The 55,702-nt window shown below is 61.3% G+C and carries 56 protein-coding genes and 1 pseudogene (1 of these 57 cut by a window edge); 20 read left to right on the forward strand and 37 right to left on the reverse strand.

Features of this window, described 5'->3' with window-relative positions; genetic code table 11:
- Positions 1-32, forward strand: partial view of a LysR family transcriptional regulator gene (locus tag AC57B1_RS29995; protein WP_408480858.1) — the end only. Its footprint begins 835 nt before the window's first position; the window shows 32 of its 867 coding nt (coding positions 836-867); the start codon falls outside the window, past its left edge; it ends in the stop codon at positions 30-32.
- Positions 33-41: 9 nt separating this feature from the next.
- Here AC57B1_RS29995 and AC57B1_RS30000 read toward each other — a convergent pair whose 3' ends face one another.
- Positions 42-710: a VC0807 family protein gene (locus AC57B1_RS30000; RefSeq protein ID WP_496419778.1), complete on the reverse strand. Its 669-nt coding sequence runs from the start codon at positions 708-710 to the stop codon at positions 42-44.
- A 231-nt stretch (positions 711-941) separates the two neighbouring features.
- Between AC57B1_RS30000 and AC57B1_RS30005 the strand changes: the two genes are divergently transcribed.
- On the forward strand, positions 942-1,478 hold the full coding sequence (locus tag AC57B1_RS30005; protein ID WP_496419506.1) for a GNAT family N-acetyltransferase: 537 nt from the start codon (positions 942-944) through the stop codon (positions 1,476-1,478).
- Positions 1,479-1,548: 70 nt separating this feature from the next.
- Here the strand turns inward: AC57B1_RS30005 and AC57B1_RS30010 are convergent, their stop codons facing one another.
- On the reverse strand, positions 1,549-2,289 hold the full coding sequence (locus tag AC57B1_RS30010) for a GNAT family N-acetyltransferase (RefSeq protein ID WP_496419507.1): 741 nt from the start codon (positions 2,287-2,289) through the stop codon (positions 1,549-1,551).
- 109 nt (positions 2,290-2,398) lie between these two features.
- Between AC57B1_RS30010 and pdxR the strand changes: the two genes are divergently transcribed.
- On the forward strand, positions 2,399-3,910 hold the full coding sequence (gene pdxR, locus AC57B1_RS30015) for a MocR-like pyridoxine biosynthesis transcription factor PdxR (protein WP_496419508.1): 1,512 nt from the start codon (positions 2,399-2,401) through the stop codon (positions 3,908-3,910).
- Between the two features lie 250 nt (positions 3,911-4,160).
- A complete protein-coding gene (locus AC57B1_RS30020) occupies positions 4,161-4,493 on the forward strand; it encodes a hypothetical protein (protein WP_091809052.1) in 333 nt (110 codons plus the stop codon).
- 52 nt (positions 4,494-4,545) lie between these two features.
- Here AC57B1_RS30020 and AC57B1_RS30025 read toward each other — a convergent pair.
- Positions 4,546-4,707 (reverse strand): annotated as a pseudogene (locus AC57B1_RS30025) (aminoglycoside phosphotransferase family protein); the annotation flags it as partial.
- A 211-nt stretch (positions 4,708-4,918) separates the two neighbouring features.
- Here AC57B1_RS30025 and AC57B1_RS30030 point away from each other — a divergent pair.
- Entirely contained in the window at positions 4,919-5,503 is a 585-nt protein-coding gene (locus AC57B1_RS30030; RefSeq protein ID WP_496419509.1) for a flavin reductase family protein, read from the forward strand.
- A 30-nt stretch (positions 5,504-5,533) separates the two neighbouring features.
- On the opposite strand, the gene AC57B1_RS30035 is transcribed toward AC57B1_RS30030, so the two are convergent.
- Positions 5,534-6,019: a GNAT family N-acetyltransferase gene (locus AC57B1_RS30035; RefSeq protein ID WP_496419510.1), complete on the reverse strand. Its 486-nt coding sequence runs from the start codon at positions 6,017-6,019 to the stop codon at positions 5,534-5,536.
- A 366-nt stretch (positions 6,020-6,385) separates the two neighbouring features.
- Here AC57B1_RS30035 and thrS point away from each other — a divergent pair, with 366 nt between their 5' ends.
- On the forward strand, positions 6,386-7,600 hold the full coding sequence (gene thrS / locus AC57B1_RS30040) for a threonine--tRNA ligase (RefSeq protein ID WP_496419511.1): 1,215 nt from the start codon (positions 6,386-6,388) through the stop codon (positions 7,598-7,600).
- 74 nt (positions 7,601-7,674) lie between these two features.
- On the opposite strand, the gene AC57B1_RS30045 is transcribed toward thrS, so the two are convergent.
- From AC57B1_RS30045 to AC57B1_RS30080, 8 genes are all read right to left on the reverse strand, one after another.
- Entirely contained in the window at positions 7,675-8,406 is a 732-nt protein-coding gene (locus AC57B1_RS30045) for a maleate cis-trans isomerase family protein (RefSeq protein WP_496419512.1), read from the reverse strand.
- 20 nt (positions 8,407-8,426) lie between these two features.
- Positions 8,427-9,806, reverse strand: coding sequence for an isoxanthopterin deaminase (locus tag AC57B1_RS30050; protein WP_408295217.1), 1,380 nt, complete (start codon positions 9,804-9,806; stop codon positions 8,427-8,429).
- An 86-nt stretch (positions 9,807-9,892) separates the two neighbouring features.
- Positions 9,893-11,233 carry a nucleobase:cation symporter-2 family protein gene (locus AC57B1_RS30055; RefSeq protein WP_496419513.1) on the reverse strand — a complete coding sequence of 447 codons (1,341 nt, stop codon included), beginning with the start codon at positions 11,231-11,233 and terminating at the stop codon, positions 9,893-9,895.
- Positions 11,234-11,376: 143 nt separating this feature from the next.
- A complete protein-coding gene (locus AC57B1_RS30060) occupies positions 11,377-12,483 on the reverse strand; it encodes a CobW family GTP-binding protein (RefSeq protein ID WP_496419514.1) in 1,107 nt (368 codons plus the stop codon).
- 40 nt (positions 12,484-12,523) lie between these two features.
- Positions 12,524-13,114 (reverse strand): UbiX family flavin prenyltransferase, encoded by a 591-nt coding sequence (locus AC57B1_RS30065; RefSeq protein WP_408350699.1) that lies wholly within the window; start codon positions 13,112-13,114, stop codon positions 12,524-12,526.
- Positions 13,111-14,505, reverse strand: a complete 1,395-nt coding sequence (locus AC57B1_RS30070; protein WP_496419515.1) for a UbiD family decarboxylase — start codon at positions 14,503-14,505, stop codon at positions 13,111-13,113. Before AC57B1_RS30070 ends, AC57B1_RS30065 begins: the two co-directional genes overlap by 4 nt.
- Before the next feature lie 119 nt (positions 14,506-14,624).
- The gene (locus AC57B1_RS30075; RefSeq protein ID WP_496419516.1) at positions 14,625-15,551 is read right to left on the reverse strand and encodes an amidohydrolase family protein; all 927 of its coding nucleotides are present in this window, start codon (positions 15,549-15,551) and stop codon (positions 14,625-14,627) included.
- Positions 15,551-16,507: an amidohydrolase family protein gene (locus tag AC57B1_RS30080; protein WP_408185894.1), complete on the reverse strand. Its 957-nt coding sequence runs from the start codon at positions 16,505-16,507 to the stop codon at positions 15,551-15,553. Before AC57B1_RS30080 ends, AC57B1_RS30075 begins: the two co-directional genes overlap by 1 nt.
- Positions 16,508-16,748: 241 nt before the next feature.
- Here AC57B1_RS30080 and AC57B1_RS30085 point away from each other — a divergent pair, with 241 nt between their 5' ends.
- A complete protein-coding gene (locus tag AC57B1_RS30085) occupies positions 16,749-17,636 on the forward strand; it encodes a LysR substrate-binding domain-containing protein (protein WP_408350693.1) in 888 nt (295 codons plus the stop codon).
- Here the strand turns inward: AC57B1_RS30085 and AC57B1_RS30090 are convergent.
- On the reverse strand, positions 17,623-18,519 hold the full coding sequence (locus tag AC57B1_RS30090; protein ID WP_496419517.1) for a LysR substrate-binding domain-containing protein: 897 nt from the start codon (positions 18,517-18,519) through the stop codon (positions 17,623-17,625). The genes AC57B1_RS30085 and AC57B1_RS30090 overlap by 14 nt on opposite strands.
- Positions 18,520-18,664: 145 nt before the next feature.
- On the opposite strand from AC57B1_RS30090, the gene AC57B1_RS30095 reads away from it, so the two are divergent.
- The 3 genes from AC57B1_RS30095 (at position 18,665) to AC57B1_RS30105 (ending at position 21,865) form a co-directional block, all read left to right on the forward strand.
- Positions 18,665-19,192, forward strand: coding sequence for a (2Fe-2S)-binding protein (locus tag AC57B1_RS30095; RefSeq protein WP_496419518.1), 528 nt, complete (start codon positions 18,665-18,667; stop codon positions 19,190-19,192).
- A complete protein-coding gene (locus tag AC57B1_RS30100; protein ID WP_408350684.1) occupies positions 19,193-21,442 on the forward strand; it encodes a xanthine dehydrogenase family protein molybdopterin-binding subunit in 2,250 nt (749 codons plus the stop codon).
- 108 nt (positions 21,443-21,550) lie between these two features.
- Positions 21,551-21,865, forward strand: a complete 315-nt coding sequence (locus AC57B1_RS30105) for a helicase (protein ID WP_496419519.1) — start codon at positions 21,551-21,553, stop codon at positions 21,863-21,865.
- Between the two features lie 25 nt (positions 21,866-21,890).
- Here the strand turns inward: AC57B1_RS30105 and AC57B1_RS30110 are convergent, their stop codons facing one another.
- Positions 21,891-22,274 (reverse strand): nuclear transport factor 2 family protein, encoded by a 384-nt coding sequence (locus AC57B1_RS30110; RefSeq protein WP_496419520.1) that lies wholly within the window; start codon positions 22,272-22,274, stop codon positions 21,891-21,893.
- 33 nt (positions 22,275-22,307) lie between these two features.
- Positions 22,308-23,105: a hypothetical protein gene (locus tag AC57B1_RS30115; RefSeq protein ID WP_408350675.1), complete on the reverse strand. Its 798-nt coding sequence runs from the start codon at positions 23,103-23,105 to the stop codon at positions 22,308-22,310.
- Between the two features lie 241 nt (positions 23,106-23,346).
- Between AC57B1_RS30115 and AC57B1_RS30120 the strand changes: the two genes are divergently transcribed.
- Positions 23,347-24,474 carry an aminotransferase class V-fold PLP-dependent enzyme gene (locus AC57B1_RS30120; RefSeq protein WP_496419521.1) on the forward strand — a complete coding sequence of 376 codons (1,128 nt, stop codon included), beginning with the start codon at positions 23,347-23,349 and terminating at the stop codon, positions 24,472-24,474.
- A 489-nt stretch (positions 24,475-24,963) separates the two neighbouring features.
- Here the strand turns inward: AC57B1_RS30120 and AC57B1_RS30125 are convergent, their stop codons facing one another.
- Positions 24,964-25,326, reverse strand: coding sequence for a winged helix-turn-helix transcriptional regulator (locus tag AC57B1_RS30125; RefSeq protein ID WP_408350669.1), 363 nt, complete (start codon positions 25,324-25,326; stop codon positions 24,964-24,966).
- Between the two features lie 89 nt (positions 25,327-25,415).
- Here AC57B1_RS30125 and AC57B1_RS30130 point away from each other — a divergent pair, with 89 nt between their 5' ends.
- The gene (locus tag AC57B1_RS30130) at positions 25,416-25,742 is read left to right on the forward strand and encodes a nuclear transport factor 2 family protein (protein WP_496419522.1); all 327 of its coding nucleotides are present in this window, start codon (positions 25,416-25,418) and stop codon (positions 25,740-25,742) included.
- Positions 25,742-26,584: an SDR family oxidoreductase gene (locus AC57B1_RS30135; RefSeq protein WP_496419523.1), complete on the forward strand. Its 843-nt coding sequence runs from the start codon at positions 25,742-25,744 to the stop codon at positions 26,582-26,584. The genes AC57B1_RS30130 and AC57B1_RS30135 overlap by 1 nt, the downstream gene beginning before the upstream one ends.
- A 508-nt stretch (positions 26,585-27,092) precedes the next feature.
- Here the strand turns inward: AC57B1_RS30135 and AC57B1_RS30140 are convergent.
- Positions 27,093-27,656: a hypothetical protein gene (locus AC57B1_RS30140; protein WP_408350660.1), complete on the reverse strand. Its 564-nt coding sequence runs from the start codon at positions 27,654-27,656 to the stop codon at positions 27,093-27,095.
- A gap of 908 nt (positions 27,657-28,564) precedes the next feature.
- Between AC57B1_RS30140 and AC57B1_RS30145 the strand changes: the two genes are divergently transcribed.
- On the forward strand, positions 28,565-29,029 hold the full coding sequence (locus AC57B1_RS30145) for a hypothetical protein (protein WP_408350657.1): 465 nt from the start codon (positions 28,565-28,567) through the stop codon (positions 29,027-29,029).
- A gap of 389 nt (positions 29,030-29,418) precedes the next feature.
- Here AC57B1_RS30145 and AC57B1_RS30150 read toward each other — a convergent pair whose 3' ends face one another.
- The 5 genes from AC57B1_RS30150 to AC57B1_RS30170 form a co-directional block, all read right to left on the reverse strand.
- Complete coding sequence (locus AC57B1_RS30150; protein ID WP_496419524.1) at positions 29,419-29,748, reverse strand: hypothetical protein; 330 nt, start codon at positions 29,746-29,748, stop codon at positions 29,419-29,421.
- Between the two features lie 166 nt (positions 29,749-29,914).
- On the reverse strand, positions 29,915-31,207 hold the full coding sequence (locus AC57B1_RS30155; protein ID WP_496419525.1) for an NAD(P)/FAD-dependent oxidoreductase: 1,293 nt from the start codon (positions 31,205-31,207) through the stop codon (positions 29,915-29,917).
- Positions 31,208-31,214: 7 nt separating this feature from the next.
- Complete coding sequence (locus AC57B1_RS30160; protein ID WP_091805717.1) at positions 31,215-31,961, reverse strand: amino acid ABC transporter ATP-binding protein; 747 nt, start codon at positions 31,959-31,961, stop codon at positions 31,215-31,217.
- A complete protein-coding gene (locus AC57B1_RS30165; RefSeq protein WP_408350645.1) occupies positions 31,958-32,614 on the reverse strand; it encodes an amino acid ABC transporter permease in 657 nt (218 codons plus the stop codon). Before AC57B1_RS30165 ends, AC57B1_RS30160 begins: the two co-directional genes overlap by 4 nt.
- 29 nt (positions 32,615-32,643) lie before the next feature.
- A complete protein-coding gene (locus AC57B1_RS30170) occupies positions 32,644-33,408 on the reverse strand; it encodes a substrate-binding periplasmic protein (RefSeq protein ID WP_091809055.1) in 765 nt (254 codons plus the stop codon).
- 153 nt (positions 33,409-33,561) lie between these two features.
- Between AC57B1_RS30170 and AC57B1_RS30175 the strand changes: the two genes are divergently transcribed.
- Positions 33,562-34,386, forward strand: a complete 825-nt coding sequence (locus AC57B1_RS30175) for an IclR family transcriptional regulator (protein WP_408350642.1) — start codon at positions 33,562-33,564, stop codon at positions 34,384-34,386.
- A 119-nt stretch (positions 34,387-34,505) separates the two neighbouring features.
- Here AC57B1_RS30175 and AC57B1_RS30180 read toward each other — a convergent pair whose 3' ends face one another.
- Positions 34,506-34,817: an H-NS histone family protein gene (locus tag AC57B1_RS30180; protein WP_408350639.1), complete on the reverse strand. Its 312-nt coding sequence runs from the start codon at positions 34,815-34,817 to the stop codon at positions 34,506-34,508.
- Positions 34,818-35,098: 281 nt separating this feature from the next.
- Between AC57B1_RS30180 and AC57B1_RS30185 the strand changes: the two genes are divergently transcribed.
- From AC57B1_RS30185 to AC57B1_RS30200, 4 genes are all read left to right on the forward strand, one after another.
- Positions 35,099-35,662: a TetR/AcrR family transcriptional regulator gene (locus AC57B1_RS30185; protein WP_496419526.1), complete on the forward strand. Its 564-nt coding sequence runs from the start codon at positions 35,099-35,101 to the stop codon at positions 35,660-35,662.
- A 325-nt stretch (positions 35,663-35,987) separates the two neighbouring features.
- Entirely contained in the window at positions 35,988-36,887 is a 900-nt protein-coding gene (locus AC57B1_RS30190; RefSeq protein ID WP_091805734.1) for a LysR family transcriptional regulator, read from the forward strand.
- Positions 36,888-36,988: 101 nt separating this feature from the next.
- Positions 36,989-38,329, forward strand: coding sequence for an MFS transporter (locus AC57B1_RS30195; RefSeq protein WP_496419527.1), 1,341 nt, complete (start codon positions 36,989-36,991; stop codon positions 38,327-38,329).
- A 4-nt stretch (positions 38,330-38,333) separates the two neighbouring features.
- Positions 38,334-39,053, forward strand: a complete 720-nt coding sequence (locus AC57B1_RS30200) for an aldolase (protein WP_496419528.1) — start codon at positions 38,334-38,336, stop codon at positions 39,051-39,053.
- A gap of 75 nt (positions 39,054-39,128) precedes the next feature.
- On the opposite strand, the gene AC57B1_RS30205 is transcribed toward AC57B1_RS30200, so the two are convergent.
- The 5 genes from AC57B1_RS30205 to AC57B1_RS30225 form a co-directional block, all read right to left on the reverse strand.
- The gene (locus AC57B1_RS30205; RefSeq protein WP_408350624.1) at positions 39,129-39,962 is read right to left on the reverse strand and encodes an AraC family transcriptional regulator; all 834 of its coding nucleotides are present in this window, start codon (positions 39,960-39,962) and stop codon (positions 39,129-39,131) included.
- Positions 39,963-40,172: 210 nt separating this feature from the next.
- Complete coding sequence (locus AC57B1_RS30210) at positions 40,173-41,663, reverse strand: DHA2 family efflux MFS transporter permease subunit (protein ID WP_496419529.1); 1,491 nt, start codon at positions 41,661-41,663, stop codon at positions 40,173-40,175.
- Between the two features lie 313 nt (positions 41,664-41,976).
- Positions 41,977-42,654, reverse strand: coding sequence for a glutathione S-transferase (locus AC57B1_RS30215; RefSeq protein WP_496419530.1), 678 nt, complete (start codon positions 42,652-42,654; stop codon positions 41,977-41,979).
- Positions 42,655-42,727: 73 nt separating this feature from the next.
- Complete coding sequence (locus tag AC57B1_RS30220) at positions 42,728-43,951, reverse strand: dienelactone hydrolase family protein (RefSeq protein ID WP_496419531.1); 1,224 nt, start codon at positions 43,949-43,951, stop codon at positions 42,728-42,730.
- A gap of 226 nt (positions 43,952-44,177) precedes the next feature.
- Complete coding sequence (locus AC57B1_RS30225) at positions 44,178-45,164, reverse strand: zinc-dependent alcohol dehydrogenase family protein (RefSeq protein ID WP_496419532.1); 987 nt, start codon at positions 45,162-45,164, stop codon at positions 44,178-44,180.
- Positions 45,165-45,275: 111 nt separating this feature from the next.
- On the opposite strand from AC57B1_RS30225, the gene AC57B1_RS30230 reads away from it, so the two are divergent.
- On the forward strand, positions 45,276-46,130 hold the full coding sequence (locus AC57B1_RS30230; RefSeq protein WP_496419533.1) for a LysR family transcriptional regulator: 855 nt from the start codon (positions 45,276-45,278) through the stop codon (positions 46,128-46,130).
- A 94-nt stretch (positions 46,131-46,224) separates the two neighbouring features.
- On the opposite strand, the gene AC57B1_RS30235 is transcribed toward AC57B1_RS30230, so the two are convergent.
- From AC57B1_RS30235 to AC57B1_RS30275, 9 genes are all read right to left on the reverse strand, one after another.
- On the reverse strand, positions 46,225-47,865 hold the full coding sequence (locus AC57B1_RS30235) for an AMP-binding protein (RefSeq protein WP_496419779.1): 1,641 nt from the start codon (positions 47,863-47,865) through the stop codon (positions 46,225-46,227).
- Positions 47,866-47,944: 79 nt separating this feature from the next.
- A complete protein-coding gene (locus AC57B1_RS30240; protein ID WP_091805762.1) occupies positions 47,945-48,340 on the reverse strand; it encodes a RidA family protein in 396 nt (131 codons plus the stop codon).
- Entirely contained in the window at positions 48,337-48,780 is a 444-nt protein-coding gene (locus AC57B1_RS30245) for an acyl-CoA thioesterase (protein WP_091805765.1), read from the reverse strand. The genes AC57B1_RS30240 and AC57B1_RS30245 overlap by 4 nt, the downstream gene beginning before the upstream one ends.
- The gene (locus AC57B1_RS30250; RefSeq protein WP_496419534.1) at positions 48,777-49,985 is read right to left on the reverse strand and encodes an acyl-CoA dehydrogenase family protein; all 1,209 of its coding nucleotides are present in this window, start codon (positions 49,983-49,985) and stop codon (positions 48,777-48,779) included. Before AC57B1_RS30250 ends, AC57B1_RS30245 begins: the two co-directional genes overlap by 4 nt.
- Position 49,986: 1 nt before the next feature.
- A complete protein-coding gene (locus AC57B1_RS30255) occupies positions 49,987-50,838 on the reverse strand; it encodes an enoyl-CoA hydratase family protein (RefSeq protein ID WP_091805771.1) in 852 nt (283 codons plus the stop codon).
- Between the two features lie 25 nt (positions 50,839-50,863).
- A complete protein-coding gene (locus AC57B1_RS30260) occupies positions 50,864-51,424 on the reverse strand; it encodes a MarR family winged helix-turn-helix transcriptional regulator (protein ID WP_091805774.1) in 561 nt (186 codons plus the stop codon).
- On the reverse strand, positions 51,421-52,194 hold the full coding sequence (locus AC57B1_RS30265; RefSeq protein WP_496419535.1) for an SDR family NAD(P)-dependent oxidoreductase: 774 nt from the start codon (positions 52,192-52,194) through the stop codon (positions 51,421-51,423). Before AC57B1_RS30265 ends, AC57B1_RS30260 begins: the two co-directional genes overlap by 4 nt.
- Complete coding sequence (locus AC57B1_RS30270) at positions 52,191-54,563, reverse strand: bifunctional salicylyl-CoA 5-hydroxylase/oxidoreductase (RefSeq protein WP_496419536.1); 2,373 nt, start codon at positions 54,561-54,563, stop codon at positions 52,191-52,193. The genes AC57B1_RS30265 and AC57B1_RS30270 overlap by 4 nt, the downstream gene beginning before the upstream one ends.
- A gap of 218 nt (positions 54,564-54,781) precedes the next feature.
- Complete coding sequence (locus tag AC57B1_RS30275; RefSeq protein ID WP_496419537.1) at positions 54,782-55,534, reverse strand: SDR family oxidoreductase; 753 nt, start codon at positions 55,532-55,534, stop codon at positions 54,782-54,784.
- Positions 55,535-55,702: the final 168 nt, after the last annotated feature.

The raw sequence follows: 55,702 nt of genomic DNA on the forward strand, positions 1-55,702 counted from the left end.
CGTGTCTGGCGCGCTTTCTCGAACTGGCGTGAGCGCGGCGCTTATCGACTCGCAAGCGGGTTTGCCTGGTCCACGGCGTCGTCCGGATAGCGCAGCGCATCGCGTTTGATGAGCCGGCGGCACCAGAAAGTCCAGGCCGTCAGGCCGGCGTAGACGCCGTACCTCAGCACGTTGGAGGCGATGGCCGAGCGCGGGTCGTCTGCCCATTGCCAGACAATCAGACTACGCAGGAGATTCTCGCCCGTCATGCCGATGCCCCACACGAGCGTCATCAAGCGGATATAGGCGACGAGCGTGGGACGCTCGCGCCAATGCCGCTCGAAGCTCTCGACGCTGCGATGATCCTCGCGCGACATGGTCGAGCGGCCGAGATAAAACACCAACGGCCGCGGCAGCGCGAGCGATATCAGGAATGACACGCCAATCATGCCGGACACCATGGGTTCTTCGATCGCGCGCTGCCGGGCGTTGCTGGCGAGGCCCGCGCCCGTGGCCAGTATGGAAAGCACGATGCCGACCAGCACGATCGCGCTGAGCGCGTCGAAATGGCGATAGCGCAGCAGGTCGAGGCTCATCCACGCGAGCAGCGGCAATGCCGAGGCGGCTAGCGCGCCGAGGTGGCCCCAGTGCGGGAGGGCGAGCCGGTAGGCGAGCCAGGGCAAGGCGACGTTCACGATCAGCGCGGTGAGGTAGCGCAGGCGATGTTTCATCGACAGACCGGTGGTGAGCGGGGCGATGCAGCGCATGCTGTTGTCGATGTGCTTATTGCGTCGACTCGTGTGCGCGGACGTATCGGGGAGTGTATGGCGAAGTCTCTTCTCCTGCCATAGCTTGCGGCGCGCTCGGTCCGGATTTTGGCCACGCCCCTCGCGCGGAAAAAATCTGCGATGATCGAGCGCACTGCCTGCCGAGCCACTTCAACCACGATCCGCTCTTACGCAATGTCTACCCGTCCCACGCTTCTCACTACCTCCCGCCTATCCCTACGCCCGCACACGCGCGACGATTTTCTCGATAGCTTTGCGATGTGGTCCGATCCCGAAGTGATTCGCTACATCGGCGGCAAACCGTTCACGCGCGAAGAGGTCTGGGCGCGTCTGCTGCGCTACGCCGGACACTGGGCGATGCTCGGCTACGGCTATTGGGTCGTGCGGGACAGGCAGAGCGGCCGGTTTCTCGGCGAAGTCGGCTTTGCCGACTACCATCGTGAGATCGAGCCGTCATTGATCGGCACGCCTGAAGTTGGCTGGGCGTTGGATCCGGCCGTACACGGCCTCGGCTACGCAACGGAAGCCGTGCTTGCCGCTCTGGAGTGGGCCGATCAGCAGTGGCCCGGCGGCGAAACGGCCTGCATCGTCGCGCCGGAGAATCTGCCGTCACTGCGCGTTGCTCACAAGTGCGGCTATCGCGAGCAACTTCGCACCACGTACAAAGGCAAACCGACCATCGTGCTGCGTCGCGGCTCACACGAAGTCTGAACCGGCGCGCGACGGGCGTCGCCGCCGGGTGTGTCGCGCTAGCCGCGTGCCGGCCGGCGCGACACGCGCTTCATTGCGGGTCGTTGCCGGCCGCTGCCCGCTGCTTTGCGATCAGATTCGCGAGCCGTTCAACCTGCTGGCCCTGCGCGTCGAAGTTGCCGGCGTCGAGCCAGCGCGCATAGGCGGAGCGCAGCGCGGGCCATTCGCTGTCGATAACTGAAAACCACGCGGTATCGCGATTGCGTTCGCGATACACGATCGCCTGGCGGAAGATGCCTTCGAACGTAAAACCGTAGCGCGATGCCGCCGTGCGCGACGGACCGTTCAGCGAATCGCACTTCCATTCGAAGCGCCGGTAGCCCAGCTTGTCGAACACCTGCGACATCAACAGGAACATCGCCTCGGTGGCGATGCGCGTGCGCTTCAGACGCGGCGAATACGTGACGTGGCCGACTTCGATCACGCCATTGGCGCGGTCGATCCGCATCAACGCCAGCGTGCCGACCGCCTTGCCGGTCGCCAGATCGATCACCGCATGGTGCAGCGGATCGGCCGATGCGGCGGCGCGCGTCAGATGCTCGCGATAAGCCGCAAGACTCTCGAACGGACCCACCGTCAGGTAGGTCCAGTCGCTGCCGTCGGTCGCCGAGCGGTACGCCTCGTACAAGTCCTCGGCGTGGCGCTCCACGTCCACCGGCTCGATCCGGCAATAGCGGCCCACCAGCGGCTCGCGGCCGGGCGCCTGAGCGCCGTTCCAGCCCGGCACGGGGGTGCCGATCGGCTGCTCGAACGCGTTGCGTCTGGGTTCCATGGATCTTCTCCTGTTCGGTTACGAATGATCGTCGTTGATGAAGAACGATACGGCAAACGTGGTATGTTCAAAAGATCCACGACAAACTCATTTGATAGGTCCAGCAGCGATGATCGAAATCATTGGGCCGCTTGCATCCGCGAGTGATGGCAGAGGAGCGAAGCCGGAACCGCTGCAAAAACAGCTGATCGAGCGCTTGCAGCAGGCGATTCTCGCGGGGCGCTTGCCGGCGGGATCGCTGCTGCCGGCGTCGCGTCTGCTCGCGGAGGAAATGGGGGTGTCGCGCAACACCGTGGTGATCGCGTACGAGCATCTGGCCGCGGTCGGTTACGTGGTCGCCGACAAGCGAGGCACGCGCGTGAGCCCGCTCTCCAGCCCCTCTGCGCGCGGCGAGCCGCGCACACACCCTGCCGCGCCGGATGTGGCCTACGCGGCGCGTGTCGGGCAGTTCGCGGCCACGCTCACCCACACGGACAACACCTTGCCGCTGACGCCGGGCACGCCCGCACTGGACCGGTTTCCGGTGACCGCGTGGCGGCGCGCGCTCGAACGGTCCATGGAGCGCGCGTTGCCGCTTGCGCTCGGCTACGGCACGCCGGCTGGCGAGCCGGCATTGCGCGACGCCATCGCCGCGCACCTGCGCATGGCGCGTGGGGTGCGTTGCGACGGCTCGCAGGTCGTGATCACCGAGGGTGCGCAGGAGGCGCTGAACCTGTGCGTGCGGCTCTTCACCAATCCAGGCGATGTCGCGTGGGTCGAGGATCCCGGTTATCGCGGCGCGAAGGCGGCCTTCAATCAGGGCGACCTGACCACGGTGCCGATCCCGGTCGACTCGGAAGGCATGGCGGCACCCGCCGACGCATGGCGCACCCGGCCGCCCAAGCTGATCTACACGTCGCCGGCGCACCAGTATCCGACGGGTTCGGTGCTCTCGGTGGCGCGCCGCCTGGAACTGATCGCTCAGGCGCGGCAAAGCGGCGCGTGGCTGATCGAAGACGATTACGACGGTGAATTCCGCCACACCGGCGAGCCGATCGCCAGCATGCAAGGTCTGGTCGACGACGCGCCGGTTTTGTACGTGGGCTCGTTCAGCAAGACGATGTTTCCCGCGCTGCGCATCGGCTTCGTGGTGCTGCCGCGCCCGATCGCCACACACACGGCAGTCGCGTTGCAGGAGATGTTGCGCGGCGGACACCGGCTGGAACAACTGGCGCTCGCGCATTTCATTGAGAGCGGCGAGTTCGGGCGGCACCTGGGGCGCATGCGGCGTCTCTATCGCGAGCGACAGCAGGCGTTGCGCGACGCGCTCACTGCGCATTTCGCGCCGGCGCAAATCCTCGGCGGCAATTGCGGCATGCATTTGACGCTGCGCTTGCCGGCGCGCATAAGCGATCAAACTCTCACTGAACACGCGCTTGCGAAAGGGCTCAATCCGCGCGCGCTATCGGGGTTCGCGCTCCAGCCGCGCGCCGACACGAACGGGTTGGTGATCGGTTATGGCAGCACGCCCGCGGAGCAACTGGCGCCCGCCGTCGGCGTGCTGGCCGGGCTGGCGGCCGAGCTGGACGGCAAGCCGAAGCGCCGGTCCAGCGAGGCCTCGAGCGCGAAGCTTCGCGTGTAACTTTTTGAGTTTGTCCACGTGGGCCATGTCGCGCTATCGTGTCGATTATGCGAGGCGATTTGGATCGGAGTGAAATCGACCGATCGCCCGCAAATCATGCCGCGCGCGCCGCACTGCAACATCGTGTGACAGGCAATGCCTGCAAGGCGGATTGCCTTCAGGGCGTGGGCTGGCCGGCCCGCTGTCGGCCCGGGCATGAAGAATGCCTTTGCTGTGGTTATCTATGACGATTTATCCGACCGGAGACGACATGAAGGAAATCGAACCGACCGCGTGGTTTGAGCTTGCGGCCCACACGCCCGTCCGTGAAGGCTGGTACGAGGTGCAATTGACGAGCGGGGACACGGCTTTCGCGAAGTATGGCGACGGCGTATGGACCGAGAAACCGCTGCTCGTGTTTACGCATTGGCGCGGGCTATCCGCTGATCCATCGAAAGCCGCCGATGGCGAAGCCGAGTCGATCGCCGCCGAGGCCACCGCGGCCCAAGGCGTGCGCGCCGCATGGAATGCGTTCTTCCCCGGACTCGGTGAAGAACAGCACAAACCACTGGACGCCGTGCCCAACGGCAAAGCGCCCCACTGACTGACGCCGGGGCGGCGGCTCGTGAGTTGCCGCCCTGATTTTCGCCGTCCCACCACACCATTAACCGCGCGCCGAATTTTTCTTCCGGCTCCTGGGCGACTTTCAGCATTGCCGGTACGCCGTGGTGGCGCATGGGCAGGAGCCGGCTGCTGTGCGTGCGAATCGGCTCGCCGTCCTGCTTTAAGTCCCATTTGACGATGGACTCGGTGAACAGCGAACGTCACCTTCCTCGCGCGGCCGCTCGAACTGCTTCGTCGAATATAACGATGTCGCTGTCAGCGGGATATGGGCAGACGGCGCGCACGGTTTCTCCAACGGGTTGATGGTGTTTCATTCTCACCCGAATCGGCCCGCAATGGCACGCGCAGCACGCATCGAGCCCCGACGCTACAATCGCTCTCATTCATTCGACGCGGAACCTATGTATGAAAGTCACCCGAGAACCTGTGGCGTTGTCGCGGGCCACGCAATTACTCAATCACGGTCCGGTCACGATCATCACCAGCGCGCACGGCGGCCGCTCGAATGTCATGGCGGCCTCCTGGGCGATGCCGCTCGACTTCAATCCGCCGAAGGTGGTCGTGGTCGTGGATAGCCGCACGCTCACGCGGCAACTGATCGAGGCAAGCGGCGTGTTCGGTCTGCAGTTGCCGAGTGTTGACTTCGCGGCACAAACGCTGGCGGTGGGCTCGAACGCCGGCACTGAACTCGACAAGTTCTCAGCTTTCGATCTGGAGACATTCCCCGCGCAAGAAATCGACGTGCCGATGCTCGCAGGTTGCATCACGTGGATGGAGTGCAAGGTCATTCCGGACGATAGCCAGCGCCACGACCTGATCATTGGCGAGGTTGTCGCGGCGTATGCGGATAGCCGCGTGTACTCGAATAACCGCTGGCACTTCGGCGACGATCCCGGTTTGCGCACCTGTCACTACGTGGCCGGCGGAACGTTCTTTGCCACGGGCGATGCGTTCGAGGTGGACGCCGTGGCGAATGGCGCGGCGCAGTGACGTCGGGGGCTGCGCATATAGACACACCGCTCAAACGTCACCCTCGGCAAATTTCTTGAGCGCATCTCCCGCCAGGCGATACCGCACCCATTCGCTTTGCGCGCTCGCGCCGATCGATTCGTAGAATCCGATCGCCGGTTCGTTCCAGTCGAGCACGCTCCATTCGAAGCGGCCGCAGCCGGTGTCGCAGGCAATGTTTGCGAGGTGACGCAGCATCTGTTTGCCCGCGCCGCTGCCACGCGATGCCGGCGACACATACAGGTCTTCCAGATAAAGCCCTTGCTTGCCGAGCCAGGTCGAATACGAGAAAAAGTAAACGCAGAAGCCAATCGGCTCGCCGTTCATTTCGCAGATCAACGCCTTCGTGCTGGACTCGGTGGAAAACAGGCTCGCTTCGATGTCGTGGACGCTTGCGACGACTTCATGCTCGGCCTTTTCGTACACCGCGAGTTCAGTGATGAAGCGAAGAATCAACGCGGCGTCGGTTGCGTGAGCGGGACGGATATGGATGGTCAAGGTTGGAGGCTCGATGGATCAGTTGAGTTGCAGACCGGCGTGTTGCGAAGCGCGCGCCGGTTTCGGATCAGACATACATCGTAGCGTTTAACGTGCTGTTCTGACCAGAGCGCGTCGAGAATGCGATTGACGTAGCGTCGCCGAATCGTTTACTGTCGAGCCATGGACTTCCACTCGATTCCCTTCGCTGCCGTCACCACCACGACGACCACCTTCACAGGCGGGTCGTCTGGAGGTTGCACGCGCTAGGAGCAGAAGCAGTGGCAAACCACCAAAGGCCCCGCCGGAAACGGACGGGGCCTTTGGCGTTTCTGGACCTCCGTTTGCGGCATCCACCAGCGCTAAGCGATCAAACGGAGCAAGACTGTGAACGACATCGACCACCGTGTATTGGGCAATAAACTCGACCTCTTCCATCAACAGGAAGAAGGCGCCGGCATGGTGTTCTGGCACCCGCGAGGCTGGGAACTGTATCGCGTGCTCGAAGATTATGTGCGTGTCCGCATGCGTCGCGCGGGTTTTCGGGAGATTCGCACGCCGCAATTGCTGGCGCGCTCGCTGTGGGAAAAAAGCGGGCATTGGGAGAAGTTCGGCGCGGCGATGTATTCGTTGGCCGACGCCGAAGAAGGCCGCGCGCTGTCGCTGAAGCCGATGAGCTGTCCCTGTCATGTGCAGGTGTTCAACCAGCGCGTGCGTTCTTATCGCGAGTTGCCGGTGCGTTATAGCGAGTTCGGCGCGTGTCACCGCGATGAGCCTTCCGGCTCGCTCGAAGGACTCAAACGTACGCGGGCCTTCGTGCAGGACGATGCGCACGTGTTCTGCATGGAAGCACATATCGAGGCGGAAGTCGGCCGCTTCTGTTCGCTATTGCGCGCGGTCTATGCGGACCTCGGTTTTCCCGAGTTCAAGGTCGCGCTCGCGACGCGCCCGGCGATGCGAGCGGGCAGCGATGAAACGTGGGATCGGGCGGAAGAGGCGTTGGCGAATGCGGCGCGCGCGGCCGGGTTGGAGTTTGATGTGCTCGAAGGAGAGGGCGCTTTTTACGGACCGAAACTCGAGTTTCATCTGACGGACAGCCGCGCGCGCAGTTGGCAATGCGGCACGATTCAGCTCGACTTCGTGTTGCCCAAGCGGCTCGATGCCGAGTTCGTCAACGAGCGCAATGAGCGTGAGCGGCCGGTGATGATCCATCATGCCGTGCTCGGCAGCATGGAGCGGTTCATCGCGATGTTGCTCGAACATCATGAGGGATGGTTGCCGGTGTGGCTGGCGCCTGAACAGGTCGTGGTGGCGACGATCAGCGACGCGAATCTGGCTTATGCGCAAGAGGTGATGCGTGCGCTCGACGCTGCCGGTGGCAGAGCGGCGCTGGACAGCCGGCCTGAGCGGTTGGAGAAAAAGATCGTCGATGCACGGGAAAAGCAGGTGCCGATTCTGGTCGTGGTGGGCTCGCGTGATGAGCGTGACAGGACGATCAGCATTCGCATGCGGGATGGACAGCAGTCGACGTTTGCATTGGCCGACGGCGTCGAGCATTTGCGGTTGGCCGCGTTGCCGCCTGCGATGCCTTTAGTGATCTGACGCCGCGGTGGCTGAAGGGCGCATTGAATGAGGCCCTTCAGCCTTTCAATCTGTCTCGACGCTCGAACGCAAAGCTATCGCAGTTCGCCAAACAACCGCCCCCAACTCACCAACGGCTTCGTATCCACCTCCAGTATTCTCAGCGCCTTCCACACCACCGTCGCCACTGTGTCGTACGCGGGAATATCCGTCGCCATCTCGAACGCGCGCACCAGATGCGCTGCATGCAGATTCGTGCAGAAGGTGGTCACCGCGTCCGGTCTCGCGAACGCGGCTTCGCGCATCATGATCGCGAGTTGTGTGTCGGGCACTTCGGCAAAGCCGAAATTATCCTGTAGCCCCAAATGCCGCTCCGCCACGCATTCAATACCGAGCGTCTCGTAGTTACGCACGATTCGCTGCTGAACGTCATCGGTATAAGGCGACACCAGACCGAATCGCCTTACCCCGGTCTTCTCGAAGATTTCGTTGAGCGCCAGCACCGAGGTGGTCGCGGGAATACCGGTCGCTTCGGTGATCTGCCTGCATAGCGCCTGATCGCGATGGAACCCCAGCCAACCAGCCGACGTGCCGCTCCAGCCGATCACGTCCACTCGCGCATCGGCGAGTTGACGCGCGGCGGCCAGAATCCGGCTCGCGTCGAATTGACCGAGCGCCGTCTCGGATAACGCGATCTCCGTCACCGTGAAGCGGGCGAAGTGCGCGCTGACGTGCGGCAGTTCGCTCAGCATCGCAGCGGTGATCGGCTCTAGCGCTGTGTTCGACGAAGGCGTGAGCATGCCGAGCCGGATTCGTTTGCTTTGCATTCTGAAGCGTCCCCTGTCCTTTAGTCAGCGAGCAACAGTTTCACGCCCTCGGCGGCTTCGTAACGAAGTTCGTCGAGATCGAGACCTGGAATCACGCCGTTATCCACCACCACGCGGCCGTTCACCACGTTATAGCGAACGCGCGCCGGTTCGCCCGCCGTCACCGGCGCCACCGCGACATCGTGAAAGCCGTTGAAACGCAGATCGCTAATGTCGTACAGCACGAAGTCCGCCGCCTTGCCCACTTCGAGCGTGCCGACCGCATCGAGACCGAGCACGCCTGCGCCGCCCGCGCTGCCCCAATGGATCGTCTCTTCGACGGTGGTCGCCGACGCGCCCTGCGCCGCACGATGCACGAGCCACGCGAAATGCGCTTCGTTGGTCATGCTGCCGGATTCGTTCGACGCCACGCCATCCACCGCGAGCGACATCGGCACGCCGGCAGCCGCCATTTGCGGCGCCGGCGCGATGCCGCTGCCTAAGCGTGCATTACTGACCGGACAATGCGAGCAACCGCTGCCCGTTTCGGCGAGCATGGCGATTTCGCTGGCTTGCAGATGCACGAGGTGCGCGAACCAGACGTCCGGTCCAAGCCACTCGTGATCGGCGACGAACTCGACCGGCAGCTGGTTGAAACGCTCCTTGCAGAAATCGACATAACGGGTCGTTTCGGACAGATGCGTATGCATCCGCAGACCCATCCGCCGAGCCGCGCGCGCGACTTCGGGCAGGAGTTCGGGCGGCAGGGAGAACGTCGGCGTGGTGGGCGCGACGACCACGCGACGCATCGAGGCCGCGCCGCTGTCGTGATAGCGCGACTTCAAACGTTCGATGTCGGCGAGCATCTGATCGAGCGTCTCGGGCTTCAGTGCGACTTTCGAAAAGCCCGGATGATCGCCGGCCGCCTGCAAAGCGCCGCCCCGGCACAACACGAAGCGCATGCCGAACGAAGCCGCTTCGTCGAATAGCAGATCACCGGTTTCGGTGCTGCCGTCGGCGTGATAGAGATAGTGATGATCCGCGCAGGTCGTCACGCCGGAAAGCAGCAGTTCGGCGAGACCCAGACGCGCCGCGACACGCGCGAGGTCCGGCGTAAACCGCGCAAGCCGCGGATAGGGCACGGCGGCCAGCCAGTCCTGCAAGTCCGCATTGATACCGGAAGGCACGGCCTTCAGCAGATTCTGGAACAGATGGTGGTGCGTATTCACCCAGCCCGGATAGACGACGCAAGACCGCGCGTCGATCACGCGCTCGTCGGCGCGCGGTTCAAGGTTCGGGGCGATGGCTTCGATACGGCCGTTGCGAATGCGCAGATCGACCTGACCGAGCCGCGCGCGCTCGCCGCTCATTCCGCTCATCACCGCAACAGGGTTCTTGATCAGCAACGCTTCAGTTTGCATGCTCACGATTCAATGTCCTTTCAGTTACTGCGAAGCGGCCGGCGATCCATACAGGCGTACCGGCCGCGCTCGTCATGCCGCGTCCGTTATTCGCGGACCATGTTGTGTGCCGGCACGAGGTCTTCTTCATGCGCGCCGTTGAGCACCGCGTTCAGCACCACGGAAACCAGGCACGCCAGCACCACGCCGCTATGCAGGAACGGCTGCGTCCAATCGGGCATATGCTTGAAGACTTGCGGCGCCATCACTGGAATCAACGCGGTGGCGATCGTAAAGCCGACGATCAGCACGTTGTAGCGATTGCGCTCGAAGTCCACCTTCGCCAGCGTCTGCACACCGGCCGCGACCACGACACCGAACATCGCGATGCCTGCGCCGCCGAGCGCCGCCGAAGGCGTCGAGGCCACCACCGCACCGATCTTCGGCACCAGCGCCACCACGCACATCAGCACGCCGCTGATCGCCACCACCCAGCGGCTGCGCACGCCGGTCAGAATCACGAGCCCGACGTTCTCCATGAAAGCGATGAACGGGAACGCCGCGAACATGCCGGCAATCGCGCTGGCGAGTCCGTTGGCGCGCATGCCGCGCACCACGTCTTCCTCGCTCACGTCCTTGTCGACGATGTCGCCGATCGCGACAAAGAGGCCCATGGATTCGACCATCTGCACGACCATGACGACGATCATCGTCAGCACCGGCACCAACGAAAACACGGGCGTGCCGAAGTGAAACGGCAGCGGCAAGGTGAACCACGGCGCTTGTGACACGCTCGCGAAATTGCCCATGCCGAGCGAACACGCCAGAATGCCGCCCGCCACCAGGCCGATGAGCACCGACAGGTTGCGCAGGAACGCATTGGCAAATCGGTTGATCGCGAGAATGACCAATGCGACGAACAGCGTGACGCTCAGGAAGGGCAGGGCGCCGAACTGCTGTTGCGCGGCCTCGCCGCCACCGGCCCACTGATACGCCACGGGAAACAGTTGCAAGCCGATCACGGTTACGATGCAGCCGGTCACGACAGGTGGAAAGAATCTTCGTAAGCGCCCGACCAGCGGCGCGGCGAACATCGTGAAGAGACCCGCGCCAATCACCGCGCCACATACACCGGCGAAGCCGACGCCCGGACTCGTGCCGATCGCGATCACCGGCCCGACGCTGCTGAATGCGACGCCTTGCAGAATCGGCAGACGCACACCGAACTTCCAGAAGCCGACGGTCTGCAGGATCGTCGAAATGCCCGAGCAAAACAGCGCCGTGCTGATGAGCACGGTAGTGTCGGCCGGCGACATCTTCAGTGCCGACGCGACGATCAGCGGAACAGCAATCGCGCCGATGTAAGCCACTAGCATGTGCTGCAAACCGAGCGTGATCATCTGGCGCTTCGGCAGAATCCGATCGACGGGGTGTATGGCGGTGTTCATGACGTGTCTCCTATGTCGACCGGCATTAACGCTTCTGCGCTTACTCCGGTCGCATGCAAGGTACTTGCATTTTGTTTTCGATCGGAACGCGCCGCACGGGCCTCGCCGTACGGCATCACTTCGCGCGCCGACCGGGTCTCCCGTCAGGCCGCAACCGGCACGGCAAGACAGGCATGGAAGCGGTCGGTCAGCGCGGCGCGATCGAGATCGCGTCCGATGAAAACAATGCGGCACGAGCGCGGTTCACTACCCCACACTTGCGCCGCGCGCAATTCGATGACGTTGTGCACGCCCTGCAACACATAGCGATGCGACTGGCCTTGCACGGCGAGAATGCCCTTCATGCGGAACAGGTTCGCCGCGTCCGAGTCGCGCAGTTCCGCGAGCCACGCTTGTAGTGCGTGGAGGTCGATATCCGAGTCGACTTCGATCCCGACGGAGGACACGCTTTCGTCGTGTTGATGGTCGGCGTGATCGTCGTCGAGATGAGCGTGATCGTGCTCATGTTCGTGGTCGTGGTGGGCTTGATGTTCTTCGTGGCCGTGCGCGTGTTCTCCCTCGTGCAAGCCATCGGTTTCGACGAGAATCTGCGAGAACTCGTTCGCGCCCACGCCGAGAATCCTGTCGAGGTCGATCCGCGCATAGCTCGATTCCACGATCTCCGCCGTGGCATTGAGCCCGCGAATACGCTGCGTGAGCGACGCGATATCGTCCGGCCCGACCAGATCGACTTTGTTGATGACGATGCGGTCCGCACACACAATCTGATCGACCGCCTGGTTGTCGCTACCGTCCAGCACCAGATCGTCCAGATGCGCCGCGATATGCTTCGCGTCCACCATCGTGACGACGGCGTCGAGCGTGACCTGCTTCGCAATCGGATCGTCGAGGAAGAAAGTCTGCGCCACCGGATACGGATCGGCGAGACCGCTCGTCTCCACAATGATGTGATCGAGCCGGTCCGGCCTTTCCACCAGCATGCGTACGATCCGCACCAGATCCTCGCGCACCGCGCCGACGCAGCAGACGCAGCCGTTGGTCATTTCGTAGATCTCTTCGGTCGATTCGAGCACGAGGCCACCATCGATGCCGATCTCGCCGAACTCGTTTTCGATCACTGCGATCTTGCGGCCGTGTTTCTCACGCAGGATGTAGTTGAGCAGCGTCGTTTTGCCGGCGCCAAGAAACCCGGTCAGCACCGTGACGGGGATTTTCTCGATGTCGTTGTGGGTGGTGTGAATGTGATTCATGGCTCGTCTCCGTTTCTTCGTTCGTACTGCGGTTCGGCTATCAGGCGATTTGCGGTGCGGGTATGTCCACTTCTCGCCAGCGTTTGACGGTGCCCGCTTCGAGACCGAACAGATCGAGCACGCGGCCTAGCGTGTGATCGATCATCTGGTCGAGTGAAGCCGGGCGCGCGTAAAACGCCGGTACGGGTGGCGCGACGATCGCGCCCATTTCGGTTACGGCAATCATGTTGCGCAGATGCGCCAACGTGTACGGTGTTTCGCGCGCCAGCAGCACCAGAGGGCGGCGCTCTTTCAACGTGACATCGGCGGCGCGTGAAATCAGGCTCGACGACATGCCGCTGGCAATTTCGGCAAGCGTCTTCATCGAACAGGGCGCGACGATCATGCCCAGCGAGCGGAATGAGCCGCTCGAAATGGCCGCGGCCATGTCGTCGCAACGGTAGGTGGCGCTGGCGAGCGCGCTGACTTCGGCGAACTTGTAGTCGGTCTCGTGCGTCATCGTGAGCAGCGCGCTGCGCGAGACGGTCAGATGCGTTTCGATATCGAGTTGACGCAGCAGTTGCAGCAGGCGCACGCCATACGTAAAGCCGGAAGCGCCGCTGATGCCGACTACGAGTCGCCGCGCGCTCATCGCTGTGCTCCGGCGGCGCGGGTCAGAATGTGCACGGCCTGTTGCGAAGCACGTTCGCAAATCCGTGCGCGGATGCCGTCGAAATGCGCGCCGCGTGTCGCGTCGATCCCCATACGCGACGTGGTGCCCGCCGCGGACGAAGAGGGATCGAGCGGACTGCCCGGCAAGCCGTCGACGATAAACACGTCCTCATGCGGCTGAAAATGCGTCGCGATCGCCCACAGCACCTGCGAGTCGCTGGTGATGTCGATGTCGCTGTCCACCGCCACGACGTTCTTCAGATACGGGTCCCAGCCGAGCAGCGCGAGCATGATCTGGCGTGCTTCGCCGTCTCGCGTCTGATTCAGCGCGACGTAGCAGTGAAAATGCGTGCCGGAGTTGGGGTAGTGCAAGGCGGTGACCGACGGGAAGCGCGCCTTCAGTTTCTCGCTCATTTCCGCTTCGCGCGGCAAGCGGGCTAACGTCAAATGTTCTGCGTAGGGGCCGCCGACCACATCGACCAGCCATGCATCGTGACGGCGCATCATCGTGTCGACGCGCAGCACGTTGTTGGTCGAGCGGTCCGATGAATAACCGGTGAACTCGCCGAACGGGCCTTCTTCGGCGTGCGCGGAAGGGTCGATCGTGCCTTCGAGCACGAACTCCGCGGAAGCGGGCACGCCGATGCCGTAGCGCGGCGTGCGCACCAGTTCCAGCGGAGCACCGAATAGACCGCCTGCAATTGAGCGCTCGTCTGTGCCGAACGGTACGCGTGCGGCTGCGGCCAGCATGAAGAGCGGATGCGCGCCGATCACCATCGCGACTTTCAACGTGTCGCCGCGCGCTTGCGCCGTTTGCAGCATGCGCCAGAGATGGCCGCGCGAATGCAGGCTGGTGGCCAACGCGTTCTTCGCGTGCCGCATGGAGCGGTGATAACTGAGGTTCGCGGCGCCCGTGACCGGATCTTCGGCGACGATCACCGCATTGGTGATATACGGGCCGCGGTCGGTATCGAAGTGGCGGATCATCGGCAACTGCGCGAGATCGACGGCGTCGCCTTCTATCACCTGGTCCAGCACGGGACCGTTCTCCACGTACGAGGGCGAGATGGGTGCATTGGCGCGTCGTTGATACGCTTCGAAGAGGCCGGACGCGTCGACATCGAACAGGCGTCCAATGCGTGTGCGTGAAGCGAAAAAGTTGGTGACGAGAGGTGTCGCGATACCGTCGACCTTCTCGCAGATCAGCATGGGATGCTGGCCGCGCGCGGCGAGTTCCGCGACGACCGCCGTGACATCCTGGTCCGCGGACAGCGGCTGAGTCAGCGTCAATACATCGTCGGAATAGTGCTCGCGATACGCCTGCGCGAAGCGGTGAAAATCCTGTGTAGCGCGGAAGAGGTTATCCGCCATAGTGAACTCCGTCGAAAGCGATAACGAAAGCGGACCGCTGGTTGAGTCGAAACGCGTGAGACGAAAGAAGCAGGCGCGGCGCTAACCGCGCCTGCTTTCAAACCATCGGGCAGTCAGCGTTAAGCCGGTTGCACCACATCATTCACGTACGTCGCCTTCAAGCGCTTTTCCGCTTCAGCGAGATCCTTCGGCGGCTTGGTCGGCTCGATTCCGACCAGACGGGCGATGTTGTTGCCCATGTAGTCTTCGAGGCCGTCCTCATCCAGATTCATGCCTTGCGGTGCGGGACCGCACAGCATTTCGAGTTCGCGCAGCCACATGCCCGGCTCGTTCGGCGGCGAATCCGTGCCGAACACGATCTTGTTGCGCGGCAGCTCGCGAGCGAATTCGACGATGCGCGACTGGTAGCACCAGCCCGATTCGCAGTACACGTTCGGCGTGTCCATCGCCATCCAGAAGGCTTCGAATGAGTAGTTGCCGCCCGTCTGAATCCCGAAGTGACCGATGATGAAATTCACCATCGGGAATTCGCGGATGATCGGATAGAACTGCGTGGGGATCGTGTACGGTCCGTCGCCGGTGTGGATCAGCACGACCACGCCGAGCTCCGCGCACTTCTTCATCGCGGGACGCAACCAGTCGAGCGCGCGATCCGGTCGGTAACCGTGCATGTTCGCGTGCAGTTTGAGCATCTTGAAGCCGTATTCCTTCACGTGGAATTCGAGCTCGGCCGCGCCGTTTTCCGGGCCCCAGCGCGGGTTGTACGTGAAATTGCCGATAAAGCGATCCGGGTACTTCTGTGTCAATTCGGCGATATATGACATGTAGTCGCGAATGCCTTCGCGGCCGCGTCGATTGCCGTCGCGATAGCCGGTGTTGCCGGGCGGCGGCTGAATGAAGCCCATGTCGATCCGGCGCGGCTTGCCGTTGATGATGTACGGACCGTCCATCATCTTCAGCAGGCGTTCGCCGGTGAACGGCTCACCGGTGTGGCGCCAGGCTTCGTCGACGAGGTTCGTGGGGTGCAGATGGGTATCGATGATCATCAGCGGGCTCCTGCGTAGTGGGCCTCGCCCGCGTGTTTCTTCGCGGTGCCGGCATGGTGTTTCAGATAGGCTTGCGCTTCTTCGACGCTCCTCGGCGGCGCGCTCGGCTCGAGGCCGATCATGCGGGCGAGGTTGTTGCCGAGATAATCCTCGAGTGTGTCTTCGTCGAGATTCAGGCCTTGCGGCGGTTCGTGGCACAACACTTCGAGCAAACGCAGCCACATGCCCGGCTCGTTCGGCGGCGTGTCGGAACCGTAGAGAATCTTGTGCGTGGGCAGCACCTTCGCGAATTCGACGATGCGCGATTGCAGGCACCAGCTCGATTCGCAATACACGTTCGGTGTATCGAGCGCCATCTGATACGGCTCGAAGCAATACACGCCGCCCGTCTGCACACCGAAGTGCGCCATGATGAAATTCACCGACGGGAATTCGCGAATCAGCGGATACCATTCACTCGGAATGCTGTATGGGCCGTCGCCGGTGTGCAGCTTCACGAGCAGGCCGAGGTCCGCGCATTTACGCAACGCGGGGCGCAGCCAGTCGAGCGCGCGGTCGGGGCGATACGCATGCATGTTGGCCTGCAACTGCACCATCTTGAAGCCGTGTTCCTTCGCATAGAACTCGATCGCTTCGGCGCCGTTCTCCGGACCGCAACGCGGGTTGTAGACGAAGCAGCCGAGCAGACGGTCCGGGTACTTCTGAACGCATTCCACGGTGTACGCCATGTAGTCGTCGATCGACTCGCGACCCGAGCGTTCGCCGTCGGTCCACGTATAGATGGTGTTGCCTTGCGGCGGCTGAATGAACGCCTTGTCGATGCGGCGAGGCTTACCGTTGATGATGTAGGGGCCGTCCATCACTTCGATCAGACGCTCGCCTGAAAATGGCTCGCCGTCATGGCGCCACGCGAGGTCGACCAGGTTGGTCGGGTAACAGCTAGTGTCGATGATCATGTACTCGATCTCCTTGAGAGGAACTGGTGTATCCAGTTGCCGGATCGCGGGCAGGCGCATCGATGGAACTCAGCCCGTTGGGCTTGCCCATGCGGCCCTTTGCAAGACGCAGTGTTTGTGCGCCTTCCCCTCGCCGGCATCGAGTGTCACACTGATGTGCACTGCTGCTTGCGATGCAGTCTCACAAGATAAAAACGCTCTGTACAATATTTTTTAACCACGATCTTGATACGTTTGCGATATGGACATCCGGCTGTTGCGTTACTTCGCGGTGCTTGCCGACGAACTGCATTTCGGCCGGGCAGCCGCGCGGCTGCACATTTCCCAGCCGCCGTTGAGCCAGCAGATTCGCATCCTCGAAGAGGAGATGGGCACCGCGTTGTTCACGCGCTCGCAGCACCGTGTCGAACTCACCGAGGCAGGGAAAACACTTAAAGAACAGGTGCCGTTGATCTTCGCGCAGTTCGAACGCGCGATCGATCTGACGCGCTGCGCGGGGCGCGGCGAAGTGGGGAGTCTCGAGATCGGCATCATCAGCTCGGCGATGGTCGAGCCGATTCCGCGCGCTCTACGGGTATTCGCGCAGAAGCATCCGCAAGTGCGGTGGACGCTGCATGAGATGACGCCGGCCGCGCAGATTCTCGCGTTGAAGGAGCGCCGGCTCGATGTGTGTTTCTTCCGCGTCTCGCATGAGGATCCGGAGATTCGCAGCGAAGTGGTGATGCGCGAATCTGCGGTGATAGCGTTGCCGTTGGGGCATGCGCTGGCCTCGCGTGAAGAGATTGCGTTGCGCGAGTTGGAGAGCGAGCGGTTCGTGTCGTTCGGGCTGCGGCAGTCGCAATTGGCTCGGTTTCTACAGGACTGTTGCGTCGAGGCGGGGTTTACACCGCGAATCGATCAGGAAGTGGTCGAGGTGCATACGCTGTTGTGCCTCGTGCGGGAAGGGTTGGGCGTGGCCTTGCTGCCTTCTTCCGCGCGGCAATTGTCGACGGGTGGTGTCGTGTTTGTGCCGGTGGCTGCGCCGCGTCCCGAAGTGTCGCTGTATGCGCGTTATCGTGCGGATACGCCTTCGCCGGTGCTGTCGCTCTTTCTCGATACTGTGCGAGAAGTGGCGGCTAGCGTGTGCTGACCGTTTTCGCTACCAGGTCGCGTATCACGTCGATCAGCGGCGTCACGCGCTCGGCTTTCTCGCGCGGCCATACCGCGTAGAGGTTGTAGTGCGTGGGAATTTCCACCTGCGTGAGTTCGATCAGATTGCCGTTGCGTTGCGCGTCGGCGGCGAGCAGGCCGCGCGCCAAACCGGCGCCCACGCCTGCACTCGCGGCGGCGATCAAGCCGGCGGCGTTGTCGAAAACCGCCACCGCATCGGGCTCGACTTCGGGTAGACCCGCGGCGGCGAGCCAGGGAATCCACGAACGCTTCGTATAGCCGAGCAATGGCAATTCCAGGAGTTGCTCCGGCGTGAGCGGCACGGTAAGCCCGCGTTCCTCCAGCAGCGATGGCGAGCCCACGGCCGTTAGACGGTCGCCGCAGATCAGCGTGTTTTCGAAGCCGTCCCATTCGCCATATCCATACCGCAACGCAATATCCACACGCTCGAACGCGCTGCGGTCGTGACGCGGCGTGGACAACACCGTGAGGGATGTGCCGCGCAACGCGCCGAGCAAAGCCGCCAAGCGCGCCACCAGCCAGCTTTGCGCGAGTTCGGGATCGACGTCGAGCGTGATCGACTGCTTGACCGGGCGCTCTTTCACCGACGACAACGCGCGATCGATCTGCTCGAAGCCATCGGCCAACTGATTGGCGAACAGCACGCCGGCATCCGTCAGCACCACGCGGCCGCTTTCGCGCACAAAGAGCGGCTGGCCGACGAATTCTTCGAGCGTGCGGATCTGCTGGCTGATCGCGCTATGCGTGAGCGACAACTGCCGCGCCGCGCTCGAAAAGCTGCCGAGGCGCGCGGCCAGCAGGAAGGCCTGCATCGACTGGATGGACGGATAGCGCTTCAACATGGTGTTAGCCGGACTTACGGGTGATGGAAGAAATCGTCGCTGGCGTTGTGCTTTACGGCTTTCAATAATGGCCGCAAGCACGCGGTCTTTCACGCTCTCGTTCATGCATGCGCCGCGCTGCACAACAACATTCAGGAGACAGCGCATGATCGAGATCGTGGTCAACGATACGCGGCACTCGCTCGACAATGTACCGGAAGACATGCCCCTGTTGTGGGTGTTGCGCGACCGGCTCAAATTGACCGGCACCAAATTCGGCTGCGGCGGCGGCTTTTGCGGTGCGTGTACGGTGCATCTGGAAGGCGAGGCGGTTCGCTCGTGTTTGCTGCCGATAGCCGCGGTGGCCGGCAAACGCATCACGACGATCGAAGGATTGTCGAAGGACGGCCGGCATCCGCTGCAACTCGCGTGGGTCGCCGAGGATGTACCGCAATGCGGCTACTGCCAGTCCGGTCAATTGATGCAGGCGGCCTCGTTTCTCAAGGACAAGCCGACCGTCAACGACGAAACCATCACGGCGGCGATGTCGGGCAACATCTGTCGATGCGGCACGTACTCGCGGATTCGCAAGGCGATCAAGCGGGCGGCTTCGGGTGATACGGCGCTGGCGGCGGTAGAGATGCCTGCTTGCGCGTCCGCCTGCTCGTTTCATGCTACGAACGAGGAGGCTTGAATGCGCAACGACAAAGACGCGCTGACCAGCGCTCGCGGCGCCGCGCGCCGTCGCTTCATCAAGCAGAGTTCGGCGCTGTTGGCCTCGGGGCTTGCGATCGGCTTCCAGTTGCCTGAAGCGTTCGCCAACGGTAATAGCCCAAGCGGCGACCCCAAACCGCAAGCCGGCGAATTCGAACCGAATGCGTGGGTGCGCGTACTGCCGGACGATACGATCAAGCTCGTCGTCCATAAACACGACTCCGGCACGGGAACGCGTACCGCGCTCGCTGCGCTGGTCGCGGAAGAATTGGATGTCGATCCGTTTCGCGTGGATGTGATTACGCCGGAGAATCCGTTTTACGGCGATTACATTCATCCGTTGTGGAAGGTTTTTTCGACGGGCGGGAGTACGAGCGTCTCGCTGGAATACGACCGCTTGCGACGTGCAGGCGCGACAGCGCGGGCGATGTTGATCGCTGCCGCGGCAAAGCAATGGAATGTGGCGCCATCGGCATGTTCGACGGAAAACGGCTTCGTCATCGACAAGGCTGGCGGCAAGCGTGCGAACTATGGCTCGCTGGCGCAGGTCGCCGCGCGATTGCCCGCGCCTAAGGACGTCGCGTTGAAAGACCCGTCGCAGTTCAGATACATCGGCAAATTGCAGAAGAAACGCGGCGCGGCGGAGAAGGCGAGAGGCGCGTTTCCGTACAGCATCGACGTGTCGTTGCCGGGCATGCTGGTCGCGGTCGTCACACGTGCGCCGGTGATCGATGCGCGCGTGCGCAGCGTGGATGCCAAAGCCGCGCTGGCCGTGCCCGGTGTGCGGCAGGTCGTGCAGATTCCTGGGAGGCCGGACATTCTCGGCGGCAATCAGGCGGGCGTGGCCGTATTGGCTGATGACTACTGGTCGGCGCATAAGGGGCAGGCGGCGTTGCATGTGGAGTGGGAAGATAGTCCGCTTGAAACTTTCGATAGCAGCACGCTTGCTGCGCGTCAGGCGGCGTGGCTCGACGATCCCGCGGCAAGGGTGGTGCCGACCATTCAGAGCGGCGATGTGAAGACGGCGTGGCCGCATGGTGCGAGGGTGATCGAAGCTGCTTATTCGATGCCTTATAAGGCGCAGAATCCGCTCGAACCGATCAACGTCACTGCGTGGGCGAAGGATGGGCAGATCGAGTATTGGGGTGGTCTGCAGGTGCCTTCGACGGTGCAGGAGGCGGCCGAGGTGATCGGCGGTATTCCGGCGGATCGCGTGGTGCTGCATGAGCTTGTTTCAGGCGGGAGCTTTGGGTCGCGTGAATCGAAGTACTGGCTTTTTGAAGTGACGTGGCTTGCGTTGAAGGTTGGGCAGCCGGTCAAGCTGATGAACAGCCGCGAGGACGAAATGCGCGCGCTTTACTATCACTCGGCGAGTTATCACCGGGCGAGGGCCGTGCTCGATGCGCGCGGCAATCTGGCGACGCTGCAATTGCGCGCGGTCATGCCTGCTTCGCCGGAACAATGGGAGCCGGGGTACTTCGATCGGCCGGATCGGATGGATTACAGCACCACGGAAGCGATCAGCAAGTATGAGTTCGCTTATGGGGCGCCACATGTGGATATTGGCTGGGTGCGGCATGAGACGGGGGTGCCGACCGGCTGGTATCGGGCGGTGAGTTATATCCCGAATGTGTTCGCGGTCGAGTCGTTCATGGATGAGGCGGCGCATGCGGGGCATCAGGATCCGGTCGAGTTTCGGCTCGCGCATATGAAGGATCTGAGGCATCAGGCTGTTTTGCGTGAGGCGGCGAAACGGGCTGGGTGGGGGAAGGCGTTGCCTGCCGGGACTGCTTTGGGTGTGGCGACGAATCAGGCGTATAGCAGTTATGTGGCGGTCGTGGCGCGGGTGGCTCGCAAGGGCGATGGCGTTGTGGTCGAGAAGCTCACCTGTGTCGCGGATTGTGGGTTGGCTGTCTCGCCTGGTGGTGTCGAGGAACAGCTTTATGGCGGGTTGATGTGGGGGCTCGGGCATGCGACGGCGGATCGCATTGATATTCGGCATGGGCAGATTCAGCAGAAGAACTTCGATAGTTATCGGGTCATGCGGATGAGTGATATGCCCGAGGTCGACGTTCTGATTGTGCAGGGGGATACGTCGAAACCGGGTGGCGTGGGGGAGTTGTCGAGTCCTTCGGTGGCGCCGGCGGTTGCTAATGCGGTGTTCAGGCTAACGGGGAAGCGGTTGCGCGATACGCCGTTTGAGTTGGAGAAAGTGGGCCGGAAGGCGTAGGCTTGAGGCGGTGGTTGCGCGATTCGATCTGGCTATTGCATCGACCGGTTGAATCCGCGACCGATTAAGCCGCTGTTAGAATGGCTGCCCTTTCCTTGGGAGCTGCACATGTCTTGGTTCATCTATGAAGTGCCCGAATACAACGAAGATGCGGCACGTATCGAACCCTTCAGCGACCTGCGTAGCCGTGTCGTGAAAGTCAGTGGCCAGGCCATGGCTGACGAGTTGGAAAGCGTCCGCGAGAATGCTGCGACGACGGCGGACACGTCGGCTCGGCCGCTGCGCGCTGCGGAAAATCCGCACGTGTTTCCGATCCCTTATGCCGATTCTATGATTCTGGTGGGATTTATCTTCGAACTGAAGCGCGAGGGGCGACAGTTGGTGGTGTCGCCAGTGGAAATGCCCTGGTTGAACGAGGCGTAAGGAAGAGGGGCAATGCATCGCATAGTCACGCGATTTGCTGAACCCATTGACTCCGCCAACTCGGCGCTTCAAATGGATCGGAAAAATACTGCGTCTCGTGAATCACCTTGCCGTTGCAGAACTCCATAATGCTGACCGTGTAAGCCAGCCGCCCGTTATAGTTGATCGAGTATTCCGTGACCCATAGATCACCTTCCCCTTGAATGCGCCTGACATCGAAACCTGCTGGCTTGCCTGGATGATGACTCCGCAGTGCCTGCAAATTCGTTCGCCCGAGGATTCGCTCGCCTGACTGCGGATAGTCACAGACGGCATCGTCATCGTAAATATCGTGTTCCGCGTCGAGATCGCCGGCCGCCGACGCTTGCCAGTGCGCATTCAGTGCCTCACGTATTGTTTCGTCCTGCATGGCGTGTCTCCGGATAACGTCTACGTTCAACAATTACGTGCGTCGAGGAATAACCCCCGACGCCGCGGCGATGCGGTTTTTTTCAGCGACGAGTTGGTCATCATTGGTCGCCACCAGCCATAGACGTGCGTGCTCCGCGATCTGGCGGTTGTGGTCCTTCAACGGGCCCATCGCCGCAGCTGCTTTCCAGACCACCGAGCCGATCCGGCTTTGCCTGCCAGAAGGCGCACCTACCAGCAGACAGTAAGGTCCCAGCGGAAGCGATACAAACGGAAGTGCCGGACTGGCGCGCACACGCCAGTCGATGAACGGCGCCTCGTTGATAAGCAGCGGTGTGGGCAAGCCGTAAAGCACGCTGAAATCGTATAGCGCCAGTTGTTCTGGCATGCCAGCGTACTTACGCCTGATGTCGTCGACAACCGCTGCGCGAATCTCGTCGTCGAACATGGGTTCTTGCGCGTAGCGGGCAAATGCTTCTCGAGCCTGTGATTGATAGGCGCTGAACAGGCCGAGTTCGACGCAGTCCTGCACGGCGCGTTGAACCTCGGCGACAGAACCGGCTTCCTCTGGCGTGCCCAATTGCGCGGCTCGCAGAAAGCGGGCGAGTCCCGCTTCCTGGATCGCGGGACCGTCTTTGGATACGTCGTCTTGAGCCTCCTTGCCGAGGGGTACGTAGGTGTATTTCTCGGCTGCGAAATGCGATTTCTTACCTTCATCGAACTTGATCTCGCCGTCCGCGTAGTCAAGATAGCGAGTGCCGATCCGTCCATGCTCCCAAATCCAATTTTTCAGGAACGGGCGGAGTGGATGCGGTTTGTCGTGGTCGGGCATGGGGACCTCCAAGTGTCCTAGTATAGTTCCAAGTAGGAAGCGGGTCTGCGGAGGGCGAGGCGATGGTTCAAACCGACGGAGTGGCTCGTTCTATCAAGCCAGGCGGATGCTCCGCTGGCCTGGCAGCGACCGGTGCCACGGGCCGGCAGCAGCAATGCAAAATGCTTTTTGCCGCAGCCGCACATAGCTTTCGTTAGAATCTGTTTCACATACAGATATTCATCTATAACCGGAGACAAACGTGCCAGGCTTACTTCCCGATGTCGACCGCGAGGGGCTCCTCGAATATTCAGTCGTTTACACCGACCGATCAATCAATCATATGTCGCAGCTCTTTCAAGGAGTGATGCGCGATATTTCCGATTCTCTGAAGAAGGTCTACAACGCGAACTCGGTCATTGTTGTACCTGGCAGTGGGACGTTTGGCATGGAAGCCGTCGCCCGGCAGTTCGCAACGAACAGGAAGTGTCTTGTCATCCGGAATGGCTGGTTCAGTTTCCGCTGGACGCAGATTTTCGACATGGGCGGCATTCCGTCTGAATCGATCGTGCTGAAGGCGCGCCCGGTCGAAGAGGGGAGACAGGCTGCCTATGCACCGCCACCTATCGAAGACGTGGTCGCCGCAATCAGGGAACACAAGCCGGATCTGGTCTTTGCGCCGCATGTCGAAACCGCATCCGGGATCATGCTGCCGGACGCTTATTTGCGCGCGGTGGCCGACGCTGTGCATGCCGTCGACGGCATGTTCGTACTGGATTGCATTGCCTCCGGTACGGTCTGGGTCGACATGAAGGCGAGCGGCGTTGACGTCCTGATCAGCGCACCGCAAAAGGGATGGAGCGCGTCACCGTGCTGCGGTCTGGTCATGCTGAGTGAGCTTGCCCGCGAAAGAATCAACGGGACGACGAGTACCAGTTTCGCTTGTGACCTTCGCAAGTGGCTGCAGATCATGGAAGCCTACGAGAACGGTGGGTTCGCGTATCACGCGACGATGCCTACGGACGGTCTCGCGACGTTGCGTGACGTTATGAAGGAGACCGAGGCTTACGGCTTCGATAAGGTTAGAGCAGAGCAGCTTGAGCTTGGGAAGCGCGTTCGGTCACTTCTTGCGGATAAGGGGTTTAGAAGCGTGGCGGCTGAAGGGTTTGAGGCACCGGGCGTTGTTGTCAGCTACACGGACGATGATGGGATTCGGTCGGGTAAGAAGTTTGCCGATGCGGGGTTGCAGATTGCGGCTGGGGTTCCGCTTCAATGTGATGAGCCTGAGGATTTCAAGACCTTCCGCATTGGATTGTTTGGGTTGGATAAACTGCATGATGTTGAGGGTGCGGTCGCCCGGCTCGCGAAGGCGCTGGACAGTATTGTTTAGAGCAGTTTTTTCGTTTGCGGAGGATGTGCGTATTGCTTGTTAACGCAACTGGCTAGGCCGGAAAAAAACCGAAACCTTGCGGACAGGCAATGCGCACTGATCGTCCATTGCTGACGTTCACGGGCCGCCATTGGTAAGGCTGCTTAGGGTTGTTCTTTTGCCATTCGGACCGCCGCGACCGCGAATGTCACGTGTCACTGTCGATGAATGAGTCTTTCCGACCCGATGGAGCCGCTCGGACAAGATTTACCACCGTCCGCTCCGGGAGCGACATGAGACGACCTCGGATAACGCGTCGGCCTTTATCTCGTCGGCCATCACGGAAAGTGGCGGATCGCTGACGCGGTCCGACCATACCGCGACCCGACGGCGTAACTCCGAAAACGTTGGGAGAGCCCCCCAAACCGATGCGGACGCATCCGTTGACTTGCAGCAGACACCTCGTCGACGACCCACAGAACTCGATTCAGGAAAACAGGTCAGCCAGCCTTAGGCACGCACGCTCGACGCAGCCGATGGAAAGTCTTCACGGTGCTCCGCCCATTTCAGGATCGCATCCAGTGCCGGGCACAGGGCCTGCCCCCAATCGGTGAGGCGGTAGTCCACCTTCGGCGGCACCTGGTGATAGACCGTGCGCGTCACAATGCCGTCCTCTTCGAGGCGGCGTAGCTGCTGGGCAAGCATCTTTTGCGTGATGCTGGGGATTAGCCTCTCGAGGTCCGAAAAGCGTCGCACCTGACCACCGAAAAGGTGAAACAGGATCACCAGCTTCCAACGTCCTTCCAGCAGCTTGAATGCGGCTTCGACGTCGATCGCGGCAGTCGTGGGAGTGTAGGCTTTTCGGTTGGGCACGGCTTACTTACTTTTTAGTGCGTTCTTGCGATGTGGTAACTATAGCGCCATCATTGGGACATGCAAACGTGACGTTAAGGAAAAGTCCGATGAACATGACCCTGCCCCCGCCACTGGATGCCTATCTGAACGCGGAAACCACCAGCGACACCGCTCCTCTCGCGAACTGCTTCGCTGCTGACGCCGTCGTGCGCGACGAGGGCCGCACTATCGAGGGGCTCGAAGCTATCCAGGCCTGGAAGAAAGACACCAAAGCCAGGTACCAGTACGCCGTCGAGCCGCTGGACTGGTCCCAGGATGGCGCCGCCGTGACGATGCGCGCCAGGCTCACCGGCACCTTCCCCGGTAGCCCGGTCGAGCTGACCTACACGTTTGTCCTGGCCGGCGGCAAGATCGCGTCTCTGGAGATTCGCTGATGAGCGCCGCACTCGAACTTCAGGGGCTTCGGGCGCTCGTCACAGGCGGGACCAAAGGCGTCGGTAAAGCCGTTGTCGCACACCTTTGCGAGGCGGGCGCGAATGTCCTCGCGACGGCACGTTCGCGTTCCGATGACCTTACCGAAGAAAGGTTCATCGGTGCGGATATCACGACGGCCGAGGGTTGTAAAACCATTGTCGACGCCGTGCTCGAGCGGCTCGGCGGCGTCGATATAATCGTGCATGTGGCGGGTGGCTCATCTGCGCCAGCGGGTGGCTTCAGTGTGCTCGACGACGACGAATGGAACAAGGCATTGAGCCTGAACCTGTTCCCGGCAGTACGCATCGATCGCGCGCTGTTGCCCTCGATGGTCGAGCAGCGCTCAGGCGTCATCATCCACGTCACGTCGATCCAGCGGCAGTTACCGTTGCCGGAGGCCACGATTGCCTATGCCGCCGCCAAGGCTGCCCTGTCGAACTACAGCAAAGCCTTGTCCAAGGAAGTTAGTCCGAAAGGCGTTCGGGTCGTGCGTGTCTCCCCCGGCTGGGTTGAAACGGATGCCGCCGCGGGTCTCGTTGCTGAGATCGCACGGCAGAACGGCATCGACACGGACGGCGCTCGCAAGATCATCATGGATTCGCTCGGAGGCATTCCTCTCGGCCGGCCATGCTCTCCCCGGGAGGTGGCAGAACTCATCGGTTTCCTCATCTCCGCGCGGGCCAGCGCCATCACCGGCACTGAGTACGTCATCGACGGCGGAACTTTCCGACTGCGTGATCTGAGCCGCTTGTCGGTGGACGTCGACGTGCTTCGGCGCACGCGAAGCGCGTTTCGCAGGTAGCGGTTCCAGTTCAGGCGCCGGCCTTCACGTGGTGTGCCCGCCCAATGAACCTCTGCTTTTCTGCAGCACGGCCACCCGTGGCGGACCGGGCATTATTCAGCGGCGTTGTCGCACCTGGACGTCAGGTCACATAGCAGGTCACCCTTCGTCCGCAATTCGCGATGCCTTGGAATGGCGGACGGGCAAGCTCAGAGCGCGATCAGCGACCGTCTCATGTCGAGCCGGGAGCGGACCCGCGAAAGCTTCCTCTGAATGGCTCAAACTGGCCGTTAGCACCAGTTGGATGAGCGTTCCACAGAGAAGACATCGGAGTCTTTAATGGCCGATTTCCGGCGCGGTGGGTGAACGCGTACTATCGGTCGCGAGCCGTCGATGTAGCGCGTCGGCGGATCGTCGATCCGCCATCAGGGCGTGCCTCCCTGCTGGCACACGTGCCGCGTACAAGAAAATCATGAGCTCGCGAGTCGACGAAGCCGGCTTGTCTCGAGGCCGGCAGTTACTCGATGTACTAACGTGGATTAATTTGCTTGACGACATCAGCCACGATGGCACGCGTCTGCCTGTCGGTGGTCGGTGCGAAAATGCCCTGCCAAGCCGAAGACTTAGTGTTGTAGGAGCGCTGCCCGAATACCTGTTCAGTCTGCAGATCGCGGAAAGTAACCTTGGCTCGCATGAAGGCATTGCCTGTCATGATTCCAAACGCGATCCGTGCGCCTTGCGAGACGAAGTGGTAGTCGTCGACATAGACATCAACGACCGTGCCGGCGCCGCTCCGGGTTGCCGTTCCCGCGGTTTCATCGATTAAGGTCAGTCCGGCCGGATTCGAGGCACCTTGCATAGCTTCCCGCCATTCCTTCTGCACCTGCGGCCAGTCGGACGAGGCCGTGGCAACCGTCGATCCGGTCATACGCAGGACAACTGTATGGGTTGAAGCAGGCGGTACGACGATGCTGGCTTCGGAGGTCCTTTCACTTGACGACGAATTGTCTTGGGGCTGCAGCGTGGCGGCGCATCCGCCGAAAAGAGCCGAGCTTGCGCTGACGATAAGAATCGGGAGTAGTCGTCTCTGCATTTGGGTGTTCCGGGTGATGAAATCGATCTGTCGAATGGAATTACAGACTCTTTGTCGGCATGAGATCGTCAAACTTGAGCAGCATCCGCCGCTAAGCGAAGTCGCAATACTTGACGATCAATATACTGTCGGCATTTCGCTACCGTGGATCGAGCACGGTCGGTTGCATCAGGCGCAACGATAAGGCGCGAATCGCTTTTCCCGTGTATGACAGACGATTCGGTGGCCGGGAGGTGCGCGGCACAATCTCGGGACAAGGACTTGACTAACTGCAGGCTATTGCCATCGGTCGCAGACCGTGCCGCTAAATGGCAGGGCAAAAATAGTCATTTGAAGCAACAGGCCATCCAATGACCGTAGAGCAACCTATAGCGGCTCTTGACGGGCAATTAGCACAAGGCCGAAAGTCGGTCCCGATACACGAGCCCATGAGCGATAGGTTGCGAGCCGAAAGCACGTAATCGTCGCAATCGGCAACGGCCGCTGATGAGTGGCCGTCCGGAACGAACGGTCTTTGCTGTGAGTTTGGTGCAGCGCAATCGATATGCGCGCGTTACCCTTGTCCGAAAGCCAGCCGTCCTGGTCCCGTTGCGATTACCCTTCCGACCAAATTAAGCATTTAGCCTACTCAGTTGGCAGCAACCCGTCCGCCCTGATTTATAATTCCCAAGTCGTCGGGAAACACCCGGCGACCAGGTTTGGAAGCCTGTGCTTGAAACCGCACACCCGCTCAGGCGGGTTGTGCGTCTAACCCTGCACGTCTACATGTCAATGGGCGGGCTGTGGTGGGGGAGCCGCGAGGCTCGCCGGTTTGTTTCAAGCCCGGTCTTCCAATCCCGCCACGTGCCCGCTCACCCCTTTACAAGCGAGTGTCGGGCGATCCAAAGAATCACTAGAGAGATCGCGCCATGACCAAATCCATCAAAAACCAGCCTTCATCGCGTCCGCCCGTCGACGCGCTCCAGTACGAAACGCTCGCCCTATCCGCATTTGACTTATGCGACCGGCAGGTAGGCCAACTGGACACCTTGATTACACTTGCGTCTTCGATATGTAGGAATCCTGCCATCACGAGCGATGAAAGACGGCGTCGTCAGACGCTCCTTGAACTACTGGTAGACACAGCTGAACAATATCAGCAGGAACTCGAATACGACCGCGAACTCTTCCAGGTGATCGCACTCGATGCGAAGGGTGTCTCGCAAAGCCGCATCACGGCGCGCCATGCGGCGACCCTGCTGGCCGAGGCGTCCCAGAGAGCAAAGGCATCCGCCACCGCCGCCAACACGCCAAAGCACAAAATCTCACCGTCGGACAGTGCAGCGACTTTGAGAGCGGACGCGATCCAGAAACTGGTCCCCGCGCCACACTAAGCGACGAAAAACTAACAACTAAGCATTGGGTAGTGCCGCCGCAAATAACAATGTCATGCAGAAACGAAAAGACCGCTGTCCGAGAGGGCAGCGGTCTGTCATGCGACGCAGGGCGAATAAAGAACTCGAACGCTAGCTTTGTGAAGGTCGTCGGGAGTCGAGAAGCGCTCGCTACGAATCGAGCCCAGCCAGCCTCACGATGTTCCTATGCGCCGAAGCTCAACTGGATCACGACCTCATCACACTCACGCATCAATAACGTTGCTTGTCGCGAACCGAGAGACCGTGCAGACCGGTCGTATTGACTCGCACTTGCCAGCCGCGAACTCGCGGCTCCGGTCGAAATTACTTTCACCGTATTTCGCCGCCGGTCGTCACCTTTACAACGGTTATTGACCCGCCGCAGGCGACACTACACTCGGCCTTGCCAGCGTATTGTTGCTCTTGGGAGCGCTATTGCCGGAGTTGGAGCTACTATTCGTGCCACTCGGCAGACCCGAATTCGGCGCCCTGGTCGCCATCCCGCTATCCGAATTCGTAGCGCCAGGCGTGCCATAACCACTCATTCCACTGTTCGGCTGATTCACCTGATTCGCGGGACTTGCCGTGCTACCCGCCGAACCGGTGCCGTTCGAGCCTCCGGCTGACTGTGCGTAAGCGCCACCCGACAGCGTAAGTGCGGCGATGGCCGCGATCAATGTGCTGGTTGCCTTGCTCATGATCCATCCCTCCTTATCGGACTGAATAAAGAAACAGACGGTCGTCGCCTGCCCGACCAAAAGCGCAGCAATCGCTGTGCCGCCGACTCTCATTCATACCGAAAAGGATGCGTACCGATTCAATAGGAGCTGCGCCAGCCACACCGCATACACCCGAACCTATGTTTCAAGAGAGCGCATCGAGCAGTCCATACCATGCCACGCCCGCGCTGATATAAAACCGCTGCAACGCATGAAACGGCACAGGTTCGATAGAGGTCGGCGGAAGCGGCAAGCCGCGTGTCGTCCCGCCGATCAAAGCGGCCAGATGTTTTCCTAGCGTCGTCGCCATTGCAATGCCGCGTCCGTTGTAACCCAGCGCGATCGTCATCCCTTCTGCCGGCACATGCACGTGCGGCAAAAAGTTGCGGGTGATGGCGATACGACCCGCCCATCGGTATTCGTATTCGATGTCCTTCAGTTGTGGAAACATCAACCGGGCGGCACGTTCGAGATGCGCCCAATCCGCGGCATTGCGAGGCTCGCGAAAGGGGCCGCGTCCGCCCATCAGCAAACGTCCATGTGCGTCCTTGCGGAAATAGAGCAGCAGTCGCCGTGAATCGGAAGCCACTTCGCCACCGGGCAGAATCGTTGCGCCGACATCATCAGGTAGCGGCCTCGTTGCGACGATAAAGCTATTTGCGGCGATCACGGATTGAGCGAGTTGCGGCCAAAGCCCATCCGTATAACCGTTGGTCGCCAGCAGCACCTGCTTCGAATCGATGAGTGAACCCTGTGCCGTGCGAATCCTCCATCCTTTCGGACCACGCTCGACGCTCGCAGCACGGGTTCCGCTGTGTATCGCCGCGCCCGCCGTTTGCGCCGCGCGCGCGAGGCCGCGCGCATAGCTCAACGGATGCACGCTGCCCGCGCGCAGGTCGACCCAACCGCCGACGAATGCGTCCGTGCCGAGCCGCTTCGATATCTGCGCACGGTCGAGCAGTTCAACCGGCGCGCCGCGCGACGCCCACTGCTGCGCCCGGTTGTGTAGTGTGCCGAGCAGCTTGCTCGAATGGGTCGGCTGAATCCAGCCGGCGCGAGTCGCGTTGCACTGAATGCCATGGCGATCGATCAGCGTGAAAACCGAATCGGCGCCGCCGCCCGCCATTTGCACGAGTGCTTCGCCATCGCGTGGGCCGTAGCGTCGGATGAGTTCGTCGGGATCGTATTTCAGGCCGGGAATCACCTGCCCGCCATTACGGCCGGACGCGCCCCAACCGGGCTCGTTGGCGTCGATTACACAGACGCGTATGCCTTGTTCCGCGAGATGCAAGGCCGTCGACAAACCCGTGTAACCGGCGCCGACAATCGCCACGTCCGCTGTGACCGAGCCGTCTAGCGGCGGTGTATCGACCGCGGGTTCCGCCGTTGCCGCCCACAAAGAGGGAGGCAACGGCTTTGCAACTTCAACCAGGCTCATGATGTTTTCAAATCCGGGGGGCGTCGGTAAGCGTGGGCATCCTGCCGAGAAACTCGCGAGTGCGAGGATTGCGCGGACGTTCGAACAGATCGGCGGCGGAGCCTTCTTCGTGGATCGTGCCGTCATGAAGAAAGCACACGCGATCGGCGACCTCGCGCGCAAAGCCCATCTCATGCGTGACGACGATCATGGTCATGCCGTCGTCGGCGAGTTGGCGCATCACGCCCAGTACTTCGCCGACCAGTTCCGGATCAAGTGCCGAAGTCGGCTCGTCGAAGAGGATCGCTTTTGGTTCCATGGCCAGCGCGCGCGCAATGGCCACACGCTGTTGCTGTCCGCCCGACATCTCGGCGGGGTACGCGTCCATGCGATGCGCGAGGCCGACCTTCTCGAGCAGATGGCGGGCCCGCTCGCGTGCCTGTGCACGCACTTCCTTTCTCACGAATACCGGACCTTCGAACACGTTTTCCAACGCGGTACGATGCGGAAACAGATTGAAGCGCTGGAACACCATGCCGACCTGCGCGCGCAGATCGTGGATCTGCTTCGAAGCTGCGTCGACGGCCTGGCCTTCCACCGTGATCGTGCCGGCGTCGTGCCGCTCCAGTCCGTTGATGCATCGAAGCAGCGTCGATTTGCCTGATCCGGACGGACCGATCAGACACACGACCTGACCGCGTTCGACACTCAGACTGACGCCTTTGAGCACGTGCTGATCGTGAAAGCGCTTGTGAATCGAGTCGACCTTGATCATCGTTTTCCCTTCAGTCCGAGACGGCGTTCGAGTCGCCGCAGTCCATAGACGAGCGGCAGGCTGAGTCCGAGGTAAAGCAACGCGACCAGCGTGAAGACCGTCATGTTCTGAAACGTGGACGATGCGATGAGCTGTCCGGCGCGCGTCATTTCGGCGACGGTGATAGTCGATGCGAGCGACGAGTCCTTGAGCATCATCACGAGCGTATTGCCGTACGGCGGCAGTGCGATCCGGAACGCCTGCGGCAAGACCACGCGCCGCATGATCATTGCGCCGCGCATGCCGATGGACTGCGCCGCTTCGATCTGCCCGTGATCGATCGCCTGAATGCCGGCGCGAAAGTTCTCCGCCTGATACACCGAGTACGCGACGCCAAGGCCAATGAAACCCGCCTGGAACGCCGACAATTGCACGCCGAGGTCCGGCAGCACAAAGTAGATGTAAAAGAGCTGAACGATGATGGGCAGGCCGCGGATCACGTTGATAAAAGTCGCGGCGGCGTTCGATACGATGCGGTTGTTCGACACGCGCATCAGCGCGAGCACGAGGCCGAGCACGGTGCTCAGAACGAACGAGCAGAAGGTGATCTCGATCGTGACAACCGCGCCTTTGAGCAGGATCGGCAGAAACTCGACGGCGTTCTGGAAGAACATGGCGGACGGTCCTTATTCGGAAAGCGACGTCATTCCACCTGCCACTTCTTGACGATTTGCGTGAGCGTACCGTCGGCCTTGATCTTTCTGATGCCGGCATTCAACTGCTCCAGCGTCGCCGTGTCGCCCTTGCGCACGACGAAGCACACCTGGCCTTTCACCGACGGTTGATAGCCACTGACGAGGCGCAATTGCGGATTGGGATTGTGCTGAAGCTGGTAGGCCAGAATCGGATGGTCGCCGAAGCCCGCCTTGATGCGGCCGAGTGCGACGTCGCGCATGATGTCGGCGACTGAATCGTAGGTGCGCACTTCCTTGAAGATGCCCTTCTTGTTCAACGCATCGACGAACGCGGTGCCGACCTGCGCGCCGACCACTTCGCCCTTGAGGTCGTCCATGGAAGTGTACTGTCCTTTATCGTCGGCGCGCACGATCAGGCCTTCGCCATAGGAGTACACGGTGTCGGAGAAATCGACGACCTGCTCGCGCGCCGGCGTTTTCAGCATGGCTGCCGAGATGATGTCGATCTTCTTCGTGGTCAGCGACGGAATCAGCGCGGAGAACGTGGTTTGTTCGATCTTCACGTCAAAGCCCGCCGCCTTGCCGGTCGCGGTGATCGCATCGACCAGCAGGCCCTGGATCGAATTGGTCTTCACATCGAGAAAGGTGAACGGCACACCGGTGGCCGTCGCTCCAATCTCGTACGTAGTGGCGGCCACGGACAAGGCCGGCGCACCGGCGAGCAGCAATCCTGTTGCAAAGACACTGGCGAAGCGTTTGGCGAACTGGAACATGAGTCTCTCCACGAGTTGACGACGGTCGGTCGGAATATCGGTAACCATCAGTTGGTGCATCTTATTCGAATCAAAAATATCGGTGGACGAAATTTGCGTATCGATATTCGATATGCTAAAGTCAATAACGATAGAGAACAATTGGGTGATTCCATGACACGCAAGACGCTCAACGCACCGCCGGAAGTGTCCCCGGAACCGGAGGAAACGCCGGACGCACTGTTCAATCAGTCGCTGGAGAAGGGCATCGCGGTGCTGCGCGCGTTCAGTGCACAGCGAAGGTCGATGACATTGCCGGAAGTCGCGGAGGCCACGGCAATCACCAAAAGCTCTGCGCAACGCATGATCTACACGCTGGAGAAACTCGGTTACGTGCGTAAGCATCCGCGTACCAGGCGCTATCAACTGGCGCCGCGTGTGATGCAGATCGGCTTCAACTATCTGGCTGCGGACACGTTGATCGACGTCGCCAATCCGTTTCTTTCCGAACTCACCAATGTCACCGGCGAGACGACCAATCTGACCGAGCCGGATGGCGTCGATATGGTCTACGTGGCGCGCTTCGTGTGTATGAAGTTCGTGCCGATTCACATGCCGATCGGCAGCCGCATTCCGATGTACTGCACGGCGTCGGGGAGAGCGTATCTCGCGGCGCTTCCGGAAAACGAGTCACATGCGCTGCTGCTCGCGAGCGATCGCGTTGCGCATACGCAGTACACCGTAACGGATATCGACGAGATCGTGACGCGGCTCGCGCTCGGACGGCGCAATGGCTATGCGTCGAACCGCGAGGAACTGTTCATTGGCGATATGACGATCGCGGCGCCTGTGCTCGACGGGGAGCGTCGGCCGGTCGGTGCGGTTCACGTCGTCGCGCCGACAAGCCGGTGGACGCCGGCGGAAGCTGAAGCACGCTTGGCCCCCGCCGTGATCGATTGCGCGCGCGGTATCAGCAACTCGATTCGAACGCTTGCCTGAGGGTGGGCGGCTTGATCGACGTTACTCCGTGCGTACCACGACGATTCGCAAAGAGATAGGCATCCTTATCAAACTCGGGAATCAAGGGCGCATGGAATACGCTTGAACGTCTGCAATCTTTAGTTCGATCCGGCGTCGCCAGGCTGCTTAACCAGAAAATCGTCGTAGCGCCGGTTGCGGATCCACGAGGGCGCGCGGCCACGGCCGCTCCACGTCGCGCCGGTGACGGGGTCCTGATACTTCATTTGAGGCGGCTTGGTGTTGTACCTGCCGCGCCGGTCGACGCGCAACTGGTTAGGCACGAGGTTGAAGAAGTTCATGACCTGCCGGACGTGTTCGATCGCGGCTTTCTGTTCCTGCTGCCAGGCGACCAATATCCGCTCATCGAGTTGCGCGAGTTGCTGCTTCAACATCTTTACCCTGCTGCTCATGCTTTCTTTCCGTAGTACATGACCGGGTTGTTGCATTGCGCCCTGGTCTTTGCGGTTGGCTCGCACGCTGACTCCGCAGGCTCGCCTCATCGCGTTACGTAAGCACGCTCAGAGGACCACCCGAGGCTCCTGATTTCGCATATCAAGTGATATGCGAAATGGATTCGTAATAATAGCCAGTTGAATTTTAAATATCAACTGATATCCTTCCGGCCATGAAGAAGGCGACCCCACCCCCGCGCCTGAGCCGCGAAGAAAGCCGATTGCAAACGCGCGCGCATTTGCTTGCCGCGGCGAAGCGGCTGTTTGTCGAGCGAGGCTTCGGCGCCACTTCTCTAAGAGATATCGCGGCCGAAGCAGGCTACACGCAGGGCGCTTTCTATTCGAATTTCGCGAGCAAGGAAGAACTGTTCGTCGAATTGATGCGAGAGCGGTCAAAGGCGCAAGTGGGCGATATCGCCCGTACGTTGAATGACCCATCCGCGTCCGCGGACGAGATTTTGCGCGCGTTGGAAGTCTGGGCGCAGACACTCGATGCCGAGCCCGAGTGGTCGGTGTTGGGCGTTGAATTCAAGCTTCAGGGGCGTCGCAATCCCGTTTTTGAAGAAGCCTCACAGGCGTTGCTGGACGCTCACCGTGATGGCCTTGCCTACTGCATCGGGCAGATCTTCGCCAGACTGGAAAAAGTGCCGCCCGAATCGCCGACCGTCTTGGCGGCCTCCTTCATGGGGCTTTCGCAGGGCCTCGCTTTGCAGCGGTCTCTGCTTTCCGACGCACCCATCGGCCATATGATCATGGTGTTTCTGCGCGGCTTGTTAGCCGCGGCGCCCTCTGTGCGCTCATGAACCTGTGCTTGTCGTTCGCAGCGAATCTTCAGAGCTCGGAACGAACGGCAAGCGCATTCCGAAGCAGAGGCGGTGCAGCGCCGCATCGCTCGATATAGCTTATTGGGCACAGTCTTCCAGACTACCCACAATCGCTGTCTCGCTGCGGTCTTGTTCCTGATCGAGGTCGGCTCATAAAGCGCCGACAATCATAGAACCGCGTCCATGCCGTGATCATCGACTGCACGGACAACATCCGCAGTCGATCGATGCTGCCCGCCGCGATCGGCTCGCCGGATGGGTAACATGTACGCCAGCGGCATTTCATCCACCAATCCTCCTTTCTATGAAAACGCTTGCCAGCCGGGACAATCAATTGCGCATGTTCGTCGCCGTAGCGAAGGCGAGTTCGCTGCGCGAGGCAGCCGAGATTCTCGCTATCACGCAACCCGCTCTGAGCAAGCAGATTCGCGCACTCGAAACAGCGCTCGACACGAAGCTATTTCTTCGCCACGGCCGCGGCATGCAGTTGACGCCCGACGGTCAAGCGCTCTTTTTGAAAGTCGAGCCGCTGCTGAATTCGCTCGACGCCGCGTTCGAACATTCGGGGCATCTGTCGCGGCATGGCGGGACCCTGCGCATTGCAACCGTTCAAACGTTGATTGCGTATTTCATTCCGGAGTTGAGCCGGCAGATGCTCGCGCTCTATCCCGATGTTCACCTCACTATTCACTGCGACAGTTCCGCGAACGTCGTCGAAAGCGTGGAGCGCGGCAAAGCGGATATCGGCTTCGTCTACGAGACCGCAGTGGATGTGCCGGATCTAATCAGCGAACCGCTTTTCGAAGAGCGGCTGGCCTTGTACACCGCCGCAGACGACGATACCGACGCGCATGCATTGACCAACCTGGCCGCGCTGAAACTGATCCTTCCGCCAAAACCTTACGCGTTGCGCCGCATGGTCGAACGATCGCTGGGCGGCAGTGTGCAGCCGTATATCGAATGCGATTCGCTCGAACTGAGTTTGCGGCTCGTGTCGATCAGCGGTGGCGTGACTGTCCTGCCGGAGAGCTTGCCGCGCGATATGGTCGAAGATCGTGGGCTGCGCCGTACGCCGTTGAATGCGGTCCCATCGCGCCGGCTGGTCGCGATATCACGCAGCGTGCGCGGCCAGTCGCGGGCGTTCGACGCCGCACTTGAAATTGCCTTGCGCGCGGGCCCGCAAGGCGCGATAACTTCAGGTTAATCCAGAGTTATTTCTGGGCACATATCCCGCGTCGTTCACCGGACCAATACTGACGCCAGTTCGGCCGCCTCCCGCCGACCACCGAAGTGAGGAGATCACCCGTGAACGACCCGTTTTCCGCGCTCGAAGGCGTGAGCACAACAACGCGCAGATCGCCGCTGCCGGCCCGCTATAAGGCGGTCATCTCGGCCACAGTCGGATCGATCATCGAAGGCTTTGACTTTATCGCCTACGGCACGGCCGCCGCGCTCGTATTCAACCGGCAGTTCTTTCCCAACCTCGACCCGACCAGCGCGACACTCGCGTCGTTCGGTGCATTCGCGACCGGGCTGTTCGCGCGGCCGCTCGGCGCCATTTTGTTCGGGCATTTTGGCGATCGGCTTGGCCGCAAGTCCGTGCTGACCTTCTCGTTGTTCCTGATGGGCTTTTCTACCATTGCGATTGGTCTGATACCGAACTTCGCCGTGATCGGCACGTGGTCCGCGGTGCTGCTCGTCGCGCTGCGCATTTTGCAAGGCATCGCGCTGGGCGGCGAAATGGGCGGAGCCGTGCTCATGGCAGTCGAGCATGCGCCGTCCAGTCGCGCGGGTCTCTTCGGCAGCCTGCCTCAAATCGGTCCGCCGATCGGCTTACTTCTTTCCACATCGGCGTTCAGTCTCTTGAGCCGACTGCCGGAAGAGGCTTTTCAAAGCTGGGGATGGCGTATTCCGTTTCTTGCCAGCATCGCGCTCGTCTTGCTAGGCGCATTCGTACGGCGAAGCGTCGGTGAATCGCCTGCCTTCGAAAAAGCCGCAAGCGGGCGACAGCGGGTAGACGTGCCGCTGTGGCAATTGCTCACGCGTCATAAGAAGTCATTGCTGCTGGCAATCGGCGCGAAGCTTCCCGAAGTGACGCTTTACTACGTACTCACCGTATTTCTGGTTTCTTACGCGTCGACGCGTTTGGGATTCAGCCGTAGCGCGGTGTTGCAGACCGTCATGATCGGCGCGGCAATCCAGATCGTCACCTTGCCGCTATTCGGCTGGCTGGCCGACCGGGCAGGCGTACGCCGGTTCTATATGTTCGGCGCTGTCGTCATGGCGCTTAGCGTCGTGCCTCTGCTGCGGTGGATCGATAGCGGCAGCCTCACGGGGTTACAGGTTGCGGTGGCTATTGCGCTAGGGTTCAACTATGCATTGCTGTTCGGTCCGCAGTCGGCACTCTTTGCCGCGCAGTTTCCAGTCAATGTGCGCCTTTCCGGCATATCGATCGGTATTCAGTTTGCGGCGGCGATTGGTGGCGGGCTGGCGCCGATCGTGGCGACTTCACTGGTGGCGCAATATCACGGTCTGCAACCGATCGCGATCTATGTCGGCGCACTCGCAGCGCTCGCCGTGCTTTGCACACGTTTGATGAAAAGCGCCCCCACGACGCCAGCGCCGCCCCATTCGCAAGGAGAGTGATTCAATGAAACAACGGTCAACCATTACGGGCATCGGGAATGCGCAAGCGTCCTTCCCCCTCGAAAAACTCGCCGATGCTTGCCGCATCCTGCATGCGAAAGGTCATATGGCGAGTCTCGCCGGTCAGATCACGTGGCGCGATGCGTCGAATCGCGGATACTGGACACCGGCTCTCGGAAAAAGCTTTGCAGAGGTGACGCCCGCATCGATGATTCTGGTGGACGATGAACTGACGGTCTTGGAAGGCGACGGAACTCCGAACCCGGCAGTGAGGTTTCATACGTGGGTTTATCGCCATCGGCCAGACGTTCATGCGATTGTGCACACGCATCCGCGACACATCAGCGCGCTCTCGATGCTGGGTATACCGTTGCCGGTCGCGCATATGGACGCCTGCATGTTCTACAACGACTGCGGCTTTCTTGACGAATGGCCCGGCGTGCCGATCGACGATGAAGAAGGCCGAATCATCAGCGCGGCATTAGGCGACCGGCGCTCGGCTTTGCTTGTCAATCACGGCTATATCTGTGCGTGTGCTTCGATTGAAGAAAGCATTTATCTCGCGGTCTCGATGGAGAACGCGGCCGAACTCGCCTTGCTGGCGATGGCTGCCGGGACGATCAAACCCGTGCGCGCAGATCTGGCGCAGGCGGCGCACGACTTCCTGCTGCAACCGGCGATCGTTAATGCAACGTTCGCGTATTGGGCGGGAGATGTTCGATGAGGTGGGGTTGGGTGCGGATCATACGCGGGCGGGGGGGGCGATACGCATCCACCCGTGTGTCGACAATCGCATCGATCATATTTTCAACGGCAACCAGATCTCGAGCCCGCCCATTCCGCTCACCGGATCGAACTTCTCGTCATATCGCTCGAAATTCGGCGCATCGGCAGGCACATGTCCCGATGTCGGCAACCATTGATTCCAGATCGTGTTCCAGGTGCGACGGATGGCCGAAACATGCTCGCGGTGACTGAACACCGCGTAGCGTTGCGGCGGAATGCGCAAGCGGCTCAGCTCGCCTGGCAAGGCCGAGAAATCGCCGACTTCGACGCCGCATAGGTAGTCGATATTGCCGGCGTCGTCGGCGTTGTAGCAGACGCCGTACGCTACGTTGCCGATCTGGCCCGGCACTTTGCCGAAGTAGTGGTTCAAGCGCTGCCATTGCGATGGAATTGCGGCGGAGGTTTCGCAGGTGTAGCGTTCGCTCAGGCCCGCAACCAGAAGCGCTTTACCGTCTTCAAAGCGCGGTGGTTCGAGATGGGCTAGCAGGGTTTCGTCCATTTTGATCGGCTCCACGAGGGCGAGATTGTCGAGATGGCCACGCGCGCGCAGCGCGTCGGGCGTGAGCCCGAATTGCTCGCGAAATGCGCGCGTGAATGCCTCGTGAGAACCGTAGCCGGCTTCGATGGCGACCGCGAGAATGTCTGGTGCGCCGCTCGCCAGGCGCCGCGCCGATTCGCTCAACCGACGCCCGCGAACATAGCGCATCACCGAAAACCCCGTGGCCGCTTCGAAGGCGCGCGCCAGGTGAAAGCGCGACACGCATCCGCAGTCGGCGATGTCCTCCAGTGTCAGCTCGCGGGCAAAGTGGCTTTCGATAAACCACAGCGCTTTTCCAACCGGGTTCATGTGGGATCTCATGTCAGCATGGAACCAGCATAGCTCGACGCAGGCTGCCGTATTTGATCGTGCTTGCGGTTTTCAACAGCGAAGCGGCTTGCAGCCGCCACATGCATAGCCTGATCGCGTTCGGACCGTTTATCGTCAAATAGTGCCTTGCTCCCACAAGCCCGATCGAAACGCACAAATCCAGCCACCCGACAACAGCTCTACGGCTGCTCAATAATTCTCGCTTGCGGCGCTGTTTCCAGCGGCTCTCGACTGCCCGTCTGTGGCTGACGCGTGCTGGCCGCCGTGGCTTTCGTGTTGAACCCCCGTCCGCAACAACACCCCACCCATCACCCCCGCCGCAGCCGCAAAAATCGCCCCGAACAAAAACGCGACGTGATACCCACTATTCAGCGCGGCCACGGCATCACCCGCCCCGAGCATCGCCTCACTCCGCGCCGCAGCAAGACTCGCCAGTACCGCAAGCCCCAGCGCGCCACCCATCATGAACGACGTATTAACGATTCCGGACGCGAGTCCTGAATCACTCGGATCGACATCGCTCATAGCGGCCAGCAGCATCGGATTGAACGCAATACCGGCGCCGAAGCCCAGCAAAATCATCCCCGGCATGACATCGAGCACAAAGCTGCCGCCAACCGGCGCTCGGGCAAACAACGCAAGACCGCACGCCGCGACCAGCAGCCCTACCGCAAGCGGAACACGCAGCCCGAAGCGCATCACCACCCGCGCCGACAGCCCAAGCGAAAAGAACCCCATGATCAGATTAGCCGGCAAAAACGCGAGCCCGACCTGCAACGGCCGATAACCGAGCACGCGCTGCAGATACAGCGCGGAAATAAAGAACCACGCAAACATCGCAGCCGCCCACAGCACGCCGACCACGTTCGCCGTCGCAACATTGCGCAAGCGGAACAGACCGAGCGGCATCAACGGGTGCTGGACGCGCGATTCGATCACCAGAAACACGGCAAGCAGCGCCAACGCGGCGAATAGCAAGCCGAGCGTCTGCGCCGAAGTCCACCCAGCTTCATTGCCATTCACGACGGCATAGACGGCGAGCATCAGCGAAACGGTGACGGACACCGCGCCGGCCACGTCGAGCTTCTCTCCATGCGCATGCCCGCGCGCCGACGGCAACAGCGCAACACACAGTGCGTACACGGCGATGCCGATCGGCAGATTGACGAGAAAGATCCAGTGCCAGCTCAGCAGATTGGTGAGCAACCCACCGAGCAACACGCCGATGCTACCGCCGCCCGCGCACACGAAGCCGTACACGCCCATGGCTTTCGCTCGCTCGCCCGGTTCGGTGAACAGATTCATGATGAGCGATAGCGAAACAGCAGAGACGATAGCGCCCGCCACACCTTGAACGGCCCGCGCGCACACGAGCAGCACTTGCGAGTTCGAAATGCCGCACGCAAGCGACGCCAACGTAAACAACGTGATGCCGATAAGAAACAACTTGCGGTGTCCATACAGATCACCGAGCCGTCCGCCCAGCAGCAGACAGCCGCCGAAGGTCAGCATGTACGCGTTGACCACCCACACCAGCGACGTTTCGGTAAAACCGAGATCCGCCGCGATGGACGGCAGCGCAACGTTCACGATCGTGGTATCGAGCACGATCATGAGCACGCCAAGGCACAGCACGATCAGTGCGAGCCAGCGTTTGTTGCCGTGGATGGAATGGGTCATGCAGGCGGCTCCTTGGCCGTGGTCGATGGATGCCGGATGCGCGGCTGCTGAAGTCGGCACCGCGCCAAAAGAAACGCAACCCGGCGCAGCGCCGACCAGCCAGTGGGCAATTCGTTGACGACGAAACGCGTTGACGAAACGCGCTAACAAAACGCGCTAACAAAACGCGCTAACAAAACGCGCTAACAAAACGCGCTAACAAAACGTGTCGTCAAAAACGCGCTTGACGACACGCGTTGCCGACAATGGGATTTTCCAGTCTAGCATCCGCGACTTTTGGCCCACAACTACGATTTCCAGGGCCGCGCAGATCTCAATCGCCGCCAAGCAATTCGTACTTGCCGCCACGTTCCAGCGCCCGCTGATAAGCCGGTCTTGCATGAATGCGTTTGAGAAAATCCACCACCGCGGGAATCTGGCCTTCCATGCCGCCGCGCGCCGTGGCGGCTTCGAGCGGAAAACTCATTTGCACGTCCGCCGCCGTGAAGTCGTTGCCGACGAACCAGCCGGTCTTGCTCAACTCCTGGTTGATATAGCCGAGGTGCAGCTTCAACTGGGGATCGATAAAACTCGATTGCAGTGTGGCGGCGATCTTGCGCGCAATCGGCTTGGCGAAGAACGGCATCGGCGCGCTGGCAATGCGCAGCGCGACGAGTTTGAGCAGCAGCGGCGGCATCGCCGAACCTTCCGCGTAGTGCAGCCAGTAGGTATAACGCAGCCGCTCCGGCGTGGCAGGTGCCGGAGTAAAGCGTCCCTGCCCGTATTTGTCGATCAGGTATTCGATGATCGCGCCCGACTCGGCGATAGTCTGGCCATCGTCGGTAATGACGGGCGACTTGCCGAGCGGATGCACCGCGCGCAACTCGGGCGGCGCGAGCATCGTTTTCGGATCGCGCTCGTAACGCTTGATCTCATAGGGAACGCCAAGTTCTTCGAGCAGCCACAAGACGCGTTGCGAGCGGGAGTTGTTCAGATGATGAACGGTCAGCATGGGTCGGGGGATGTTGGCCAATGAAGTGTCACATCATAAGGACGTTGTGCAGAGGCAGGCCTCTAGTCGCAGCTCACACGCGTGATTTGGCGCCCATCAACTGATTGGACGGCAGCGTTTCGTCGAGCAGCTTGCGCGCGCTTTCGATTCCGGCGACCGGCAGTCCCTCGGGGTTCAGCAAGCCGACCTGCACGAGTACGGAAGCCTGATCCCAATAGATGTGCTCGTTATAGAGCTTGTCGCCGCGAAAACACACGACAGCCAGCATCGGCACCTCGAAATACTTACCGGTTGGTGCGACGCCCGGTAGTAACCAGTCGATCTCGCAGCTATGCGTGCAGCTAAAAATGAATTCATCGACGATACGATCCGCGCCAATGGTGCGCGAAATCGGAATCAGCTTCGTATCGGCGGGATTCGAGTTGACGAAGTGATGCGTATAGAAGCGCTTGAGGTTGTCATGGCCGACACCGCCGGTCATGGTCGGAACGTGATTGACGTAGGGCTGCGCGACCATGGTCGGCATGACGGCGTCCACGTCGCGCGTGGCGAACTCGTAATAGCAGTGAGCTTCCCACAGCGCGTTGAGATCGTAGACCGGCCCCAGCACTTTGCGCAGCAGCGCGAGCGTGCGCGAATACGCCATCATCGCGGCGGGTTTGTCGTATTGCGGGCGCGACGGCGCGGCAAACGCGTGATCGCAACCGGGGTACACGTATTGCTCGATCTGCGGCCGCGTACGTAACGCCGCGCTGATCCGTTCGCGGGTTGCCGGCGGACAGTGCGAGTCGTTTTCGGGGAAGTGAAACACCATCGGGCAGCGAATCGCCGGCACTTCATCCAGATACGCTTCGAGGCCCACGCCGTAGTAGCTGACCGCGCAGTCGATATCGGTGCGCGCGGCGCTCAGGAACGCGAGCTTGCCGCCAAGACAGTAACCCACTGTGCCTACCTTGCCGGCCTGTTCGGGCAGGGTGCGCAACGCCGCGATGGTGGCGGCGATATCGTCGACGGCGAGGTCTGTGTCGAACTGGCCAAGATAATCGAGCGCCTGTTTCATGTCGGCCTCGCCATAACCGAGCTCGATGCCCGGTTTGATCCGCCAGAACAGGTCCGGCACCAGCACGACGTAACCTTCTTCGGCGAAGCGGTCGGCCGTCGCTTTCATGGTGTCGTTGATGCCGAAAATTTCCTGCAGCAGCACGAGTCCCGGTCCCGACCCTTGCGCCGGACGCGCGACGTAGGCGTTGAACCGGCCGCCATCCTGGGCGACGACTTCGATGAAAGAGGCGGCCATGCGGTGTGTCTCCCATGCAAAGCGATCCCACGCAAAATGATTGCTTGGGGAATGTGGGCTAGGCCATCGTCTGCAACTCGAAGCGTTCGAGCTTGCCGATTTCAGTATGCGGCAATGCACCGGCATAACGATGACGCGAGGGTATCTCTACGACGCCTCGCTATTTTTCCCGAAATCCCGCGAATGCGCGACCCGTTTCGTCGTACGGTACATTCCCGCCTGGTTCTTAGTCCACGTCGACCACGATCTTTCCGGTGTTCGTCGCATCGACAATCGACTGGTAAGCAAGCTCCACGTTGCCGAAGTCGAAACTACGTGAGTCCAGCTTCGGCACCAGCTTGCCTTCCTCGATGAGTCGAGCCGCTATGCGCAGCATGTCGCCGTGGTGCTCGCGATGTTTCCCGGTGAGCAGCGGCGACAGCGTAAAGACACCCGAATACGTGGCCTCACGGAAAGACAACGGAGCCAACGCATGCGTTCCCCAGCCCAATGCGCTGACAACGTGACCAAATTGCTTAACGGCTTTGAACGAAGCATCGAGTGAAGCGCCACCCACGGTATCGGCGACGAGATCGAACCCTTCGCCTTGGGTCAACGCTTCGACATACGCTTCGACCGAGTTCGCACGATAGTCAATTGGCGTAGCGCCATACGCTTTGATCACGTCCAGATCCTTTGCGCTGACCGTCGCGAAGACCTGTGCGCCCATCGCAATCGCCAGCTGAACCGAAACATGGCCGACGCCTCCTGCGCCGCCCTGCACGAGCACCGTTTGACCCGCCTGCAACTTCGCCCGGTCCGCGATGCCTTCGTAGGATGTGATGAAGCTCAAAGGAATCGCCGCGGCCTCTTTCATCGAGAGATTCTTCGGCTTATGAGCGAGCAATCGTGCGTCCACGGCCTGGAACTGGGCGAGCGAGCCCTGCAAGCCACCCACACCGCCGGTCATGCCGTATACGTCATCGCCGACGTTGAAGCCGCTCACGCCTTCGCCGACTGCCTCGACAGTCCCGGCCATGTCGATGCCAAGCACCAGCGGCAACGGGTGCTTCGCATGCGCGGCGTTACCCGAGCGGATTTTGGTGTCCAGCGGATTGAGGCCGGCAGCCTTCACGCGCACCAAGACCTGGCCGCGTTCGGCTGTCGGCGTCGGGAGGTCGGTGAGTTCCAGAGGACCGTTGTAACGGTTGAGCACAAGCGCTTGAATAGTCATGACATTTCTCTCGATGGTGTGCCGGAACGGCTTGATTAATAGTGGTTCATGCGAGAAAGTATGTAAATCGACGTTTTTGCACGTTGTCTAAACAAAATTGCATGGGTTTATATGGACTGGAACGACGTTCGGATCTTTCTGGCAATTGCCCGCGAGGGAACGTTGGGCCGCGCCGCAAGGCAGGTTGGCCAGACCCAGCCGACTATCGGCCGCAGGCTGCGGATGCTGGAGGCATCGGTCGGGCAGACGCTGTTCCAGCGCACAGCGGACGGCTTCGTGCTGACGGAAGAGGGCTCCGCCGTGCTCGCCACTGCCGAGCGGATGGAAGACGAAGCGCGCGCGTTCGAGCGCGCGTTAGCGGGGAAGCAACAGCAACTTACCGGCTTGCTGCGGATTTCGTCGTCGGACTGGTTTGGCGTGCATGTGTTGACGCCGGTCGTCGCGGAGTTTCTGCGTGTGAACCCGTTGGTGTCGATCGAACTCGTGACCGATTCGCGGCGGCTCAATCTGGCGCGTCGCGACGCCGATCTGCTATTCCGGATCACGCCGTTCGATGAAGCCGACGTCATCCAGCGCAAGTTCATCAAAATGGACTACGCGCTGTACGGCCCGTTGAACATCGTGCCGCCGCAGCGCGGCGACGGTGCGGGATACGCGCTGCTCACCATGGACAGCGCCTTTGAAACGCTACCCGACGTGAAATGGCTGCGTGAAGTTTTGCCGAACGCGCATGTGGCTTTCGGCAGCAACAACCGCGAGGCGCAGGCGCGCATGTGCGCGGAACGAGGTGGGCTGGCTGTTCTGCCTTGCCCGTTGGGCGACAACACCGCCGGCATTGAACGAATCGATCTTGGGGAAGCGCCGCCAGGACGAGACGTGTGGTTTGGCTACCATCGCGATCTGCGCAGGTTGGGCAGATTGCGGGCGTTTCTCGATCTCGCCATCGACCGCATATCGAACGTTTAATCGTTCGCGGATTGATCGACATGGCCGCCATGAAAGTGGCGGCCATGCGGTGAGTCTGCGCTCCCGTGCAGGATGGTTGCCCGGGAAATGCGCACTAATCCATCGTACGCAACTCGAACCGTTTGAGCTTGCCGGTTTCGGTACGCGGCAGTGCATCGACGAAAACGATTTCGCGTGGATACTTATACGGCGCCACGCTAGTTTTCACGAAATCCTGTAGTTGCGCGACCAGCTTGCCGTCCGCTACGTAACCGGGATTGACCACGACGAACGCTTTGACGATCTGGCCGCGGGTTTCATCGGGCACGCCAATCACGCCGCATTCGGACACCGCGTCGTGTTGCAGCAAGACGCTTTCCACTTCAGGGCCGGAGATGTTGTAGCCGGCGGAGACGATCATGTCGTCTGCGCGCGCCTGGTAGAACACATAGCCGTCCTCGTCGAGATAGACCGAATCGCCGGGCAGATTCCAGCCGTCGCGCACGAACTTCATTTGCCGTTCGTCGGCGAGATAGCGGCAGCCGGTCGGGCCACGTACCGCGAGCTTGCCGATCGTGCCAGGCGCGACCGGTTGCATGTTGTCATCCACGGCCTGCACCACGTATCCCGGCACGGCGCGGCCTATCGCATGCGGGCGAATCTCGTCACCCTGCGCCGAAATGAAAATGTGGATCAACTCGGTGCCGCCGATACCGTCGATCATGTCGATACCGGTCGCGTCGTGCCAGAGTCGCCGCGTCGAATCGGGCAACGCTTCTCCCGCCGATACGGTCTTCTTCAAGGTCGAAATGTCGTGGTGCGCGACCAGTGGCGCCATTTGCCGGTAGAAAGTCGGCGCGGTGAACATGACGGTCGCGTGAAACCGCTCCACGGTCTGCAGCAGAGTCTCGGGCGTGAGCTTCTCGATTAGCACCGTGGAAGCGCCCACGCGCAACGGAAAGCACAACAAGCCGCCAAGGCCGAACGTGAACGCGAGCGGCGGCGTGCCGCAAAAAATATCGTTCGACGTGGGCTTGAGCACATGACGCGGAAACAGATCGCACATGGCGACGACGTCGCGATGAAAGTGCATGCAGCCCTTCGGCGCGCCCGTCGTGCCGCTGGTGAAGGCGATCAGGCAGACGTCGTCGGCGGCGGTGTCGCACGCGGTGAAGTGGCCGGGCTTGTTGATCGCGAGCGTGTCGAGCGAATCCGGTGCGTCGTCGTGGAAGAGGCGCGTTTGCTTCAGGCCTGCGCAATAGAACTCGTCTTGCGGATCGGTGCAGCGTGCCAGTTCGGCGGTCAGGCGGGCGTCGCACAACGCCGCGCTAACCTGCGCCTTGTCGATGATCTGTTTCAGTTCCTTGGCTCGCAGCAAAGGCATGGTCGGCACCACGACGAGGCCGACCTTGAGCGCCGCGAGTGCCGTCACGGCCATATGCAGCGAGTTTGGCCCACGCAGCAGAACACGGTTGCCGGGCTTTAGCCCCATTTCATCGACCAGCACATGCGCGCTGCGATTCACCAGCGCCAACAGTTCACCATACGTCGTGGCGCGTGGGGCGCCGTCCACATCGGACCAGATCGCGGGACGATCGCGGTGGCCCGCCTCAATGGTTCTGTCGAGCAACTCCGTCGCGCAGTTCAAGCGCGCCGGGTAGGCAACGTCAGGGTTGTCGAGCAGAAAGACAGGCCATTGATCCTGCGGCGGAAGATTGTCGCGCGCGAAGGTATCGACGTGTGCTGACGGTTCCATCATGGTCTCCCGGGCGTTGAGCCGGCTAAATGCGCTTCGGTTGGCTTGGTGGTTTCTTTTCGTGTGCTTTGTTGCTCTGTTACTGCGGGACCACGGCGGTCGCCTCGATTTCGACTTTCGCTTCGTCTTCGATCAACGCGACGACCTGCACCGCGCTCATCGCGATGTCGTAGTCGCCGATCAATTCGCGAAACGCGCGGCCGATGTCTTTCAAGGACGCGAGATATTCGCGCTTGTCGGTGACGTACCACGTCAATCGCACCAGGTGCTCAGGCTTGCCGCCCGCTTCGTGCAAAACGGCAATCACATTCTTGAGCGCCTGGATGGCTTGCGCGGCGAAGTCGGTCGTCTGGAAACGCGCCTGTTCGTCCCAGCCGATCTGGCCGGCAATGAACACCTGCGTGCCGGTCGCCGCGACGCCATTCGCGTAGCCGCGTGGTTTGACCCAACCGGCGGGGAGAAGAGCTTTTTTCATGAGCGATGCGCCTCAATGGAGTCGGGCTGTGGGGCGAACGTCGCGAGCGCGCTCGCGATGTCGGTGGGAATATCAATGGAGGTGCCGATTTCCAGCGAAGTCGTGACGAGCACCTGTTTCGCGCGGAAGCGGGTTTCGCCGTTGCAATGGCCGACAATCTCGATCCTGATCGAGCGACGGCCGATCGCCTCGACCTTGAGAGTCAGCGTGATCGTTTCGCCCATCTGGCTCGGCCGCGAAAACTCGCAATCGAGTTTGACGATCGGCAAGCCGACGCGGCGCTGCGCGATCATCTGCGCGTAGTCGATATGCAGACCTTCGTTGAACCAGTCTTCGACCAGCGCGTTGGTCATCACCAGATATTGCGGAAAAAACACAATGCCCGCCGGATCGCAATGCGAGAAGCGGATCCGCACGGGACGTTCGAAAGATGCGCTCATTGCGTATGGGCTCCGGCAGTGGCGGCAGCATGTGCTTTCAACAGATCGCGTCCGACAATCAGTTGCTGTACTTCGGTTGCGCCTTCGTAAATGCGCAGCGCGCGAATCTCGCGATACAGCATCTCGACGGCCGTGCCGCTTTGCACGCCCATGCCGCCATAGAGTTGCACGGCGGCGTCGATCACCTGTTGCGCGCCTTCGCTCGCGTGCCATTTCGCCATCGCGGCTTCGCGTGTGACGTTTTCGCCCTGGTCGCGCAACCAGGCCGCGCGATAGACCAGCAACGCACTGCTGTCGATGGTCAAGGCCATCTGTGCGAGTTTGGCTTGCGTCAGTTGAAAATCGCCAAGCGTCTGCCCGAACATCTTGCGCGAGGCGGCCCGCGTGAGACCTTCGGCCATCGCGTGACGAGCAAAACCGAGCGACGCCGCCGCCACCGACGTGCGGAAAATGTCCAGCGTGCGCATGGCGAGCTTGAAGCCTTCGCCGGGCGCACCGAGCATCTGACTGCGCGGTACGCGCGCTCCAGCAAAGTGCAAACGCGCGAGCGGATGCGGCGCGATCACGTCGATGCGCTCGGCGATTTCCAGCCCTGGCGTATCCGCATCCACGATGAACGCGCTGATGCCGCGCGCGCCCGGCGCTTCGCCGGTTCGCGCGAACACCACATAGAAATCGGCGATGCCGCCGTTGGAGATCCACGTCTTGTCGCCGTCGAGCACGTAGGCGTCGCCGTCTTCACGAGCGGCGAGCGCCATGGCGGCGACGTCCGATCCAGCCTCGGGCTCGGACAGCGCGAACGCCGCGATAGCCGTGCCGTTGGCGACGCGCGGCAGATAGCGCGTCTTTTGTTCGTGCGTGCCGCCGAGCGAGATGGCGCCCGAACCGAGTCCTTGCATCGCCAGCGCGAAGTCCGCGAGTCCGGAGTGTTTGGCGAGTGTTTCGCGCAGCAGGCAGACGGCGCGCGTGTCGATCGTGTCGCCGTGGCCGCCGTAGGCTACGCCGCCCACGCCATATGTCAGCCAGCCCGCCGCGCCGAGTTCACGTACCAGATGACGGCAGGTGGCGTCCACGTCCTTGTGATCCTGGTGCGAGAGATTCGCGTGGCACCACGCTTCGATACCCGCGGCCAGTTCGCGATGGCGCGGCTTGAAGAACGGCCACGCCAGCGCGCTATGCAGATCCGGTTCGGTGTGGGCGCTCAATTCAGTCTCCCTCGAACACAGGACGCGACTTCGCAGCAAACGCGCTATATGCACGTTCGAAATCGCGCGTGCTCATGCAGATCGCCTGCGCTTGCGCTTCCGATTCGATCGCTTCATCGATGCTCATGCTCCATTCCTGATGCAGCATTTTCTTCGTGATGCCATGCGCGAAGGTCGGACCGGCGACGAGATCGGCTGCGAGCTTCTGCGCGTCTTCAAGCAGCGCGGCTGGTTCGCACAACCGGTTGTAGAAACCCCATGCGTGGCCTTCGTCGCCGCTTGCCGAGCGGCCAGTGAAGAGCAGTTCGGCGGCGCGCCCCTGGCCGATGATGCGTGGCAGGATCGCGCAAGCGCCCATATCGCAGCCGGCGAGGCCGACGCGGGAGAACAGAAAGGCGAGCTTGCTGCGGGCGGTGCCGAGCCGCATGTCGGACGCCATCGCGAGGATGGCGCCGGCACCGGCGCAAACGCCGTCGACGGCCGCGATCACCGGCTGCGGACAATGGCGCATGGCCTTCACGAGATCGCCGGTCATGCGCGTGAAGAGCAGCAACTCCGGCATGGGCAGATCGATTAGCGGCGCGATGATGTCGTGCACGTCGCCGCCGGAACAGAAGTTTTCACCTGCACCGTGAATGACCACTGCTTTGACGTCGGTCGCATAGGTCAATTGCCGGAACAGGTCGCGCAATTCCGCATACGACTCGAAGGTCAGCGGGTTCTTGCGTTCAGGGCGATTCAGCGTGATCGTCGCGACTTTGTCGGCGACCGACCAGCCGAAGTGCCGCGCTTCATAGTTCGCCAACGTGAGGCGGTTGCCGGCCAGTAGGGCGTCGGCGTTGGATCGTGTCATGAATGTCTCCTCGTTTCGATGCGAATCAGTCTTTCAGACTGTCGAGCAGATGTTTCTTGAGTTTGCCGAGGCGCTGATGAGTGCGCGATTTTTCATCGAGGCTCAAACCACCGAACAGTTCGACCACCCATTGCTCATGCGCGACCGCCATCTTGTCGAACGCCTTGCGACCCGCCGGTGTCAGGCACACGCTGATCGAGCGGCGGTCGTTCGGGTCGGTGTCGCGTGACACGAGTCCTTCTTTCTCGAGCTGATCCGTAATGCCGGTGATGTTGCCGCCCGTCACCATTAAACGACGGGAAAGCTCGGTCATCTTCAGGCCTTCCGGATGACGCTCCAACTGCGCCATCAAATCGAAACGCGGCAATGTGGTATCGAATTCGTTGCGCAAGCGCTTGCGCAATTCGGCCTGCACGAGATTGGTCGTGGTCAGCATGCGCAGCCACAGACGCAAGCCCATGTGACTATCCGCGCCCGTGCTCATTTCGAGGTCCACGACGTTCTCCGCGGGTTTGGCGACGCCTTTGCGCGGCGGTTTCGTTTCAGCCGCCGCTGCGGGCTTCCTGATGTTCGTTGACTTGGTCACATGACTTCTCCACCGGAGATGGAAAGGGATTGCCCCGTGACGGCGTCCGAGCCGGGCTGGCAGAGCCAAAGCACTGCATTGGCGACCTGTTCGGGACTCACGAAGCGATGTTGCGGATTCGAGCGAAGCAAGGTTTCGCGCGCCTGCTGTTCGGTGCGCGAAGTCTTGCTGGTGATCTGTTCAAGCGATGCGTGCAGCAGTTCTGTTTCCGTATAGCCGGGACACACGGCGTTGACAGTGACGCCTTTGGTCGCCACTTCCAGCGCAAGCGAACGCGTGAGACCGATCACGCCATGCTTCGCAGCGCAATAAGCGGCGACGTACGCATAGCCGATCTGTCCTGCCGTGCTCGCCACGTTGACGATGCGGCCATGACCGCGTTCGAGCATGCCGGGCAATACCGCGCGCGTGCCGAGAAAGACGCCGGTGAGGTTCACGTCGAGCATGCGCTGCCAGAGCGCCATGTCGGTGTGGACGAACGGTGCGGCCTGCGCCTGCCCCGCGTTGTTGACGAGGATATCGACCGCGCCGGCTTCGCGGAACGCATTGGCAACGGAGTGCTCCTGCGCGACGTCGACGCTGATGCAAGCCACGTCGCCCAATACGCTGCATTTCTCGCGCTGCGCGTCGAGTCGCCCCGCGTTGCGCCCCATTAACGTGACACGCGCGCCGGCGCGTAGCAGGGCTTCCGCAATCGCTGCGCCAATTCCGCTGCCGCCGCCTGTGACCACCGCGTGCTGTCCAGCGAGCGTCGAATGGAGTGTGTTCACGTGGTTCCTTCGGCGCGTTGCGCACGTTCTTGCGGCGACAGACCCGCGTTTGCAGCGGCTTGGGCGCGCTCGCGTTCAAGATTGCGTTCGAGTTGAGATTTCGCCGCGGTATAGGGCTTCGGCCACGTCACGTCGAAATAGCCGATCTTGGCGGCCTCGTTCAAGGTCCAGGCGGGATTGGCCAGATGCGGGCGGGCAATCGCGCACAGGTCCGCGCGGCCTGCGGCGATGATGCTGTTGACGTGATCCGCCTCGGAAATCGCACCGACCGCGATGGTCGCGATTCCCGCTTCGTTGCGAACGCGGTCGGCGAACGGCGTCTGGAACATGCGGCCGAATACGGGCTTTTCTTCCTTGCTGACCTGGCCCGACGACACGTCGATCATGTCGGCGCCGGCGGCCTTGAAGGCTCGCGCGATCTGGACCGCGTCGTCGGGCGTCGTGCCGCCTTCGACCCAGTCGTTCGCGGAGATACGCACGGAAATCGGCTTGTCTTGCGGCCACACCGCGCGAATCGCCTTGAAAACCTGCAGCGGGTAGCGCAGACGATTCTCCAGCGAACCGCCGTACTCGTCAGTGCGCTGATTGGTCAGCGGCGACAGAAAGCTCGACAGGAAATAGCCGTGCGCGCAATGCAGTTCGAGCCAGTCGAAACCTGCTTCGGCGGACATTTGCGTAGCGCGGACGAATTGCGCTTCGATTTCGCGCAACTCGTTTTGCGTGGCTTCGCGCGAATGCTGGCTGACGCCGCGCAGATATTGTTGCGGCGATGCCGAGACGAGCGGCCAGTTGCCTTCCGTCAGCGGTTGATCGATGCCTTCCCATGCGACGCGTGTCGAGCCTTTCGCGCCGGAATGGCCGAGTTGAATGCCGATCTTCGCATCCGACTGACGGTGCACGAGATCGACAATACGCTTCCACGCGGTGACATGTTCAGGCGCATACATGCCGGGACACGCGGGCGTGATACGCGCTTCGGGCGAGACACAGGTCATTTCCGTCATGACGAGCGCCGCACCGCCCATTGCGCGGGCGCCGAGATGCATCAGGTGATAGTCGCCCGCGATGCCGTCGACGGCCGAATATTGCGCCATGGGCGACACCACCACGCGGTTTTTCAACGTGACGCCGCGCAAGGTGAAGGGCGTGAACATGGGCGGCACGGAATGCTTCTCCGGCGCGCGTTCCACGCCTGAGCGCCGGGCCAGCCAATCTTCGAAGCCGGATAGATAGTTGGCGTCGCGCTCACGCAGATTTTCGTGCGAAATGCGCTGCGAGCGCGTGAGCAGCGAATACGCAAATTGTTCCGGCTCGAACGACGTATAGCGGTCGACATGCTCGAACCATTCCGTCGAATTACGCGCGGCATTCTGAATACGCAATACGTCGATGCTGCGCACGTCCGTATAGTGCTTTAAGGCAGCGGCGAGATCGCCGGGATGCGCGCCGATGCTGTTGGCGAGTTCAATCGAATCTTCGAGTGCTAGTTTGGTACCCGAGCCGATCGAAAAATGGGCAGTATGCGCGGCGTCGCCCATGAGGACGACAGGCGTTTGGGTGCCGTCCGCGTTGCCGCGCCAATGCACCCATTCTTCGTTGACCACGCGTGGGAAGCGAATCCATTGCGACGAGCCGCGCAAATGCGCCGCGTTCGACAGCAACGCATTGCCGTCCAGATACTTGGCGAACAGCTTTTCGCAAAAGGCAATGCTGTCTTCCTTGCTCATTTCGTCGAGACCGGCGGCGCGCCACACGCGCTCCGGCGTTTCAACGATGAAGGTGGAAGTCTGATCGTCGAAACGATAGGCATGCGCCTGGAACCAGCCGAATTCGGTTTCTTCGAAGGCGAAGGTGAAAGCGTCGAAAAGTTTTTTCGTGCCGAGCCACACGAAGCGGCAATCGCGCATGTCGACGGCGGGGCGATACGTGGCCGCGTACTTTTGACGGATCGCACTGTTGGCGCCGTCGCAGGCGATGATCAGATCGGCTTCGTAGACGCTGTCGTCCGTAACCTGGGTTTCGAAGACCAGCTTCACGCCCAGTTCCTCGCAGCGCGCTTGCAGGATATTCAGCAGGCGCTTACGGCCGATGCCGCAAAAGCCGTGACCCGACGAACGGATTTGCTGCCCGCGGAAATTGATCTCGATGTCGTCCCAGTGATTAAAGGCGTCGAGGATCGCGTCGGCGCTGGGGGCGTCGGCGGCGCGCAGGTTGCCGAGCGTCTGGTCGGAGAAGACGACGCCCCAGCCGAAGGTGTCGTAGGGGCGGTTACGCTCGACTACCGTGACATCGTAGGCCGGGTTACGGCCCTTCATCAACAGACCGAAGTACAACCCGGCCGGGCCGCCGCCAATACAAACGATGCGCATGCTTGTTCCCCATATGTGAACGCTGCCGATGGGGATAATTTAGGCTTAGATAGTTTAGATGTCAAGTAATTGGAGGGTCGCGACTGGGGGTTCGTTGTGAGGTGATGTGCCGGTAGCCACGACAACTTTGTGTGACGTGTTCATGCTTGACCCGGAAAATTTTGTTCGGCTTCAACGCCGATCGGGCCGACGGCTCCGATCAAGGCAAACGTAGGCATTCACCCCTTCTTTGCCTGCGTCAGCCACTGATCGAGACTGATGCGGCCGATCCGCGCGTCGCCGAGCGGCACGAGCGACTGCTCCTCGACACGACCGCCGTAGTACTTCGCATCGGGATCCATCACCACCGGGCGCGTGTCGCCTGCCGATTTCAGGTAACGCGCGACGATCTCCGCGAAGGGCGCGCGATCCGGGCCGGCGATATCGACGGTGCCGTTCAGCGGCGCGGCGAGCGCGGCCTGCGCGAGGTTTGCCGCGACATCGTCCGCGGCGATCGGTTGGAACAGTCCGTCGCCGATGCGCACCGTGCCGCTGTCCGTGCCGTAATCCGCGATACCGCCGATGAACTCCATGAACTGGGTTGCGCGCACGATCGTGTACGGCACACCCGCTGCTTCGATCACCTCTTCCTGCGCGACCTTGGCAGTGAAATAGGCGTTCTCCGGCGTGCGGTCGCAGCCGACAATTGATAGGGCGACGTGATGGCGCACGCCTGCGGCCACTTCAGCCTTGCCGAGGTTGCGCGCGGAGGTGCGGAAGAAGTCGAGTACTGCCTGCGGCTCCCATGACGGCGCGTTCGTCACATCCACGACGACAGCCGCGCCCGCGAGCACGTCGCTCAGGCCGTCGCCTGTCACGCTGTTCACGCCGGTACGAGGCGACGCGGCGATTGCCTCATGCCCCGCCTCGCTAAGCAGCGTGACGAGACGGGATCCGATCAGGCCCGACCCACCGATTACGACGATTTTCATGGCAAATTCTCCAGATCAAAGTAAATGAACGCGCGGGTCGCCTGGCGGGTGGCGTATCGAGTGAAAGTGTTCACCGCAGTCGCATCGCGTGAGGCTATTGTGGAAAAATCATGCTTTATCGAGAAGTGCCAAGAAGTGTCGATCTGACTAGTCCATGTTGTTCCCTCA

It is taken from the genome of Paraburkholderia sp. BGA-UO-ETr-F21 (assembly GCF_059567925.1).

Excerpts from the sequence above, each read along its gene's own strand:
- AC57B1_RS30020 (WP_091809052.1), top strand. The coding sequence starts at position 4,161 with ATGAAGGAAATCGAACCGACCGCGTGGTTTGAGCTTGCGGCCCACACG.
- AC57B1_RS30080 (WP_408185894.1), bottom strand. The coding sequence starts at position 16,507 with ATGATCATCGACACTAGCTGTTACCCGACCAACCTGGTCGACCTCGCG.
- AC57B1_RS30060 (WP_496419514.1), bottom strand. The coding sequence starts at position 12,483 with ATGAATCACATTCACACCACCCACAACGACATCGAGAAAATCCCCGTC.
- AC57B1_RS30160 (WP_091805717.1), bottom strand. The coding sequence starts at position 31,961 with ATGATCAAGGTCGACTCGATTCACAAGCGCTTTCACGATCAGCACGTG.
- AC57B1_RS30135 (WP_496419523.1), top strand. The coding sequence starts at position 25,742 with ATGAGCGCCGCACTCGAACTTCAGGGGCTTCGGGCGCTCGTCACAGGC.
- AC57B1_RS30115 (WP_408350675.1), bottom strand. The coding sequence starts at position 23,105 with ATGCCCGACCACGACAAACCGCATCCACTCCGCCCGTTCCTGAAAAAT.
- AC57B1_RS30010 (WP_496419507.1), bottom strand. The coding sequence starts at position 2,289 with ATGGAACCCAGACGCAACGCGTTCGAGCAGCCGATCGGCACCCCCGTG.
- AC57B1_RS30215 (WP_496419530.1), bottom strand. The coding sequence starts at position 42,654 with ATGCTGACCGTTCATCATCTGAACAACTCCCGCTCGCAACGCGTCTTG.
- AC57B1_RS30170 (WP_091809055.1), bottom strand. The coding sequence starts at position 33,408 with ATGTTCCAGTTCGCCAAACGCTTCGCCAGTGTCTTTGCAACAGGATTG.
- AC57B1_RS30065 (WP_408350699.1), bottom strand. The coding sequence starts at position 13,114 with ATGAGCGCGCGGCGACTCGTAGTCGGCATCAGCGGCGCTTCCGGCTTT.
- AC57B1_RS30130 (WP_496419522.1), top strand. The coding sequence starts at position 25,416 with ATGAACATGACCCTGCCCCCGCCACTGGATGCCTATCTGAACGCGGAA.
- AC57B1_RS30240 (WP_091805762.1), bottom strand. The coding sequence starts at position 48,340 with ATGAAAAAAGCTCTTCTCCCCGCCGGTTGGGTCAAACCACGCGGCTAC.
- AC57B1_RS30200 (WP_496419528.1), top strand. The coding sequence starts at position 38,334 with ATGAAACAACGGTCAACCATTACGGGCATCGGGAATGCGCAAGCGTCC.
- AC57B1_RS30190 (WP_091805734.1), top strand. The coding sequence starts at position 35,988 with ATGAAAACGCTTGCCAGCCGGGACAATCAATTGCGCATGTTCGTCGCC.
- AC57B1_RS30110 (WP_496419520.1), bottom strand. The coding sequence starts at position 22,274 with ATGCAGGACGAAACAATACGTGAGGCACTGAATGCGCACTGGCAAGCG.
- AC57B1_RS30030 (WP_496419509.1), top strand. The coding sequence starts at position 4,919 with ATGAAAGTCACCCGAGAACCTGTGGCGTTGTCGCGGGCCACGCAATTA.
- AC57B1_RS30230 (WP_496419533.1), top strand. The coding sequence starts at position 45,276 with ATGGACTGGAACGACGTTCGGATCTTTCTGGCAATTGCCCGCGAGGGA.
- AC57B1_RS30275 (WP_496419537.1), bottom strand. The coding sequence starts at position 55,534 with ATGAAAATCGTCGTAATCGGTGGGTCGGGCCTGATCGGATCCCGTCTC.
- AC57B1_RS30075 (WP_496419516.1), bottom strand. The coding sequence starts at position 15,551 with ATGATCATCGATACCCATCTGCACCCCACGAACCTCGTCGACGAAGCC.
- AC57B1_RS30100 (WP_408350684.1), top strand. The coding sequence starts at position 19,193 with ATGCGCAACGACAAAGACGCGCTGACCAGCGCTCGCGGCGCCGCGCGC.
- AC57B1_RS30070 (WP_496419515.1), bottom strand. The coding sequence starts at position 14,505 with ATGGCGGATAACCTCTTCCGCGCTACACAGGATTTTCACCGCTTCGCG.
- AC57B1_RS30205 (WP_408350624.1), bottom strand. The coding sequence starts at position 39,962 with ATGAACCCGGTTGGAAAAGCGCTGTGGTTTATCGAAAGCCACTTTGCC.
- AC57B1_RS30000 (WP_496419778.1), bottom strand. The coding sequence starts at position 710 with ATGAAACATCGCCTGCGCTACCTCACCGCGCTGATCGTGAACGTCGCC.
- AC57B1_RS30085 (WP_408350693.1), top strand. The coding sequence starts at position 16,749 with ATGGACATCCGGCTGTTGCGTTACTTCGCGGTGCTTGCCGACGAACTG.
- AC57B1_RS30225 (WP_496419532.1), bottom strand. The coding sequence starts at position 45,164 with ATGACTATTCAAGCGCTTGTGCTCAACCGTTACAACGGTCCTCTGGAA.
- AC57B1_RS30210 (WP_496419529.1), bottom strand. The coding sequence starts at position 41,663 with ATGACCCATTCCATCCACGGCAACAAACGCTGGCTCGCACTGATCGTG.
- AC57B1_RS30055 (WP_496419513.1), bottom strand. The coding sequence starts at position 11,233 with ATGAACACCGCCATACACCCCGTCGATCGGATTCTGCCGAAGCGCCAG.
- AC57B1_RS30220 (WP_496419531.1), bottom strand. The coding sequence starts at position 43,951 with ATGGCCGCCTCTTTCATCGAAGTCGTCGCCCAGGATGGCGGCCGGTTC.
- AC57B1_RS30150 (WP_496419524.1), bottom strand. The coding sequence starts at position 29,748 with ATGAGCAAGGCAACCAGCACATTGATCGCGGCCATCGCCGCACTTACG.
- AC57B1_RS30235 (WP_496419779.1), bottom strand. The coding sequence starts at position 47,865 with ATGGAACCGTCAGCACACGTCGATACCTTCGCGCGCGACAATCTTCCG.
- AC57B1_RS30270 (WP_496419536.1), bottom strand. The coding sequence starts at position 54,563 with ATGCGCATCGTTTGTATTGGCGGCGGCCCGGCCGGGTTGTACTTCGGT.
- pdxR (WP_496419508.1), top strand. The coding sequence starts at position 2,399 with ATGATCGAAATCATTGGGCCGCTTGCATCCGCGAGTGATGGCAGAGGA.
- AC57B1_RS30090 (WP_496419517.1), bottom strand. The coding sequence starts at position 18,519 with ATGTTGAAGCGCTATCCGTCCATCCAGTCGATGCAGGCCTTCCTGCTG.
- AC57B1_RS30045 (WP_496419512.1), bottom strand. The coding sequence starts at position 8,406 with ATGCAAAGCAAACGAATCCGGCTCGGCATGCTCACGCCTTCGTCGAAC.
- AC57B1_RS30245 (WP_091805765.1), bottom strand. The coding sequence starts at position 48,780 with ATGAGCGCATCTTTCGAACGTCCCGTGCGGATCCGCTTCTCGCATTGC.
- AC57B1_RS30255 (WP_091805771.1), bottom strand. The coding sequence starts at position 50,838 with ATGACACGATCCAACGCCGACGCCCTACTGGCCGGCAACCGCCTCACG.
- AC57B1_RS30140 (WP_408350660.1), bottom strand. The coding sequence starts at position 27,656 with ATGCAGAGACGACTACTCCCGATTCTTATCGTCAGCGCAAGCTCGGCT.
- AC57B1_RS30165 (WP_408350645.1), bottom strand. The coding sequence starts at position 32,614 with ATGTTCTTCCAGAACGCCGTCGAGTTTCTGCCGATCCTGCTCAAAGGC.
- AC57B1_RS30005 (WP_496419506.1), top strand. The coding sequence starts at position 942 with ATGTCTACCCGTCCCACGCTTCTCACTACCTCCCGCCTATCCCTACGC.
- AC57B1_RS30145 (WP_408350657.1), top strand. The coding sequence starts at position 28,565 with ATGACCAAATCCATCAAAAACCAGCCTTCATCGCGTCCGCCCGTCGAC.
- AC57B1_RS30180 (WP_408350639.1), bottom strand. The coding sequence starts at position 34,817 with ATGAGCAGCAGGGTAAAGATGTTGAAGCAGCAACTCGCGCAACTCGAT.
- AC57B1_RS30050 (WP_408295217.1), bottom strand. The coding sequence starts at position 9,806 with ATGCAAACTGAAGCGTTGCTGATCAAGAACCCTGTTGCGGTGATGAGC.
- AC57B1_RS30155 (WP_496419525.1), bottom strand. The coding sequence starts at position 31,207 with ATGAGCCTGGTTGAAGTTGCAAAGCCGTTGCCTCCCTCTTTGTGGGCG.
- AC57B1_RS30175 (WP_408350642.1), top strand. The coding sequence starts at position 33,562 with ATGACACGCAAGACGCTCAACGCACCGCCGGAAGTGTCCCCGGAACCG.
- AC57B1_RS30095 (WP_496419518.1), top strand. The coding sequence starts at position 18,665 with ATGATCGAGATCGTGGTCAACGATACGCGGCACTCGCTCGACAATGTA.
- AC57B1_RS30105 (WP_496419519.1), top strand. The coding sequence starts at position 21,551 with ATGTCTTGGTTCATCTATGAAGTGCCCGAATACAACGAAGATGCGGCA.